54 protein-coding genes (2 of these 54 only partly in view) are annotated in these 55298 nt (G+C 71.6%); 42 read left to right on the forward strand and 12 right to left on the reverse strand.

The window, feature by feature from the left end; all coding sequences use genetic code 11:
- Positions 1-253: the end of an IclR family transcriptional regulator domain-containing protein gene (locus ACSBPG_RS03365; RefSeq protein ID WP_435535691.1), read on the forward strand. Its footprint begins 599 nt before the window's first position; 253 of the gene's 852 nt are visible here — the last part of the coding sequence; the start codon falls outside the window, past its left edge; its stop codon occupies positions 251-253.
- A gap of 29 nt (positions 254-282) precedes the next feature.
- Here ACSBPG_RS03365 and ACSBPG_RS03370 read toward each other — a convergent pair whose 3' ends face one another.
- Both ACSBPG_RS03370 and ACSBPG_RS03375 read right to left on the reverse strand, forming a co-directional pair.
- On the reverse strand, positions 283-453 hold the full coding sequence (locus ACSBPG_RS03370) for a hypothetical protein (RefSeq protein ID WP_435535692.1): 171 nt from the start codon (positions 451-453) through the stop codon (positions 283-285).
- A gap of 308 nt (positions 454-761) precedes the next feature.
- A complete protein-coding gene (locus ACSBPG_RS03375; protein WP_435535693.1) occupies positions 762-986 on the reverse strand; it encodes a hypothetical protein in 225 nt (74 codons plus the stop codon).
- A gap of 274 nt (positions 987-1260) precedes the next feature.
- Between ACSBPG_RS03375 and gcl the strand changes: the two genes are divergently transcribed.
- The 5 genes from gcl (at position 1261) to ACSBPG_RS03400 (ending at position 7377) form a co-directional block, all read left to right on the forward strand.
- A complete protein-coding gene (gcl, locus tag ACSBPG_RS03380; protein ID WP_435535694.1) occupies positions 1261-3030 on the forward strand; it encodes a glyoxylate carboligase in 1770 nt (589 codons plus the stop codon).
- Between the two features lie 143 nt (positions 3031-3173).
- Complete coding sequence (gene hyi, locus ACSBPG_RS03385; protein ID WP_435535695.1) at positions 3174-3968, forward strand: hydroxypyruvate isomerase; 795 nt, start codon at positions 3174-3176, stop codon at positions 3966-3968.
- Positions 3969-3996: 28 nt separating this feature from the next.
- Positions 3997-4899, forward strand: coding sequence for a 2-hydroxy-3-oxopropionate reductase (glxR, locus tag ACSBPG_RS03390; protein WP_435535696.1), 903 nt, complete (start codon positions 3997-3999; stop codon positions 4897-4899).
- A gap of 193 nt (positions 4900-5092) precedes the next feature.
- The gene (locus ACSBPG_RS03395; protein WP_435535697.1) at positions 5093-6361 is read left to right on the forward strand and encodes a glycerate kinase type-2 family protein; all 1269 of its coding nucleotides are present in this window, start codon (positions 5093-5095) and stop codon (positions 6359-6361) included.
- A 95-nt stretch (positions 6362-6456) separates the two neighbouring features.
- The gene (locus ACSBPG_RS03400) at positions 6457-7377 is read left to right on the forward strand and encodes a LysR family transcriptional regulator (protein WP_435535698.1); all 921 of its coding nucleotides are present in this window, start codon (positions 6457-6459) and stop codon (positions 7375-7377) included.
- A 19-nt stretch (positions 7378-7396) separates the two neighbouring features.
- Here the strand turns inward: ACSBPG_RS03400 and ACSBPG_RS03405 are convergent, their stop codons facing one another.
- The gene (locus tag ACSBPG_RS03405; RefSeq protein WP_435535699.1) at positions 7397-8389 is read right to left on the reverse strand and encodes an MBL fold metallo-hydrolase; all 993 of its coding nucleotides are present in this window, start codon (positions 8387-8389) and stop codon (positions 7397-7399) included.
- A 179-nt stretch (positions 8390-8568) separates the two neighbouring features.
- Here ACSBPG_RS03405 and ACSBPG_RS03410 point away from each other — a divergent pair, with 179 nt between their 5' ends.
- Complete coding sequence (locus tag ACSBPG_RS03410) at positions 8569-9288, forward strand: aspartate/glutamate racemase family protein (RefSeq protein ID WP_435535700.1); 720 nt, start codon at positions 8569-8571, stop codon at positions 9286-9288.
- A gap of 67 nt (positions 9289-9355) precedes the next feature.
- Here ACSBPG_RS03410 and ACSBPG_RS03415 read toward each other — a convergent pair whose 3' ends face one another.
- Complete coding sequence (locus tag ACSBPG_RS03415) at positions 9356-10264, reverse strand: LysR substrate-binding domain-containing protein (RefSeq protein ID WP_435535701.1); 909 nt, start codon at positions 10262-10264, stop codon at positions 9356-9358.
- A 110-nt stretch (positions 10265-10374) separates the two neighbouring features.
- Between ACSBPG_RS03415 and ACSBPG_RS03420 the strand changes: the two genes are divergently transcribed.
- The 4 genes from ACSBPG_RS03420 (at position 10375) to ACSBPG_RS03435 (ending at position 12941) form a co-directional block, all read left to right on the forward strand.
- Positions 10375-10521 (forward strand): hypothetical protein, encoded by a 147-nt coding sequence (locus ACSBPG_RS03420; RefSeq protein WP_435535702.1) that lies wholly within the window; start codon positions 10375-10377, stop codon positions 10519-10521.
- Between the two features lie 35 nt (positions 10522-10556).
- A complete protein-coding gene (locus tag ACSBPG_RS03425) occupies positions 10557-11231 on the forward strand; it encodes a peroxiredoxin-like family protein (protein WP_435535703.1) in 675 nt (224 codons plus the stop codon).
- A 52-nt stretch (positions 11232-11283) separates the two neighbouring features.
- On the forward strand, positions 11284-11997 hold the full coding sequence (locus tag ACSBPG_RS03430; RefSeq protein WP_435535704.1) for an SDR family oxidoreductase: 714 nt from the start codon (positions 11284-11286) through the stop codon (positions 11995-11997).
- A gap of 179 nt (positions 11998-12176) precedes the next feature.
- A complete protein-coding gene (locus tag ACSBPG_RS03435; RefSeq protein ID WP_435535705.1) occupies positions 12177-12941 on the forward strand; it encodes a DeoR family transcriptional regulator in 765 nt (254 codons plus the stop codon).
- A 3-nt stretch (positions 12942-12944) separates the two neighbouring features.
- Here the strand turns inward: ACSBPG_RS03435 and ACSBPG_RS03440 are convergent, their stop codons facing one another.
- A complete protein-coding gene (locus ACSBPG_RS03440; RefSeq protein WP_435535706.1) occupies positions 12945-15803 on the reverse strand; it encodes an EAL domain-containing protein in 2859 nt (952 codons plus the stop codon).
- The gene (locus ACSBPG_RS03445) at positions 15800-16792 is read right to left on the reverse strand and encodes a cytochrome-c peroxidase (RefSeq protein WP_435535707.1); all 993 of its coding nucleotides are present in this window, start codon (positions 16790-16792) and stop codon (positions 15800-15802) included. The genes ACSBPG_RS03440 and ACSBPG_RS03445 overlap by 4 nt, the downstream gene beginning before the upstream one ends.
- A gap of 240 nt (positions 16793-17032) precedes the next feature.
- On the opposite strand from ACSBPG_RS03445, the gene glpD reads away from it, so the two are divergent.
- The 8 genes from glpD to glpK all read left to right on the forward strand — a co-directional run bounded on the left by glpD (position 17033) and on the right by glpK (position 26393).
- Positions 17033-18616, forward strand: coding sequence for a glycerol-3-phosphate dehydrogenase (gene glpD, locus ACSBPG_RS03450; RefSeq protein ID WP_435535708.1), 1584 nt, complete (start codon positions 17033-17035; stop codon positions 18614-18616).
- Entirely contained in the window at positions 18613-19716 is a 1104-nt protein-coding gene (locus tag ACSBPG_RS03455) for an ABC transporter ATP-binding protein (protein WP_435535709.1), read from the forward strand. The genes glpD and ACSBPG_RS03455 overlap by 4 nt, the downstream gene beginning before the upstream one ends.
- 3 nt (positions 19717-19719) lie before the next feature.
- Positions 19720-20802, forward strand: coding sequence for an ABC transporter ATP-binding protein (locus ACSBPG_RS03460; protein ID WP_435535710.1), 1083 nt, complete (start codon positions 19720-19722; stop codon positions 20800-20802).
- 89 nt (positions 20803-20891) lie between these two features.
- Positions 20892-21767 (forward strand): carbohydrate ABC transporter permease, encoded by an 876-nt coding sequence (locus ACSBPG_RS03465; protein ID WP_435535711.1) that lies wholly within the window; start codon positions 20892-20894, stop codon positions 21765-21767.
- Positions 21764-22630, forward strand: a complete 867-nt coding sequence (locus tag ACSBPG_RS03470) for a carbohydrate ABC transporter permease (protein WP_435535712.1) — start codon at positions 21764-21766, stop codon at positions 22628-22630. Before ACSBPG_RS03465 ends, ACSBPG_RS03470 begins: the two co-directional genes overlap by 4 nt.
- Positions 22631-22643: 13 nt before the next feature.
- Positions 22644-22916, forward strand: coding sequence for a DUF2160 domain-containing protein (locus tag ACSBPG_RS03475; protein WP_435535713.1), 273 nt, complete (start codon positions 22644-22646; stop codon positions 22914-22916).
- Positions 22917-22983: 67 nt separating this feature from the next.
- Positions 22984-24753: an ABC transporter substrate-binding protein gene (locus tag ACSBPG_RS03480; RefSeq protein WP_435535714.1), complete on the forward strand. Its 1770-nt coding sequence runs from the start codon at positions 22984-22986 to the stop codon at positions 24751-24753.
- A 116-nt stretch (positions 24754-24869) separates the two neighbouring features.
- Positions 24870-26393, forward strand: coding sequence for a glycerol kinase GlpK (gene glpK, locus ACSBPG_RS03485; protein ID WP_435535715.1), 1524 nt, complete (start codon positions 24870-24872; stop codon positions 26391-26393).
- Here glpK and ACSBPG_RS03490 read toward each other — a convergent pair.
- A complete protein-coding gene (locus ACSBPG_RS03490) occupies positions 26375-26581 on the reverse strand; it encodes a hypothetical protein (RefSeq protein ID WP_435535716.1) in 207 nt (68 codons plus the stop codon). The two genes, glpK and ACSBPG_RS03490, sit on opposite strands and share 19 nt — an antisense overlap.
- Before the next feature lie 407 nt (positions 26582-26988).
- On the opposite strand from ACSBPG_RS03490, the gene ACSBPG_RS03495 reads away from it, so the two are divergent.
- The 11 genes from ACSBPG_RS03495 to ACSBPG_RS03545 all read left to right on the forward strand — a co-directional run bounded on the left by ACSBPG_RS03495 (position 26989) and on the right by ACSBPG_RS03545 (position 36583).
- The gene (locus ACSBPG_RS03495; protein WP_435535717.1) at positions 26989-27645 is read left to right on the forward strand and encodes a flagellar hook assembly protein FlgD; all 657 of its coding nucleotides are present in this window, start codon (positions 26989-26991) and stop codon (positions 27643-27645) included.
- A 27-nt stretch (positions 27646-27672) separates the two neighbouring features.
- Complete coding sequence (flgE, locus tag ACSBPG_RS03500; RefSeq protein ID WP_435535718.1) at positions 27673-28944, forward strand: flagellar hook protein FlgE; 1272 nt, start codon at positions 27673-27675, stop codon at positions 28942-28944.
- A gap of 10 nt (positions 28945-28954) precedes the next feature.
- Positions 28955-29209, forward strand: a complete 255-nt coding sequence (locus ACSBPG_RS03505) for a hypothetical protein (RefSeq protein ID WP_435535719.1) — start codon at positions 28955-28957, stop codon at positions 29207-29209.
- Between the two features lie 19 nt (positions 29210-29228).
- Positions 29229-29708: a hypothetical protein gene (locus tag ACSBPG_RS03510; protein ID WP_435535720.1), complete on the forward strand. Its 480-nt coding sequence runs from the start codon at positions 29229-29231 to the stop codon at positions 29706-29708.
- A gap of 27 nt (positions 29709-29735) precedes the next feature.
- A complete protein-coding gene (gene flgK, locus ACSBPG_RS03515) occupies positions 29736-31460 on the forward strand; it encodes a flagellar hook-associated protein FlgK (protein WP_435535721.1) in 1725 nt (574 codons plus the stop codon).
- 10 nt (positions 31461-31470) lie between these two features.
- A complete protein-coding gene (locus tag ACSBPG_RS03520; RefSeq protein WP_435535722.1) occupies positions 31471-32382 on the forward strand; it encodes a flagellin in 912 nt (303 codons plus the stop codon).
- Between the two features lie 144 nt (positions 32383-32526).
- Positions 32527-33351 (forward strand): flagellin, encoded by an 825-nt coding sequence (locus tag ACSBPG_RS03525; protein WP_435535723.1) that lies wholly within the window; start codon positions 32527-32529, stop codon positions 33349-33351.
- Positions 33352-33423: 72 nt separating this feature from the next.
- Positions 33424-35127, forward strand: coding sequence for a flagellar filament capping protein FliD (gene fliD, locus ACSBPG_RS03530; RefSeq protein ID WP_435535724.1), 1704 nt, complete (start codon positions 33424-33426; stop codon positions 35125-35127).
- Positions 35128-35171: 44 nt separating this feature from the next.
- A complete protein-coding gene (gene fliS, locus ACSBPG_RS03535) occupies positions 35172-35693 on the forward strand; it encodes a flagellar export chaperone FliS (protein WP_435535725.1) in 522 nt (173 codons plus the stop codon).
- Positions 35653-36303 carry a sigma-70 family RNA polymerase sigma factor gene (locus ACSBPG_RS03540; protein ID WP_435535726.1) on the forward strand — a complete coding sequence of 217 codons (651 nt, stop codon included), beginning with the start codon at positions 35653-35655 and terminating at the stop codon, positions 36301-36303. Before fliS ends, ACSBPG_RS03540 begins: the two co-directional genes overlap by 41 nt.
- Positions 36293-36583, forward strand: a complete 291-nt coding sequence (locus tag ACSBPG_RS03545) for a hypothetical protein (protein ID WP_435535727.1) — start codon at positions 36293-36295, stop codon at positions 36581-36583. The genes ACSBPG_RS03540 and ACSBPG_RS03545 overlap by 11 nt, the downstream gene beginning before the upstream one ends.
- A gap of 29 nt (positions 36584-36612) precedes the next feature.
- On the opposite strand, the gene ACSBPG_RS03550 is transcribed toward ACSBPG_RS03545, so the two are convergent.
- A complete protein-coding gene (locus tag ACSBPG_RS03550) occupies positions 36613-38490 on the reverse strand; it encodes a tetratricopeptide repeat protein (protein WP_435535728.1) in 1878 nt (625 codons plus the stop codon).
- A 129-nt stretch (positions 38491-38619) separates the two neighbouring features.
- On the opposite strand from ACSBPG_RS03550, the gene ACSBPG_RS03555 reads away from it, so the two are divergent.
- The 6 genes from ACSBPG_RS03555 to ACSBPG_RS03580 all read left to right on the forward strand — a co-directional run bounded on the left by ACSBPG_RS03555 (position 38620) and on the right by ACSBPG_RS03580 (position 43121).
- Positions 38620-39252: an RNA polymerase sigma factor gene (locus tag ACSBPG_RS03555; protein ID WP_435535729.1), complete on the forward strand. Its 633-nt coding sequence runs from the start codon at positions 38620-38622 to the stop codon at positions 39250-39252.
- A gap of 2 nt (positions 39253-39254) precedes the next feature.
- Complete coding sequence (locus tag ACSBPG_RS03560; RefSeq protein WP_435535730.1) at positions 39255-39695, forward strand: hypothetical protein; 441 nt, start codon at positions 39255-39257, stop codon at positions 39693-39695.
- The gene (locus ACSBPG_RS03565; protein ID WP_435535731.1) at positions 39692-40153 is read left to right on the forward strand and encodes a periplasmic heavy metal sensor; all 462 of its coding nucleotides are present in this window, start codon (positions 39692-39694) and stop codon (positions 40151-40153) included. The genes ACSBPG_RS03560 and ACSBPG_RS03565 overlap by 4 nt, the downstream gene beginning before the upstream one ends.
- A 748-nt stretch (positions 40154-40901) precedes the next feature.
- Positions 40902-41975, forward strand: a complete 1074-nt coding sequence (locus ACSBPG_RS03570) for a class 1 fructose-bisphosphatase (protein ID WP_435535732.1) — start codon at positions 40902-40904, stop codon at positions 41973-41975.
- A 14-nt stretch (positions 41976-41989) separates the two neighbouring features.
- A complete protein-coding gene (locus tag ACSBPG_RS03575; protein WP_435535733.1) occupies positions 41990-42865 on the forward strand; it encodes a phosphoribulokinase in 876 nt (291 codons plus the stop codon).
- A 79-nt stretch (positions 42866-42944) separates the two neighbouring features.
- Positions 42945-43121, forward strand: a complete 177-nt coding sequence (locus tag ACSBPG_RS03580) for a hypothetical protein (protein ID WP_435535734.1) — start codon at positions 42945-42947, stop codon at positions 43119-43121.
- A 3-nt stretch (positions 43122-43124) separates the two neighbouring features.
- Here ACSBPG_RS03580 and ACSBPG_RS03585 read toward each other — a convergent pair whose 3' ends face one another.
- Positions 43125-43775, reverse strand: coding sequence for a DsbA family oxidoreductase (locus ACSBPG_RS03585; RefSeq protein ID WP_435535735.1), 651 nt, complete (start codon positions 43773-43775; stop codon positions 43125-43127).
- 132 nt (positions 43776-43907) lie between these two features.
- Here ACSBPG_RS03585 and ACSBPG_RS03590 point away from each other — a divergent pair, with 132 nt between their 5' ends.
- The 6 genes from ACSBPG_RS03590 (at position 43908) to ACSBPG_RS03615 (ending at position 49298) form a co-directional block, all read left to right on the forward strand.
- Positions 43908-44363: a hypothetical protein gene (locus ACSBPG_RS03590; protein ID WP_435535736.1), complete on the forward strand. Its 456-nt coding sequence runs from the start codon at positions 43908-43910 to the stop codon at positions 44361-44363.
- A 77-nt stretch (positions 44364-44440) separates the two neighbouring features.
- On the forward strand, positions 44441-44788 hold the full coding sequence (locus ACSBPG_RS03595) for a RidA family protein (RefSeq protein ID WP_435535737.1): 348 nt from the start codon (positions 44441-44443) through the stop codon (positions 44786-44788).
- Positions 44789-44952: 164 nt separating this feature from the next.
- Positions 44953-46062 carry an ABC transporter ATP-binding protein gene (locus ACSBPG_RS03600; protein ID WP_435535738.1) on the forward strand — a complete coding sequence of 370 codons (1110 nt, stop codon included), beginning with the start codon at positions 44953-44955 and terminating at the stop codon, positions 46060-46062.
- 28 nt (positions 46063-46090) lie between these two features.
- Positions 46091-47137, forward strand: a complete 1047-nt coding sequence (locus ACSBPG_RS03605; RefSeq protein ID WP_435535739.1) for an ABC transporter substrate-binding protein — start codon at positions 46091-46093, stop codon at positions 47135-47137.
- Positions 47138-47247: 110 nt separating this feature from the next.
- Complete coding sequence (locus ACSBPG_RS03610) at positions 47248-48477, forward strand: ABC transporter permease (RefSeq protein WP_435535740.1); 1230 nt, start codon at positions 47248-47250, stop codon at positions 48475-48477.
- Positions 48474-49298, forward strand: a complete 825-nt coding sequence (locus ACSBPG_RS03615) for an ABC transporter permease (protein WP_435535741.1) — start codon at positions 48474-48476, stop codon at positions 49296-49298. The genes ACSBPG_RS03610 and ACSBPG_RS03615 overlap by 4 nt, the downstream gene beginning before the upstream one ends.
- 15 nt (positions 49299-49313) lie before the next feature.
- Here ACSBPG_RS03615 and ACSBPG_RS03620 read toward each other — a convergent pair whose 3' ends face one another.
- The 3 genes from ACSBPG_RS03620 to ACSBPG_RS03630 all read right to left on the reverse strand — a co-directional run.
- Positions 49314-51818, reverse strand: coding sequence for a PAS domain-containing hybrid sensor histidine kinase/response regulator (locus ACSBPG_RS03620; protein ID WP_435535742.1), 2505 nt, complete (start codon positions 51816-51818; stop codon positions 49314-49316).
- Positions 51815-54823: a chemotaxis protein CheB gene (locus tag ACSBPG_RS03625; protein ID WP_435535743.1), complete on the reverse strand. Its 3009-nt coding sequence runs from the start codon at positions 54821-54823 to the stop codon at positions 51815-51817. Before ACSBPG_RS03625 ends, ACSBPG_RS03620 begins: the two co-directional genes overlap by 4 nt.
- 334 nt (positions 54824-55157) lie before the next feature.
- A protein-coding gene (locus tag ACSBPG_RS03630) for a GNAT family N-acetyltransferase (protein ID WP_435535744.1) crosses the window boundary here: on the reverse strand, positions 55158-55298 show its 3' portion. Its footprint extends 375 nt past the window's final position; 141 of the gene's 516 nt are visible here — the last part of the coding sequence; its start codon lies off the right edge, out of view — the gene reads right to left on this strand; its stop codon occupies positions 55158-55160.

Consider the following 55298-nt stretch of genomic DNA (forward strand, 5'->3'; position numbering starts at 1 on the left):
GCGCGACGACCTCGCCCGCATCCGCGCCCGCGGCTACGCGGTCGACGACGAGGAGCACGCCGTCGGCATGCGCTGCGTCGCGGCACCCATCTTCGACGAGCACGGGCGCCCGGCGGCGGCGCTCTCCGTGTCCGGCCCGGCGGCGCGCATCGACGACGCGCGCCTCGCCGTCCTCGGCTCGCTGGTGGTCGCCGCGGCCGGCGCGGCGACCCGCGAGCTGGGCGGGCTGTCGGCGACGCGGGAGGCGTCCTGACGCGCTCCTCCCGCGGGTGCCGCCGGCCGTCAATTCACCGCGACGTTCCCCAGCGGGGTGAAGGTCGGCGGTTCGGTGGTGCCGGGCACGGAGAAGCTGGCTCCGCCGGTCACGGACTCCAGCGCCTCGTCGGAGAGGGGCTGGGGCGCGTCGGCCGGGTGGACGGTCTCCGAGAGGTCGGTCGGTGTCTTCGGGGTCATCGTGACGATCCTCCGTCGGAATGGTGGATGGCCGGCGTGAAGGGCGGTGCCGGCGGCTGGCCGGGTCGCCGCTGGTCCGGGTCCGGTCCGCCGCCGCGCCGGGCGGCAGGAGGCCGCGGACCGCCCTCGTCGAGAACGCGCGGACAACCGGCACCTGTCAAGCCGGCGGCGCCTGTCAAGCCGACAGCGAAACGACCGCCGGAGGATCGCCGTGGGAGTCCCGTTCCCCACCATCGGGGAGAGGGCTGACGGAATCGGGCGCGATGCCTCCGAGACGGCCGTGCCGCCGGCGGTGGCACGGCGCGGGCTCAGCCCGACGTGACGACCTTCCACGCGACGGCCAGGGGCGTACCGGGCGCGGTCACCGGCTTCTGAAAGACGGGGACCGGCGTTTCCTGACCGCCGTTCACGAACGTGATCGTGTACGTGGTGGCCCCGCCGGCGGCCGCGTCCAGCTCCTCTTCGCCGAGCGGCGTGGCCTGACCCTCGTCCGGAAGCGGGCTGGCGTCGTCCGGTGCGTTCGTCGTGCTCATGGATGCTCCTGTGGCTCGCGTCGATGGCCGCAGTGTAGCAGGTCGGGCCGTGGTGCACTTGGCCCACCGTCTCGATTTCTGTGCAGCGCGTCCCGCCCGCCGCCCCGCTCGCCGCTGCCTTGCTTCCGATTTGTGACGACTGGGCAACCCGTTGTCGTAGAACGGTAAAAAGGCCGATTTCCATATCCTGAAAAGCCTTCCACGACCCATTGCGCGACCCTCCCCGGCGGGCCTAGCGTGTCGTTCGGACATCGAACAAGGGGAGGGACCAGCGATGCCTAAGATGACCGCGATCGATGCGGCGGTTCACGTCCTGGAGAAGGAAGGCGTCTCGGTCTGCTTCGGCGTTCCCGGCGCGGCGATCAACCCGTTCTACGCCGCCCTTCAGCGCAACGGGCGGATCGGCCACGTGCTGGGCCGCCACGTCGAGGGCGCCTCGCACATGGCCGAGGGCTACACCCGCGCCAAGGCCGGCAACATCGGCGTGTGCGTCGGCACCTCCGGCCCGGCCGGCACCGACATGATCACCGGCCTCTATTCGGCCATCGCCGATTCCATCCCGATCCTGTGCATCACCGGCCAGGCGCCGCGCGCCCGCCTGCACAAGGAGGACTTCCAGGCCATCAACATCGCCGACATCGCCAAGCCGGTGACCAAGATGGCGGTGACGGTGCTGGAGCCGGCGCAGGTGCCCTACACCTTCCAGCAGGCCTTCCACCTCATGCGCTCGGGCCGGCCGGGGCCGGTGCTGATCGACCTGCCGCTCGACGTGCAGATGGCGGAGATCGAGTTCGATCCCGACACCTACGAGCCGCTGCCCGCCTACAAGCCGGCCGCCACCCGCGCCCAGGTGGAGAAGGCGCTGGCCATGCTGAACGAATCCGAGCGGCCGCTGATCGTCGCCGGCGGCGGCATCATCAACGCCGACGCCAGCGACCGCCTGGTGGCCTTCGCCGAGCTGGTCGGCGTGCCGGTGATCCCCACCCTGATGGGCTGGGGCGCCATCGCCGACGACCATCCGCTGATGGCCGGCATGGTCGGCCTGCAGACGGCGCACCGCTACGGCAACGCGACGATGCTGGAGGCCGACTTCGTGCTCGGCGTCGGCAACCGCTGGGCCAACCGCCACACCGGCTCGGTGCCGGTCTACACCAAGGGCCGCACGTTCGTGCATGTCGACATCGAGCCGACCCAGATCGGCCGGGTGTTCATGCCCGACTTCGGCATCGTCTCCGACGCCGGCGCGGCGCTCGACCTGTTCATCGCCGTGGCCGGGGAGTGGAAGGCGGCGGGCCGGCTCAAGGACCGCTCCGCCTGGGTGGCCGCCTGCCAGAAGCGCAAGCGGACCCTGCACCGCCGCACCGACTTCGACAACACGCCGATCAAGCCGCAGCGCGTCTACCAGGAGATGAACCGCGCCTTCGGCCGCGACACCCGCTACGTCTCGACCATCGGCCTGTCGCAGATCGCCGGCGCCCAGTTCCTCCACGTCTACCAGCCGCGGCACTGGATCAACTGCGGCCAGGCCGGCCCGCTGGGCTGGACCCTGCCGGCGGCGCTCGGCGTGCGGGTGGCCGATCCCGACTGCAACATCGTCGCCCTGTCCGGCGACTACGACTTCCAGTTCCTGATCGAGGAGCTGGCGGTGGGCGCCCAGCACAACCTGCCCTACGTGCACGTGCTGGTGAACAACTCCTACCTCGGCCTGATCCGGCAGGCGCAGCGCGCCTTCCAGATGGACTTCCAGGTGCAGCTCTCGTTCGAGAACATCAACGCCCCGGAGGTCAACGGCTATGGCGTCGACCACGTCAAGGTGGCCGAGGGGCTGGGCTGCAAGGCGATCCGCGTCACCGATCCCGACGACCTCGGCGCCGCCTTCGCCAAGGCCCAGGCCTGGACCAAGGAGTTCAAGGTGCCGGTGGTGGTGGAGGTGATCCTGGAGCGGGTGACCAACATCGCCATGGGCACGGAGATCGACAACATCACCGAGTTCGAGGAAACCCTCGACATCACCGATCCGCAGCCGGAGCCGGTGCTGGTCTAGAGCGGGATCACTCCAGGTGGAATCACCTGGAGTGTGAATCCCGCTCTAAAGTCAAATGTTTAGAGCAAGATTCACGCTTTTGGCCGGATCGGCCAAAAGCGATCTTGCTCTAAGCGCTCGGTCCTTTCAGGGAGAACGATTCGATGGTGAAGTTCGCAGCCAACCTGTCGATGCTCTACACCGACATCGACTTTCTCGACCGCTTCGACGCGGCGGCCAAGGACGGCTTCACGGGCGTGGAGTACCTGTTCCCCTACGCCTTCGCCAAGGACGCCCTGGTCGAGCGCCTGCAGCGCAACAAGCTGACCCAGGTGCTGCACAACCTGCCGGCCGGCGACTGGGACAAGGGCGAGCGCGGCATCGCCTGCCTGCCCGACCGCGTCGGCGAGTTCCAGGACGGCGTCGGCCGCGCCATCGAGTACGCCACGGCGCTGGGCTGCACGCAGGTGAACTGCCTCGCCGGCAAGACGCCGGAGGGGGCGGGCGACGCGGCGGCCCGGACCTTCGTCGACAACCTGACGTTCGCCGCGGCGAAGCTCAAGGAGGCCGGCATCCGGCTGCTGATGGAGCCGATCAACACCCGCGACATCCCGGGCTTCCACCTCACCACCACCGCCCAGGCGGAGCGGGTGCTGGAGGCGGTCGGCTCCGACAACCTCTTCATCCAGTACGACGTCTACCACATGCAGATCATGGAGGGCGATCTCATCCCCACCATGAAGCGCCTGCTGCCGAGGATCGCCCACATCCAGATCGCCGACAACCCCGGCCGCAACGAGCCGGGCACGGGCGAGATCAACTATCCCAACGTCTTCGCGGCGATCGACGCGATGGGCTACGAGGGCTGGATCGGCGCGGAGTACAAGCCCGCCGCCGGCACCTCCGCGGGGCTGGGCTGGTTCGCCCCCTACCGCGCCAAGAGCACCGTCGCCGCCTGACCAATCAAGACATGCGAGGAGAGACGCTATGAAGGTGGGTTTCATCGGGCTGGGCATCATGGGCCGCCCCATGGCCGTGCATCTCATCAACGCCGGCCACACCCTGTTCCTCTACGACATCGCCCCGGTCGCCAAGGAGCTGACCGACGCCGGCGGCACCGCCTGCGCCAGCGCCGCCGAGGCGGCGCGCCAGGCCGAGGTCGTCATCACCATGGTGCCCGACACGCCCCACGTCGAGGCGGCGCTGTTCGGCGAGAACGGCGTGGCGGCCGGCCTGTCGGCGGGCAAGATCGTCGTCGACATGTCCTCGATCTCGCCCATCGCCACCAAGGAGTTCGCCAGGAAGATCAACGATCTCGGCTGCGATTACCTGGACGCCCCGGTGTCGGGCGGCGAGGTCGGCGCCAAGGCGGCGTCGCTGACGATCATGGTCGGCGGGCCGGAATCGGCGTTCGCCACGGTGAAGCCGCTGTTCGAGCTGATGGGCAAGAACATCACCCTGGTCGGCGGCAACGGCGACGGCCAGACCACCAAGGTCGCCAACCAGATCATCGTCGCGCTGAACATCGAGGCGGTGGCCGAGGCGCTGCTGTTCGCCTCCAAGGCCGGCGCCGACCCGGCCAAGGTGCGCCAGGCGCTGATGGGCGGCTTCGCCAACTCGCGCGTGCTGGAGGTGCACGGCGAGCGCATGGTGAAGCGCACCTTCAACCCCGGCTTCCGCATCGAGCTGCACCAGAAGGACCTCAACCTGGCCCTGACCGGGGCGCGGGCGCTCGGCCTGAGCCTGCCCAACACGGCGACCGCGCAGGAGCTGTTCAACGCCTGCGTCGCCAACGGCGGCAGCGCCTGGGACCACTCCGCCATGGTGCGCGCCCTGGAGCTGATGGCCAACCACGAGGTCGCCCAGCCCGAGGCGGTGGCGGCGGAGTGAGGTGAGCGACGACCCCTCCCCCGGCACCGCCGGGGGAGGGTGGCGCCGAAGGCGCCGGGTGGGGGCAAGGTCTTTCGGGGATGTCGGTGCTGGCGCTGCGCTGGCTGGGGCATCGGCTCGCCCCGTGATACCGTGCCCCCACCCTGACCCTCCCCCGGCGGTGCCGGGGGAGGGAACGACTTAGGAGACACCCATGCAGGACCCTCGGCAGCTTCTTCGGGCGATGTTCACGGCGGCGGTGGAGGCCGCCCTGCCGGCGGTCTGCGTGCCGCCGCACCTGCCGAAGCCGCCGCGGGGCCGCACCGTCGTGGTCGGCGCCGGCAAGGCCGCGGCCTCCATGGCGAAGGCGGTGGAGGACCACTGGCCGGGCGAGCTGTCCGGGCTGGTGGTGACACGCTACGGCCACGCCGTGCCGACCGAACGGATCGCCGTCGTCGAGGCCTCCCACCCCGTGCCCGACGCCGCCGGCGAGGATGCCGCGCGCCGCATCCTCGACCTCGTGTCCGGTCTCGGCGCCGACGACCTGGTGCTGTGCCTGATCTCCGGCGGCGGCTCGGCGCTGCTGGCGGCGCCGGCGCCGGGGTTGACGGTGGCGGACAAGCAGGCGGTGGCCAAGGCGCTGCTGCGCTCGGGCGCCGACATCACCGAGATGAACTGCGTGCGCAAGCACCTGTCGGCCGTCAAGGGCGGCCGGCTCGCCATGGCGGCCCATCCGGCGCGGGTCGTCTCGCTGGTGATCTCCGACGTGCCGGGCGACGACCTCTCGGTGATCGCCTCGGGCCCGACGGTGGCCGATCCCACCAGCTTCGCCGACGCCCGCGCGGTGATCGCCAAGTACGGCATCGACCTGCCGCCCGCCGTGCGCGCCCATCTGGAGCGCGGCGAGGGCGAGACGCCGAAGCCCGGCGACCCGCGGCTGGCCGGGGTCGAGAACGTGCTGGTCGCCACCCCGCAGGCGTCGCTGGAGGCCGCCGCCGCCGTGGCGCGGGCGGCCGGCGTGGCGCCGCTCATCCTCGGCGATTCCCTCGAGGGCGAGGCCCGCGAGGTCGCCAAGGTGCACGCCGCCATCGCCCGCCACGCCGCCCGCACCGGCCAGCCGGCGCGGCCGCCCTGCGCCATCCTGTCCGGCGGCGAGACCACGGTGACGGTGCGCGGCACCGGCCGCGGCGGCCGCAACGTGGAGTTCCTGCTGGGCCTCGCCGTGGCGCTCGACGGGGCGCCCGGGATCTGGGCGCTGGCCGCCGACACCGACGGCATCGACGGCACCGAGGACAACGCCGGCGCGCTGCTCGCCCCCGACACCCTGGCCCGCGCCGCCGCCGCCGGCGTCATGGCCAAGGAGCGGCTGGCCGACAACGACGGCTACGGCTTCTTCGGCGCCCTCGACGATCTGCTGGTGAGTGGGCCGACCCTGACGAACGTCAACGATTTCCGGGCGATGCTGGTGATGCCGCCGGGCTGACGCAGGCCCGCGTTGCCGGGCGCCGCGGAGGCGGGTAGGGTCGCCGCCGGCCGCGCCGGTCGGCGGCCGGCCTGCCAGACCCGGAGAGCGAAGCCGTGCGGGAGCGTCTGTTCGACATCGACGGGGGCCTGCTGCTGACCCTCGACGCCCTGCTGAAGGACCGGAACGTCACCCACGCGGCGGCCCGCCTCGGCATCACCCAGCCGGCCCTGTCGGGGCGGCTGACCCGGCTGCGCCAGCTCTTCGAGGACCCGCTGTTCATTCCCGCCGCCTCCGGGCGCGGCGTGGTGCCGACGCCGCACGCCTGCGCCCTGCAGCCGGAGCTGGCCAAGCTGATCGAGCGCCTGCGGGAGTTCGCCCACCTCGCGCGGACCTTCGACCCGGCGGCGAGCGAGCGCGTGTTCCGCATCGCCGCGACCGACAACCCCGCGGCCATCCTGGCGCCGGACCTGGTGCCCGCGGTCCAGGCCGAGGCGCCCCACGTCCGCCTGGCGTTCGTCCTGCCCGCCGCGGGGCGGGTGGCGGAGCAGCTCGAGCAGGGCGACGCCGACCTCTTCGTCGGCGGGGCCGAGGACGCCGCCGGGGGGCTGGTCGGCCGCGTCCTGTTCGACGAGGAGTTCGTGACGGCGCAGCGCCGCGGCCACCCCCGGGGCACCGGCCCCTTCACCCTGGATGCGTTCTGCGCCATGGACCACCTGCTGGTGTCGACCGCCGGCGGCCGTTTCGCGGGCCAGGTCGACGAGGCCCTGGCCGCCCTGGGGCGCCGGCGCCGGGTGGCGGTGTCGATCCAGAGCTACGCCCTGGCGCCGCTGGTGCTCGCCAACAGCGAGTGCGTCTGCACCCTGCCGCGGCGCTTCCTGCAGCGCTTCACCGACGTGCTCGACCTCTTCGCCCCGCCCCTGCCGCTGCCGAGCGTCCAGTTGAGCGCCTTCTGGCACGAGCGGATGAGCGGCGACGCCGGCCACGCCTGGTTGCGCGAGCGGCTCCTCGCGGTGGTGCAGGCCCACGGCCGGTGAGCCCGGGCGGCGCCCCGGCCTACCGGCCGGCGCGGTTGCGGTATTCCAGCGGATGCCAGCGGTACGCGTCGCCGTCGCGGCCGATGTGGCCGACGCCGGGGAAGGGGAGGTGGGGGGCGGCGACGAGCTGGCGCCGGTCGGCGAAGGCGGCGAAGGCCGCCCGGCGCGCCGCCGCCGCTTCGGCCGGGTCGACGTCGTAGACGATGGTCGTCGCCGGGTCGGGGAACTGCACCGCGCCGACGTGGATGACGTCGCCGATGAAGACGATGGAGCGTCCGGCGCTGGTGACGGTGAAGAAGGCGCTGCCCGGCGTGTGGCCGGGGTGCAGCGTCGCCACGATCCCCGGCAGGACCGTGGCGCCGTCGCCGAAGGTCGCCACCTTGCCGGCCTTGGCGTAGACGCCGATGGTCGCCGCCGCCTCGTCGAAGTAACGGCGGTCGTAGCCGGCCTTTTCGGCGTTCGCCGCGTCGAGGAAGAAGGCGAGGTCCGGCGCCCCGACATGGACCGTCGCGTTGGGGAACGCCATCCGTCCGTCGACGACCAGGCCGCCGCTGTGGTCGGTGTGGACGTGGGTGATCAGGATGTCGGTGACGTCTTCCGGCGCCGTCCCGGCGGCGGCCAGGCTGTCCGGCAGCTTGCCGCCGTTGCCCGGGCCGAACAGCGCGCCCGCGCCGGTGTCGACGAGGATGCGCCGCTCGCCGTCCTCGATGAGGAAGGCGTTGATCGAGGCTTCGACCGGGTTGCTCAGGAACGACCGGTCGAGCAGCCGGTCGACCGCCGACGGGGTGGTGTCGAGCAGCAGCCGGTGCAGGTCCTGCGGCACCGTGCCGTCGGACAGCGCCGTGATCACCAGGTCGCCGAGGGGGAAACGGTAGATGTCGGCCGCCTGGGCGTAGGCGGCGGCCACCGCCGGCGGGCTGCCGGCCGCGGTCGGCGGGACGGTGCCCGGGCCGAATCCCAGGCCGATGCCGAGGCCCAGCAGGGCGCCGCGCAGGATGGTTCGACGGTTCATGACGGTTCGCTCTCCGTGCCGGATGGGTGTTGCCCCCCCGTGCTTACGGGGGATCGGCCGGCGGGTGAAATCCGAACGCTCGATGGCACCGATCGGCGGGGCTTATCGCTCCGGCGCCCGGCTGGTGCATAGTGGGGCGTCCGGTCCCCGGCGACCGTTCACTGCAGGAGAGCGCGACCGTGACGCAGAAGGTGATCGGCCTGATCGGCGGCATGAGCTGGGAAAGCTCGGCCGAATATTACCGGATCATCAACGAGCGGGTGCGCGACCGGCTCGGCGGCGTCCACTCCGCCCGCTGTCTGATGTGGTCGTTCGACTTCGCCGAGATCGAATCCCTGCAGCACGCCGGCCGGTGGGACGAGGCGACGGAGCGGGTGATCGACGCGGCGCGGCGCCTGGAGCGCGGCGGCGCCGATCTCGTGCTGATCTGCACCAACACCATGCACCGCATGGCCGAGGCCGTGGCGGCGGCGATCGCCGTGCCCCTGCTGCACATCGCCGATCCCACCGCCGCGCGCATCCGCGCCGCCGGCCTCCGCACGGTCGGCCTGCTCGGCACCGCCTTCACCATGGAGCAGGACTTCTACAAAGGCCGGCTGGCGGACCGCCACGGGCTGGAGGTGCTGGTGCCCGACGCCGCGGACCGCGCGCTCGTCCACCGCGTGATCTACGACGAGCTGGTGCAGGGCCGCGTCGAGCCGGCCTCCCGGCAGGCCTACCGCGCGGTGATCGGCCGGCTGGCGGAGCGCGGCGCCGAGGCCGTGATCCTCGGCTGCACCGAGATCATGCTGCTGGTCGGTCCGGCGGACAGCCCGGTCCCGCTCTACGACACCACCGCCATCCACGCCGAGGCGGCGGTCGATGCCGCGCTGGCCGGCGACGAGGGGCGCGGGCGTTGAAGGCGGGCCGGCCGACGCCAGGCCGGCGTGCGGAACCGTCGGCCGTCGTGCGGGGGACGGCCGGGCGTCAACACGGTCGGTCCGGGGGCGGCGCTTCCCCACCGTCCATGACGCCTTCGACGAAATCCGCAAAGGCCCGCGCCTTGGTGCTCGCCAGCCGGCCGGTGGGGAAAACCGCCCAGAGATCGATGGGCGGCAGCGTCCAGTCCTCCAGCACCCGCCGCACCGCACCGCTGGCCAGCTCCGGACCGAACATCCAGTCGGACGCGACCGCCAGACCCATGTCGGCCAGCACCGCCGCGCGAATTCCTTCCGCCGCGCTGACCCGCAGCCTGCCGCGCACCACGACCGACGCTTCGGTGGCACCCCGTCGAAAGGCCCAGCTGTTGCTGAGCTGGCTGTAGACCACGGCGTCGTGATCGGCAAGGTCGGCGGGCGTCTGCGGCACCCCCGCGCGGGCGAGATAGGCCGGCGTGGCCACCACGGACCGGCCTCCGCTGGCAACCCGCCGCGCGACCGCCGCCGAGTCCGCCAGCGTGCCCATGCGCAGCGCGACGTCGATCCCTTCGGCGACCAGATCGATCACCCGGTCGTCCAGGACCACGTCGATGTCCAGCGCGGGGTGGCGGGCCAGGAACGCGGGTAGGCGCGGCACGATCAGCAGCCGGGCGAAGGTGGTCGCGGCGCAGACGCGCAGCCGCCCCGACAGCCCGGCTCCCGCTCCCCGCGCCGCCAGCTCCGCCTCGTCCGCTTCCCGGATGGCGAGCCGTGCGCGCTCGTAGAAGCGCAGCCCCGCCTCGGTGGGGGTGAGCCCATGGGTCGAACGCAGCAGCAGCCGCACCTGCAACCGCTCCTCCAACTGCGCGATCGTCTTGGAGATCGCCGGCTGGCCCACCCCGAGTTGCCGGGCCGCGCCCGAGAAGGAACCGTTCTCCACCACCCGCACAAAGGCGGTCATCGCCTGCAACCGGTCCATCGCCATTCCATTTGGGAATTAACGTTATCGCTCCGGGCCATCTGCCCTACGCGGCCCGGAATGGAGAAGACTCTCCCATCGGCGGCGACGCCGGCAAGGGGAACCGGAAGATGATCGAAGAACACGCGTTCGCGGCATGGAAGCGCGACATCGACGGGCGTGCCACCGCCAGGACGGACCGCATGCTCGATCGGCTCGACGCACTGCCGGGCCGGCGCCGCTCCGACGTCGCCTGTTCCGCGGTCACGAACGGTTGACCCACCCCCCATCCCTCTCGACAAAGGACATGTCCATGTCGCTTCAGGACAAGCTCGACGCCTTCAAGGCCGATTTCGAAGCGGGCAAGCCGCCCTACAGCGTTCCCCGTTCGGTGATCGAGACGATGCGTCGCGCCACCGCCGAACTGGTCGCCTCGGGCGCCGCCGCCCGTGCGCTCAAGGCCGGAGACAAGGCTCCGGAATTCACGCTCAAGGACCCCGACGGCAACGCCGTGTCCTCCGCCGAGCTGTTGGCGAAGGGGCCGTTGGTGGTCAGCTTCTACCGCGGTGTCTGGTGCCCCTATTGCAACATGGAACTGCAGGCGTTGCAGGCGGCACTGCCCGCCTTCCAGACGTTCGGCGCCGGTCTGGTCGCCATTTCGCCCCAGACGGCCGCCAACAGCCGCAAGTCGGTGCGTCAGAACGCCCTGCAGTTTCCGATCCTGTCGGACCCGAACAACGACGTCGCCGCCGCCTTCGGCCTGCGCTTCGCGCTGCCCGACTATCTGGTCGCGCTCTACAAGGGGCTGAAGAACGATCTGGCTGCGTTCAACGGCGACCCGAGCTGGACCCTGCCCATGCCGGCGCGCTTCGTGATCGGGCAGGACGGGACGATCCTCTACGCCGAGGTCAACCCGGACTACACCCGCCGGCCCGATCCCGAGGACTTGCTCCCGGCGCTGCGCGGTGCCCGCGCCGCCGCCGTCTGACCCCGTTCGACAAGAGCCCCGCGCCATGCCGGAGCGGGGCCGGAGACCGATCATGCAGCGCAGTTTCCTGATCACCGGCGCGAGCAAGGGCATCGGCCTGGCGCTCGCGCACCGGCTGGCCGCGGGCGGCCACGCCGTCGTCGGCGTCGCGCGAAACGCCGCCGGACACTTCCCCGGAACCCTCTACGCACTCGACGTGGCGAGCGCGGCGGCGCCCGCCGCGCTCTCGGACATCGTCGCACGCCATGCCGTCGACGGCGTGGTCAACAACGTCGGACTCGTGCGGCCGCAACCGCTCGGCGCGGTCGAGCTGACGGCGCTGGAGGATGTGATGCGGGTCAATCTCCATCCCGCGCTGACGGCGGCGCAGGCGGCGTTGCCGGGGATGAAATCGCGCGGCTGGGGCCGGATCGTCAACGTGTCGAGCCTCACCGTGCTCGGTGCGGTCGAACGCACCGCCTATGCGGCCGCCAAGGCGGCGCTGGTCAGTTTCGCGCGCGGATGGGCGCTCGAGCTGGCGGGCGACGGCATCACCGTGAACGCCGTGTCGCCGGGCCCGACCGAAACCGAGCTGTTCCGTGCCAACAATCCGCCGGGCAGCGTCGGCGAGGCGCGTTACCTCGCGGGCGTGCCGATGCGCCGCTTCGCCAGGCCGGAGGACATCGCCGCGGCGATCGCCTTTCTGCTGTCCGACGAGGCGGGCTTCATCACCGGCCAGACGATCCACGTCGACGGCGGGGCTTCGATCGGACGAGTCGGGTTCTGAGGGTGGGCGTGGCGTGAACGCCAGTGCGCCGATCCGCGTTCCCGCGGACACGGCGCCCGGCGCCCGGCGCCGCAGCCGGGGCCGCGGCCGGCCGCGCCCGTGGCTGCGGGTTCGTTGTTGACCGTTGATGTTCGCAAAGGGCAGGGTCGTCGACGCTCACGCCTCGCCCGGACCCGCCCATGGACGCCACCTTCCGCCAGCAGCAGATCGTCTCCCTGGTGCGCGAGCGGCGCATCCTGCAGGTGCAATGGCTGGCCGACCATTTCGGGGTGACGCCGCAGACCATCCGCCGCGACATCGACGAGCTGTCGTCGCAGTCGCTGGTGCGGCGCTTCCGCGGCGGCGTCACCGTGCCGTCGAGCGTCGAGAACGTCGCCTACGCCACGCGGCAGATGCTGATGGCCGAGGAGAAGCGGCGCATCGCCGCCCTGGCGGCGGAGCACGTGCCGGACGACGCCTCGCTCTTCATCAACATCGGCACGACGACCGAGGCGGTGGCCCACGCCCTGCTCGACCACCGCGGGCTCCGGGTCATCACCAACAACCTCAACGTCGCCAACATCCTGCACACCAAGACGAGCTTCAGCGTCGACATCGCCGGCGGCCCGGTGCGCCAGCGCGACGGCGGCATCGTCGGCGAGGCGACGATCGCCTTCATCCGCCAGTTCAAGGTCGACATCGGCATCATCGGCATCAGCGGCATCGACGAGGAGGGCGACCTGCTCGACTACGACTACGACGAGGTGCGCGTCGCCCGCGCCATCATCGAGAACGCGCGCCGCGTCTTCCTGGTCACCGACCACACCAAGTTCGGCCGCAGCGCGATGATCCGTCTCGGCCACATCGGCGAGATCGACGATCTCTTCACCGACCGCCCGCCGCCCGCCGACATGGCCGAGGTGGTGGCGGCCAGCGGCTGCCGGGTGCACGTCGCCGCGGCGTGACGGTCACGCCGGCACGCGCTCGCCCCCGGTCCAGCAGGCATGGGGCCGCCAGGAGGGGAGCCAGCCGGGCAGGTCGTTGGCCGGCATCGGCCGGGAAATGCCGTAGCCCTGGGCCAGCTCGCAGCCGAGATCCAGCAGCCGCCGGCCGTGCTCGGCCGACTCCACGCCCTCGGCGAGCACCGTCCGGTTCAGCGCCTTGGCCAGCACGATGACGCTCTCGACGATGGCGAGGTCCTCGGGGTCGTGCGGCAGGTTGCGCACGAAGGACTGGTCGATCTTCAGCGTCTGCACCGGCAGATGGCGCAGGTAGGTGAGCGACGAGTAGCCGGTGCCGAAATCGTCCAGCGCCAGGGAGACGCCGAGTTCGCGGCAGGAGCGCAGGACGGCGCGGGCGCGGGCGATGTCCTCCAGCGCGGCCGTTTCCAGCACCTCCAGCTGCAGGCGGTCGGGCGGCAGGTCGGGGTGCGCCGCCAGCAGCGCGCCGAGCCGCTCGGCGAAGTCCTGGCACAGCAGGTGGCGGGCGGTGATGTTGACGCTGATGGGCAGGCCGATCCCCGCCCCCTGCCACGTCGTCATCTGGGCCAGCGCCGCGGCGACCACCCACTCGCCCATCGCCACCTCCAGCCCGCTCTCCTCGACCAGCGGCAGGAAGTCGCCGGGCAGCAGCAGGCCGCGCTCCGGGTGGTTCCAGCGGATCAGCGCCTCGGCGCCGATCACCTGGCCGAGCCGCATGTTGACCTTGGGCTGGTAGAACAGGGTGAACTGGCCGGCGTCGATGGCGTGGCGCAGTGCGGCCACCGTCTCGCGGTAGGCCTGCACCCGGTTGTCCCGGTCGGCGTCGTAGAACTGGTAGCGGTTGCGGCCGGCCTGCTTGGCCTGGACCATCGCCTGGTCGGCGTGGCGCAGCAGCGTGTCGGGGTCGCCCTCGTCGTCGGGGAACAGGCTGACGCCGATGCTCGCGGTGACCCGGACCTCGGCGTCCCGCCCCGGCAGGGGGGCCGGCTCGGCGACCGCCGCCAGGACGCGGGCCAGGGCGGCGCCGCACTCCTCGGCGCCGTCGCGGTCCGGGAGCAGGACGACGAACTCGTCGCCGCCGAGCCGCGCCAGGGTGTCGCCGCTGCGCAGGACGGCGGCGATGCGCCGGGCGACCTCGATCAGCAGGGCGTCGCCGGCGACGTGGCCGTGGCCGTCGTTGACCGGCTTGAAGCCGTCGAGATCGAGGTAGCACACCGCCACCGTCTTGCCGGCGCGCCGCGCCCGGGCGATGGCGAGGTCCATCCGGTCGGCCAGCAGGACGCGGTTGGGCAGCCCGGTCAGCGCGTCGTGGTGGGCGAGCCGGCGCAGCGCCTCCTCCTGGTGCTTGACGGTGGAGATGTCGGTGAAGACGGCGACGAAGCGGCCCACCGTGCCGGCGGCGTCGCGCACGGCCGAGATGCTGAGCCACTCCGGATAGACCTCGCCGTTCTTGCGGCGGTTCCACACCTCGCCGGTCCAGTGCCCCGCCGTGGTGATGGTGGTCCACAGGTCGCGGTAGAAGGTGCGGTCGTGGCGGCCCGAGTTGAGCAGGCGCGGGTTGGCGCCGACCACCTCCGCCGGGGCGTAGCCGGTGATGCGGCTGAACGCCGGGTTGACCCGCAGGATCGTCCCGTCGGCGTCGGTGATGATGATCCCCTCGTGCGCGCTTTCGAACACGCTGTCGGCCATGCGGGCGTTGCGCTCGGCGGCGATGCGGTCGGTGATGTCGCGGGCGACGACGATGCCGCAGGTCCGCCCGGCGATGCGGGCGAGGTCGACGGAGGCGAGCGCCGTGAAGTCCCCGCCGTCCTTGCGGAGGAACCGGGTCTCGCCGCCGGCGGGGAGGCCGGCGGTGGGCACGGCCTCGTCGCCGCCGCCACCGTCGCCGCCACCGTCACCGTCGGGGGCGACGGTGCGGAACGGCCGGCCGAGCACCTCGCCGCGGGAGAAGGCGGTGGCGCGCTCGAACGCGCCGTTGACGTCGACGATGGTGCCGTCCGCCCAGTCGACGATGGCGACCGGCTCCGGCGAGGCCTGGAAGATGGTGGAGAACCGCGCCTCGGATTCGCGCACCCGCGCGTGGGCGATGCCGAGGCGCAGGATCGACCAGCCGAGGCCGCCGAACAGCAGCAGCGTGAGGCCGCCGAGCACGGCCGTGATCGTCCGCGACCACCATTGCCGCTCGGCGTAGCCGGCGAGATAGCGGCCGCGCAGCCGCTCCAGCGCGGCGTGGGCGTCGATGGCGAAATAGGCGTCGATGGCCTGCGTCAGCGCCCGCCTCTGCTCGCGCAGGGCGCGCAGGTGCATGGTGACGTGGCCCAGGCCGTCGCCGTCGTCGATGGCGGCCGCGAGCGCGCCGCCGTCGTCGGGCGGTGCCCCCGCCAGCTCGCCGATCAGCGCCTGCTGCAGGCGCCGGGTGACGTCCGGCCGCCCGCGCTCGCCGTAGCGGGCGATCTGGAACGGCAGGTAGTTGACCTCGTTGCGCACGAAGGCCGCCGTCCCCTTGATGCGCTCGGCGGCGTCCAGCTTCGCCGCGACGCGCCGGCGGTAGGCTTCGGTCAGCTCCGGCGGGAAGTCGGCGGGGGCGGCGGCGAGGCGGTCGCCCAGCGTGTGGAGCGCGCCGGCGTGCTGCACCAGCGTGTCGTAGTGCGCCAGGATGCCGGCGACCACCTCCAGGAGATCGCGGTCGAGGCTGGTCTCGACGTGGCCGAGGCGGTCGAGGGTCGCCAGCGCCTCGGCGTGGCGGCGCGCGTCGGCGCCGCGGTCGGCCATGAAGACCAGCAGGCCGGCGGCCACCGTCATCGCCAGGGCGAACGCCAGGCCGGCCGAGAGCGAGAAGCGGTTCATGGCCCGTCCTCCGCCAAGGTGCCCGGCAGGGTGCCGAGGAACTGCACGATCAGCGCGACGTCCTCGTCGGGGATCTCGTGCCCGAGCTGGTAGCGTCCCATCAGGCGGACCGCCTCGGGCAGGGTGGCGACGCTGCCGTCGTGGAAATAGGGCGCGGTGTGAACCGCCAGCCGCAGGCTCGGCACCTTGAAGACGTGGCGGTCGTCGGCCCGGCCGGTCACCGCGTAGCGGCCGAGGTCGGCCGGCCGCTCGGCGCCGCGGTCGGCGAAGAGGTCGCCGAAGAAGCCGAACCGCTGGAACATGTTGCCGCCCACGGCGGCGCCCTGGTGGCAGGAGGCGCAGCCGTACGACTTGAACAGGGCGTACCCCGTGCGCTCGTCCGCCGTCAGGGCCCCGCCGTCGCCCGCGAGCCAGGCGTCGAAGCGCGAGCCGGTGGTGATCAGGGTGCGCTCGTACTCGGCCAGCGCCTCGCGCACCGCGGCCTCGCTCGGCTCGGTGCCGAAGGCGGCGCGGAACGCGTCGCGGTGGGGCGACGCCCGCAGCCGGTCCAGCACGTCCGGCCAGGTGCCGCCCATCTCCAGGGGGTTGGTGATGGGGCCGCCCGCCTGCTCCTCCAGCGTGCGGGCGCGGCCGTCCCAGAACTGGGCGAGGTTCAGCGCCGCGTTGTAGACGGTCGGGGTGTTGACGGCGCCGCGGGCGCCGCCGATGCCGACGGCCGTGGCTTCGGGATCGGCGCCGCCGCGCGCCAGGTCGTGGCAGGACCGGCAGCTCACCGTGCCGTCCGCCGACAGGATGGGATCGGCGAACAGCCGTCGTCCGAGCTCCGCCTTGGCCCGGTCGATGTCCGCCGGGGCCGGCAGCGGCAGGATCGGCTCGTGCGCCGGCCGGTCCGCCGCCGCGGCGGCCGGCGGCGGGGCCGCCAGCAGCGCCGCCGCCAGCAGCGCTGCGGCCCACGCGACGATGCCGGAGGCAGGGCAAGTCCGCTTCATGGGGCCCGTTCGCTTTCGTCGCGCCGCACAAATAACCATACAATTTAAGTTACTATAGCAGACCGCTTATGACCCCTGCAATTGCGGCGCGGGCACGGCAGGCATTCGGCGATGGCGCAAACGACGGCACAGGACCGCCGGGGTGGTTATGATTTTCGTTATAGCGTGGCAAAAACCGCTTTACGAACAATCAGGATCACCATAGCGTTCGAAAACGAAAGCAAACGCGTGTGAACGAAAATGACGGCGATCGCGGACACGGCCCCAACCGGCGCGCCCGGCCAGCAGCCCACCGACCTGCTCGTCATCGGCGGGGGCGTGAACGGAGCGGGCATCGCCCGCGACGCGGTCGGCCGCGGCTTCACGACGCTCCTGTGCGAGCAGAACGACCTGGGCAGCGCCACCTCGTCGGCCAGCACCAAGCTCATCCACGGGGGCTTGCGCTATCTCGAATATTACGAGTTCCGGCTGGTGCGCGAGGCGCTGGTGGAGCGCGAGGTGCTGCTGGCGCTGGCGCCGCACATCGTCTGGCCCATGCGCTTCGTGCTGCCCCACGACAGGTCGATGCGCCCGGCCTGGATGCTGCGTCTCGGCCTGTTCCTCTACGACCACCTCGGCGGGCGCAAGCGGCTGCCCGGCTGCAAGGGTCTCGACCTGCGCAGCCACCCCGCCGGCGCGCCGCTGGCCGAACGCTTCCGCACGGCCTTCGAATACTCCGACTGCTGGGTCGAGGACAGCCGGCTGGTCCTGCTGAACGCCATGGACGCCGGCGAGCGCGGCGCCACCGTGCTGACCCGCACCCGCTGCGTCGAGGCGCGGCGCGACGCCGGGCTGTGGCAGGCGGTGCTGGAGGACGGCGAGACCGGCGTGCGCCGCACGGTGCGGGCGCGCGCCCTGGTCAACGCCGCCGGGCCGTGGGTGGCGGAGGTGCTGAACACCCGGCTCGGCGCCCAGGCGCGGGCGACGGTGCGCCTGGTCAAGGGCAGCCACATCGTCGTGCCGCGGCTGTTCGAGGGCGACCACGCCTACATCTTCCAGAACGACGACCGCCGCATCGTCTTCGCCATTCCGTACGAGCGCGACTTCACCCTGATCGGCACCACCGACGTCGACTACCAGGGCGATCCCGGCGCGGTCGCCATCGACGACGGCGAGATCGCCTATCTCTGCCGCGTCGTCTCCCAGTATTTCCGGCAGTCGGTGACGCCGGACCGGGTGGTGTGGACCTATTCGGGCGTGCGCCCGCTCTACGACGACGCCAGCGGCAGCGCCTCGGCGGTGACGCGGGACTACGTGCTCGACCTCGACGCGGGCGAGGGCAGGGCGCCGCTCCTGTCGATCTTCGGCGGCAAGATCACCACCTACCGCCGCCTCGCCGAGGAGGCGGTGGAGATGCTGCAGAAGGCCATGGGCCGTTCGGCCCCGCGCTGGACCGCCGCGGCGCCCCTGCCCGGCGGCGACCTGCCCGACGCCGATTTCGACCGCTTCCTCGAGCGGCTGTGCGCGCGCTATCCCTGGTTGCCGGCGGGCATGGCGCGGCGTTGGGCGCGGGCCTACGGGACGCGCGTCGACCGGCTGCTCGACGGGGCGGCGTCCCTGGCCGACCTCGGCGTCCGCGTCGCCGGCGACGTGTACGAGGCGGAACTCAACTACGCCGTCGCGGCGGAGTTCGTGCGCGGCGGCGACGATTTCCTGTGGCGGCGCAGCAAGCTCGGCCTCCATCTCGACGCGGCGGGCCGGCAGGCGGTCGCCGCCTGGATCGACGGACACCGCCGGGCCGACGACGCCCCGCTGGTGCAGAGCTCCATGGGAGGGCGGCGATGACCCTCAGGCTGGACGGGATCACCAAGACGGTCGGCGGCGAGACGCACATCGACGGGATGTCGCTCGACCTCGAACCCGGCTCCTTCAACGTGCTGCTGGGCCGCACCCTGGCGGGGAAGACGACCCTGCTGCGCCTGATCGCCGGGCTGGACCGGCCGAGCGCCGGCCGCATCCTCGACGACGGGCGCGACGTCACCGGGCTGGGGGCGGGGCGGCGCGACGTCGCGATGGTCTACCAGCAGTTCATCAACTATCCCTCCTTCACGGTCTTCGAGAACATCGCCTCGCCGCTGCGCCGCCAGGGCCTGCCCCAGGACGAGATCTCCCGGCGGGTGCACCGCATGGCCGGGATGCTGCACATCGAGGGGCTGCTCGACCGCCTGCCGTCGCAGCTCTCCGGCGGCCAGCAGCAGCGCACCGCCATCGCCCGCGCGCTGGTCAAGGACGCCGGCCTGCTGCTGCTCGACGAGCCGCTGGTCAATCTGGACTACAAGCTGCGCGAGGAACTGCGCGAGGAGCTGCGCGAGCTGTTCGCCGAGCGCCGCACCATCGTCGTCTACGCCACCACCGAGCCGGCGGAGGCGCTGGTCCTCGGCGGCAACACGGCGGTGCTGCACGAGGGCCGGCTGCTCCAGTTCGGGCCGACGCTCCAGGTCTACAACCGGCCGGCCGACACGGCGGTGGGCGCCATCTTCAGCGACCCGCCCATGAACTTCGTCGACGGCATCCTGACGGGCGACGGGGTGGCGCTCAGCGACGGCACCCGGCTGCCGCTGGCCGCCCACGACCGCGGCCTGCCCAGCGGCCCCTGCCGGATCGGCGTGCGCGCCAACCACCTGTCGGTGGTCCGCCGCGCCGAGCACCTGGTGCCCATCGAGGCGCGGGTGGAGCTGGCGGAGATCAGCGGCTCGGAGACCTTCGTCCACGTCGTCCACAACGGCGTGCCGCTGGTGGCCCAGGAGGACGGGGTGCACGCCCACGCCATCGCCGACACCATCCCGGTCTACGTCGATCCCACCCGCGTCTTCGTCTTCGCGCCGGACGGCCGCCTGCTCGCCGCCCCGCGCAGCCTGCCCAGCCGCCTCAAGGGAGTGGCCTGAGCCATGGCGACCATCGACCTGCGCAACCTCGCCCATTCCTACCGGCCCGACCCCCGCGGCCCGCAGGACTACGCGCTGCGCCCCTTCTCCATGACCTGGGAGGACGGCGCCGCCTACGCCCTGCTGGGGCCGTCGGGCTGCGGCAAGACGACCCTGCTCAACATCATCTCCGGCCTGCTCACCCCCAGCGAGGGCCAGGTGCTGTTCGACGGCCGCGACGTCACCGATCTCTCGCCGGAGCGGCGCAACATCGCCCAGGTGTTCCAGTTCCCGGTGATCTACGACACCATGACGGTCTACGAGAACCTGGCCTTTCCGCTGCGCAACCGCGGCGTCGCCGGGGTGGACGTCGACCGCCGGGTGCGGCAGGTGGCCGAGCTGCTGGAGCTGACGCCGGACCTCGCCCGGCGCGCCCGCAAGCTGACGCCGGACGCCAAGCAGAAGATCTCGCTGGGGCGCGGCCTGGTGCGCTCCGACGTGGCGGCGATCCTGTTCGACGAGCCGCTCACCGTCATCGACCCGCACATGAAGTGGCGCCTGCGCCGCAAGCTGCGCGAGGTGCACCGGGAGTTCCGGCTGTCGCTCATCTACGTCACCCACGACCAGGTGGAGGCGCTGACCTTCGCCGACCGGGTGGCGGTGATGTACGAGGGGCAGGTGGTGCAGCTCGGCACGCCGCAGGAGCTGTTCGAGGCGCCGCAGCACACCTTCGTCGGCTACTTCATCGGCAGCCCGGGGATGAACCTGCTGCCCTGCGCCCTGGAGGGCGACCACGCCTGGGTCGACGGCGTCGCCATTCCGCTGCGCCCCGGCGCGACCGAGCGGGTGGCGCGCGGCGACGGCGCCTGGGAGCTGGGCATCCGGCCGGAGTTCCTGGAGCTGGCGGCGCCCGGCAAGCCCGGGTCGGTGCCGGTGTCGGTGGCCGGTGTGGAGCATCTGGGCACGCACAAGATCGTCACCGCGCGCCTCGGCACGCGCGCGGTCAAGGTGAAGGTCGGCGAGGAGCAGCCGGTGCCGACCGACGCGGCGCTGCGCTTCCCGCCGGACTGGACGCGGCTCTACCGCGACGGCCGCCTGGCGGCGTGAGCGAAGGTGGGGAGGGCGGGGGCGATCGCCCGCCCGACGTGAGGGAACGAGGGCTCGCGAAGGGCTCCGCCATTGGGGAGGGGAAGGGCATGGACAAGCCCTGGAACAACCGCGCCTGGTTCCTGGTGCTGCCGGTGTTCGCGCTGGTGGCCTTCAGCGCCGTCATCCCGCTGATGACGGTGGTCAACTACTCCGTCCAGGACATCTTCGGCCCCGGCCAGGCCTACTGGGTCGGCACGGAATGGTTCGAGAAGGTGCTGAACGACGAGCGCCTCCACGACGCGCTGCTGCGCCAGATCCTCTTCTCGCTGGCGGTTCTGGCGATCGAGATCCCGCTGGGCATCCTGGTCGCCCTGTCCATGCCGACGGGCAAGGGCTGGCGCACCTCGCTGGCGCTGGTGCTGCTGGCGCTGCCGCTGCTGATCCCGTGGAACGTCGTCGGCACGATCTGGCAGATCTTCGGGCGCGGCGACATCGGCCTCGGCGGTGCGGCGATCCAGGCGCTGGGCGTCGACTACAACTACACCGGCGACCCGCTGGACGCCTGGCTCACCGTGCTGGTGATGGACGTCTGGCACTGGACCTCGCTGGTGGCGCTGCTGTGCTACGCCGGGCTGCAGGCGATCCCGCCGGCCTTCTACCAGGCGGCGCGCATCGACGGCGCGTCGCGCTGGTCGGTGTTCCGCCACATCGAGCTGCCGAAGATGCGCGGCGTGCTGATCATCGCCGTGCTGCTGCGCTTCATGGACAGCTTCATGATCTACACCGAGCCGTTCGTCGTCACCGGCGGCGGCCCCGGCAACGCCACCACCTTCCTCAGCCAGTACCTGACGCGGATGGCGGTGGGGCAGTTCGACCTCGGCGTCGCGGCCGCCTTCTCGCTGGTCTATTTCCTGATCGTGCTGCTGTTCTCCTACGTCTTCTACACCGTCCTCACCACCGTCGGCACGGGGGACAAGCCATGACCGTCCAGTCCCACGCCGCGGCCGCCGTCGCCGCCCCCCGCCGCCCGGCGGCCGCCAAGGTCGGCGTGTCGCGCGGCACCCTGGTCCTCGTCGCCTACGTCGTCTTCCTGCTGCTGCCCATCTACTGGATGGTCAACATGTCGCTGAAGACCAACGAGGAGATCCTCTCCGGCCTGACCCTGTACCCGCGCGACCCGACCCTGCAGAACTACGTCACCATCTTCACCGACCCGAGCTGGTACTCCGGCTACATCAACTCGATCCAGTACGTGGTGCTGAACACGGTGATCTCGCTCACCGTGGCGCTGCCGGCGGCCTACGCCTTCTCGCGCTACCGTTTCCTCGGCGACAAGCACCTGTTCTTCTGGCTGCTGACCAACAAGATGGCGCCGCCGGCGGTGTTCCTGCTGCCGTTCTTCCAGCTCTACTCGACCATCGGCCTGTTCGACACGCCGGTCGCCGTCGCGCTCGCCCATTGCCTGTTCAACGTGCCGCTGGCGGTGTGGATCCTGGAGGGCTTCATGTCCGGCGTGCCGCGCGAGCTGGACGAGATGGCCTACATGGACGGCTACCGCTTCCCGCGCTTCTTCGCCACGATCTTCGTGCCGCAGATCCGCGCCGGCATCGGCGTCACCGCCTTCTTCTGCTTCATGTTCAGCTGGGTTGAGCTGCTGCTGGCGCGCACCCTGACGGCGGTGGAGGCCAAGCCGATCGCCGCCACCATGACCCGCACGGTGAGCGCCGCCGGCATGGACTGGGGCCTGCTGGCGGCGGCCGGCGTGCTGACCATCGTGCCGGGGGCGCTGGTGATCTGGTTCGTGCGCAACTACATCGCCAAGGGCTTCGCCCTCGGCCGCGTGTGAGGAGAGAGGCCCCATGGAATGGATGGCCTGGACCTGGCCGACCGCCGCCTTCTTCGCCACCATCGCGCTGATGCTGGCGGGCATGACCGTGTGGCAGGCGCTGTCGCCCTCGGTGGAACGCCGCGGCCTGCTGCCGATGCCGACGACGCGCGGCGACCGGCTGTTCATCGGCCTGCTCGGCAGCGCCTATCTGCACCTGGGCTGGCTGGTGCTGGCGGACGCCAGCCTGTGGTGGGCGCTCGCCCTGTCGCTCGTCTGGATGATCGCCGTGATGCGCTACGGGTGACCCCCGGGCGCTGGTCAACCAAAACAAGAAACCACACCCCATAACCCGTTCAAGGAGGAAACAGAAGATGACGGTTGTTCACGGGAGGAAGCTGCGGCGCACCCTCGCCGGCACGGTGCTGGCGGGCACGCTGGGCTTCGTGCTTCTGGCGTCCGGTCCGGTGTCGGCGCAGGACGTCGCACAGTTCCGCGCCGCCGCCCAGCGCTGGATCGACCAGGAGTTCCAGCCTTCGTCGCTCTCCAAGGAGGAGCAGATGAAGGAGATGGACTGGTTCATCAAGGCGGCCGAGCCGTTCCGCGGCATGGAGATCAACGTCGTCTCCGAGACCATCACCACCCACGAGTACGAGGCCAAGACGCTGGCCCGGGCCTTCAGCGAGATCACCGGCATCAAGCTGAAGCACGACCTGATCCAGGAAGGCGACGTCATCGAGAAGCTGCAGACGCAGATGCAGTCGGGCCGCAACGTCTATGACGCCTACGTCAACGACAGCGACCTGATCGGCACCCATTTCCGCTACGGCGCGGTGGTGCCGCTGTCCGACTTCATGGCCGGCGAGGGCAAGGAGGTCACCCTGCCGACCCTCGACGTCGACGACTTCATCGGCAAGAGCTTCACCACCGGCCCCGACGGCAAGCTCTACCAGCTGCCCGACCAGCAGTTCGCCAACCTCTACTGGTTCCGCGCCGACTGGTTCGCCCGCCCCGACCTGAAGGAGCGCTTCAAGGCCAAGTACGGCTACGATCTCGGCGTGCCGATGAACTGGTCGGCCTACGAGGACATCGCCGACTTCTTCACCAACGACGTGAAGGAGATCGACGGGGTGCGGGTCTACGGCCACATGGACTACGGCAAGAAGGACCCGTCGCTGGGCTGGCGCTTCACCGACGCCTGGCTGTCGATGGCCGGCGCCGGCGACAAGGGGCTGCCCAACGGCAAGCCGGTGGACGAGTGGGGCATCCGCGTCGAGGGCTGCAACCCCGCGGGCTCCTCGGTCAAGCGCGGCGGCGACACCAACGGGCCGGCGTCGGTCTACGCGCTCACCAAGTACATCGACTGGCTGAAGAAGTACGCCCCGCCCGAGGCCCAGGGCATGACCTTCTCGGAGGCCGGCCCGGTCCCCGCCCAGGGCAACGTCGCCCAGCAGATCTTCTGGTACACCGCCTTCACCGCCGACATGACCAAGCCGGGCCTGCCGGTGGTCAACGCCGACGGCACGCCGAAATGGCGGATGGCGCCGTCGCCGCACGGCGCCTACTGGGAGGAGGGCATGAAGCTCGGCTACCAGGACACCGGCTCCTGGACGCTCCTGAAGTCGACGCCGCTGGAGCGCCGCAAGGCGGCCTGGCTCTACGCCCAGTTCACCGTGGCCAAGTCGACCTCGCTGAAGAAGACCATGGTCGGCCTGACGCCGATCCGCGAGTCGGATCTGCAGACCCAGGCGATGACCGAGATGGCGCCGAAGCTCGGCGGGCTGGTCGAGTTCTACCGCAGCCCGGCGCGCGTCTCCTGGACCCCCACCGGCACCAACGTGCCCGACTATCCCAAGCTGGCGCAGCTGTGGTGGCAGAACGTCGCCGAGGCGGTGACCGGCGAGAAGACGCCGCAGCAGGCGATGGACAGCCTGGCCGAGGCCCAGGACGCCGTCATGGCCCGCCTGGAGCGCGCCGGCGTGCAGGGCGAGTGCGGGCCGAAGCTGAACAAGGAGCAGGACGCCAGCTTCTGGTTCGACCAGCCGGGCGCGCCCAAGCCGAAGCTGGAGAACGAGAAGCCCAAGGGCGAGACGATCGCCTACGACGCGCTGATCCAGGCGTGGAAGGAAGGCCGCGCCCGTTGACGCCGGCGCCTCTCCCCCCGATCCTCGGCTGACGACCTCGGGGTGGCCTCGGCCACCCCGCCTTTTTCGAGCCCCGGGGCGGCCGTGGCCACCCCGCCCTTGCCCAAAGGTGTTCCATGACCGGCCCGGCCCGCCATCTCCTGGCCATCGACCAGGGCACGACCTCGACCCGCGCCATCGTCTTCGCCGTCGACGGCACGGCCCGCGCCACGGCACGGCGCGAGTTCCCCCAGCACTACCCCGACGACGGCTGGGTGGAGCACGATGGCGAGGACATCTGGCGCGACACCGTCGCGGTGGTGCGCGAGGCGCTCGACCGCGCCGGGCTGGTCGCCGCCGACGTGGCGGCGCTGGGCATCACCAACCAGCGCGAGACCGTCGTCCTGTGGGACCGCGCGACCGGCGAGCCCGTGCACCGCGCCGTCGTCTGGCAGGACCGCCGCACCGCCGGGTTCTGCCGGGACCTGCTGCGCGACGGCGCCGAGCCGGAGATCCGTGCCCGCACCGGGCTGGTGGTCGACGCCTATTTCTCCGCCTCCAAGCTCGCCTGGCTGCTCGACCACGTGCCCGGCGCGCGGGCCCGGGCGGAGCGCGGCGAGCTGGCCTTCGGCACCATCGACAGCTTCCTGCTGTACCGCCTGACCGGCGGGCGGGTGCACGCCACCGACGCCACCAACGCCTCGCGCACCATGCTGTTCAACATCCACACGCAGGCGTGGGACGACGAGCTGCTGCGCCTCTTCGACGTGCCGCGCGCCGTCCTGCCGGAGGTCCGCGACAGCAGCGCCGACTACGGTGCCACCGACCCGGCGCTGTTCGGCGCGTCCATTCCGATCTGCGGGGTGGCCGGCGACCAGCAGGCCGCCATGGTGGGCCAGGCCTGCTTCACGCCCGGCATGGTCAAGTCGACCTACGGCACCGGCTGCTTCGCCCTGCTCAACACCGGCGGGCGGCCGGTGGATTCCGCCCACCGCATGATCACCACCGTCGCCTACCGCCTCGACGGCCGCCCCACCTACGCGCTCGAAGGGTCGATCTTCGTCGCCGGCGCGACGATCAAGTGGCTGCGCGACCGCCTGGGCGTCATCGACAGCGCCGCGCACACGGCGGAACTGGCGGTGACGGTGCCCGACAGCCACGGCGTCGTCCTGGTGCCGGCCTTCGTCGGCCTCGGCGCGCCCTACTGGGATCCCCACGCCCGCGCCTCGATCCAGGGCCTGACCCTGGACGCCGGGCCCGAGCACATCGCCCGCGCCGCCCTGGAGGCGGTCGCCTTCCAGACCCGCGACCTGCGCGACGCCATGGCCGCCGACAGCGAGGCCGCGCCGCAGACCCTGCGGGTGGACGGCGGCATGGTGGTGAACGACTGGCTGTGCCAGTTCCTCGCCGACATGCTGGACGCGCCCGTGGAGCGCCCGGCGGTCACCGAGACGACGTCGCTGGGGGCGGCCCTGCTGGCCGGCCTGCGCACCGGCCTCTACGACGGGCTGGAGGGGGCAGGCGGGCTGGCCGCCACCTGGACCTGCGAGCGCCGCTTCGAGCCGCGCCTCGACCCGGCCCGCCGCACCGCCCTCTACGACGGCTGGCGCCTGGCCGTGGAGCGGGTGCGCTGGCCGGGGGATCAGCGGCAGCGGTCGTAGAAGGCGGCGTAGCCGCCGATGGCGACCGCCAGCCCGATCAGCGTCTTCAGGCCGGCCAGCGCCGGCATGTAGAGCGACAGGAAGGCCGCGGCACCGCCCGCCAGGAAGGCCACCAGCGCCAGGGTGCCGCAGGTCATCTTCGGCCGGCGCGGTGGCGGGGAGCGGCGGAGGTGGTGGATCTGGGCCATGGCGGGCTCGGCAGCGGTGAGGTCCGGTCGGGCCACTATGCGCAGCCGCCGCCGCTCGGGCAAGAGAGGGATCGGGGCAGCGCCGATCCACGGGGACGACCGCTCCGGGCCGTACCGGACCCTCCGGGGTGGTCCGGCCCCCGCCAGCGTCCGTTCTTCTGCGCCGGAACGGCGCCCGCGCGGCATCCGCCGCTCCCCCCGAAGCGGCATCCGCCGCTCCCCCCGAAGCGGCATCCGCCGCCCCCCTGAAAAAAAGTGCGCCAGCTTTTCGCCGGCGCCGCGTGGATAGCTTCGGAACGGGACGGCACGGCGCTTCGCCGATGCCACCCGACAGCGAACAAACACCTCCTGTCGACGCGGAAGCCTCGGACTTCCGCGAACGGGATGCTGCACCCCGGAGACCGTCCATGCAGGTCGACACCACCAGCGCCTCGACGTACACGGCGTCCTCGACCAAGAGCTCGTCGGCATCCCTGGTCGAGAACTACGAGTCCTTCCTGACCCTGCTGCTCAAGCAGCTCGAGGTGCAGGACCCGACCGACCCGGTCGACGCCGCGGAATACACCAGCCAGCTGGTCCAGCTCGCCTCGCTCGAGCAGGAGGTGGCCAACGGCGACAAGCTCGACACCCTCAACAGCGCCGTCGCCCAGCTCGGCGCCGGCACCGCCGCCCTCGGCTACCTCGGCCGCTCGGTGGAGGCCGAGGGCGACACCACCGCGCTGCAGGACGGCGCCGCCACCTGGGCCTACGACCTCGACGGCACGGCGGACTCGGTGACGCTCACGGTCACCGACGAGGACGGGAACGTCGTCTACAGCGCCGAGGGCGAGACCGCCAAGGGCAGCCACTCCTTCACCTGGGACGGCACCGGCAGCGACGGCACCGCCTACACCTCGGGCAACTTCACCCTGTCGGTGAAGGCGCTCGACGACGGCGGGGAGGCCGTCGGCAGCGAGACCCGCATCAAGGGCAAGGTGACCTCGGTCGACACCTCCGACGGCACGACCACGCTCGGCATCGGCGGCGTCGACGTCGCCATCGACGACGTCGTCTCCCTCTCCTGATCCCCCTTGCCAGCGACAGGTGCGACCATGGGCATCTCCAGCGCGCTCTACACCGCCACCTCCGGCCTCAAGGCCCAGAGCAAAGCGCTCAGCTCGATCTCCAGCAACATCGCCAACTCCAGCACGGTCGGCTTCAAGAGCACGGGCACCACCTTCACCTCGTACCTCAACAAGACGACGACGGTGGACACCCAGACCGGCGGGGTGCTGGCCGGCAACTACCGCTCGATCAACCAGCAGGGTGACGTCCAGGCGAGCACCGTCACCTCCAACCTGGCGATCAACGGCGACGGCTTCTTCGTCGTGTCGGACGACACCGGGAACGGCGACGTGCTGTTCACCCGCAACGGCTCCTTCGAGCCCGACGCCGACGGCTACCTGTCGAACAGCGACGACGTCTATCTCTACGGCTGGGCGCTCGACGAGAACGGCGACATCATCGCCAAGAACACGTCGTCACTGGACAGCCTGGAGGCGATCAACGTCACCGACATCAAGGGCACGCCCAAGGCGACCACGGAAACGTCGATCGACGGCAACCTGCCGTCCGACGCCGCGGTCGGCGACACCTTCGCCTCCGACATCGAGGTGTTCGACTCCCTCGGCAACAGCCATTCCGTCACCTTGACGTGGGAGAAGACGGCCGACAACACCTGGGAGGTGAGCGCCGCCGACCCGACCCTGTCGTCGGACTCCAGCGCCACCTCGGGCACCATCGCCGGCTTCCCCGTCACCGTCTCGTTCAACACCGACGGCTCGCTGGCCTCCACCAACCCCAATCCGGCCAGCTTCTCCGTCACCGGCTGGAGCACGGGCGCCACCGACAGCGCGGTCGCGCTCGACCTCGGCACGGCCGGCGGCGCCGACGGGCTGACCCAGTACGCCTCGGGCGAGGACACGCCGTCGGTGGACCTGGAGAGCGACCAGGACGGTTACGAGCCGGGCACTCTGACCGGCACCGAGATCGACGAGAACGGCATCGTCCGCGCGGTGTTCGACAACGGCGAGACGCGGGCGATCTACCAGATCCCCATCGCCACCTTCGCCAACGCCAACGGCCTCGCCAGCGAGACCGGCAGCATCTTCAGCGCCACCGCGGCGGCCGGCGCCTACCAGCTGCGCACCGCCGGCGACGGCAAGGCGGGGACGATCACCGCCAGCGCGCTGGAAAGCTCCACCGTCGAGCTGACCGACGAGTTCAGCCGCATGATCGTCGCCCAGCAGGCCTACACCGCCGCCTCCAAGGTGGTGACGACGGCCCAGGACATGATCGACACCCTGCTGTCCAGCAAGCGGTGAGGAGGACGCCATGGCCACCGCCACCGACCTCGTCGCCGACGAGAAGCGCCTGATGGGCGACCTGCGGCGCCTGGGCGGGCTGGTCGCCCGCCACCGCGCCGGCGCGGACGACCCGGCCCTGCGGCTCGCCCTGATCGACGAGCTCCTCCAGCTGCGCCGCCGCCTGCGGACGGCCCGGGACGGCGTCGCCGTCCTGCTGCGCCGCACCGCGGCGGCGCGCACCGCGACCTCGGCCTACGGCCGGGTCGGCGCCCTGCGGCGCTGACGCCGGAGAGGGAACCGCCATGACGCCGACCCCGCGCACCCGCCCCGCCGACACCGTCCGCCTCGACCCGGTGGAGGTCGTGGAGCGGTTCGCCGCCGCCCTGAACGGCCACGCCGACCGCGCCGCGCGCGCCGTCGCCGAAGGCCGGGCGCGCGACGCCCTGCTGGCCGCCGGTGCCATGCAGATGCTGCTGAAGGCGCAGGCCGACATGCTGCGCGAGGCGCTGGGAGCGGCGCGCAGCAAGCGCGTGCCGCCCGCCGTCCGCGCCGCCGTCCGCGCCGCCGCCGACGGCGCCGCCGACGGCGCCCTGGCGCCGGCGCAGCGGGCGCTGGCCACCCTGCGGACCGGCGCCCGGGTGGCGCGGACGCGCCAGGCGGCGATCGGCGACGCGCTGCGGGCGACCGCGGCCGCCCGCGCAAGCCGGCCCGGCCCCGTCGGCTACAACGCCGCCGGCGGGCACGGCACGGCGCTGCGCCAGTCCGTGCGGATCACCGTCTGAAACCCGGTCGCCACTCGGAGACGTGCCATGTCCCTGCGCATCGCCGGCAGCATCGCCACCTCCGCCCTGCGGACGAACGAAGTCGGCCTGGCCGTCGCCTCGTCCAACGTCGCCAACGTGGACACCGAGGGCTACACCCGCAAGACGGCGACCGTCGCCGCGACCAACACCGGAACCGGGATCTCCGGCGTCGACGTCACCGCCATCGGCAGCACGGTCGACGCCTATCTGCTGAAGTCGCTGATGGCGGCGCAGTCCGACCTCGGCTACGCGCAGACGACGGCCGACTATCTCGGCCGCTACCAGGAGACCCTGGGCGGCACCGAGTCCGACACCACGCTGGCCGACGCCTTCGACGACCTGGCGGACTCGCTGGCGACGCTCGCCACCTCGCCGGAGAGCGAGAGCGCCAGCGCGGTGGCGGTGCAGGATCTCGAGGAACTGGCATCCGAACTGCGGTCCGCGTCGGCGACCGTGCAGGAGCTGCGCAACCAGGCGGACGACGAGATCGCCACCACGGTCGACCGCATCAACACGAACCTGGAGACGATCGACGACCTCAACGACCGGATCGTCAAGGCCAAGGCGCTGGGGCAGGACACCAGCGACCTGGAGGACCAGCGCACTCTGGCGTTGCAGTCGCTCTCCACCGACATCGGCATCAGCTACCAGACCGAGTCCAGCGGGCGCGTCCGGGTGTACACGTCCTCCGGCACCGCCCTGGTCGATTCCACGGTGCACGAGCTGGCCTACACCCCGGCCGCCACGGTCAGCGCCACCACCACCTTCTCCGCCATCACCATCGGCGGCAAGGACGCCGGCGGCGCCGTCTCCTCGGGCACGCTCGGCGCGCTGGTCACCCTGCGCGACGAGACCCTGCCGGCGCAGCAGGCGGCGCTCGACGAGCTGGCGACGACCCTGATGGACACCTTGAACGGCATCCACAACGCCGGCACCGCGGTGCCGGCGCCGCAGACCCTGACCGGGACGCGGACGGTGAGCGGCGGCGACGCCTTCAGCGCGACCGGCACGCTGCGCGTGGCGGTGACGAACGCCGACGGCGAGGCCGTCGAGGTGCTCGACCTCGACCTGTCGGGCTACGCCACCGTCCAGGAGGCGGTCGACGCCATCAACGGCATGGGGTCGCTGTCCGCCTCGATCTCGGCCGACGGCAAGCTGGTGCTGCAGGCCGACGATCCGGCCAACGGCGTGGCGCTGGTCGGCACCGACGACGCGGTGGGGGCGGACGGCGAGGGGTTCTCCGCCTATTTCGGCCTGAACGACCTGCTGACCGGCACCGGGGCCGCCGACCTCCGGGTCGCCGACGCCATCGCCGCCGACAGCGCGCGGTTGGCGACCGGCACCCTGTCCGCCGCGGCCGGGCTGGCGGCGGGCGACACCGCCGTGACCAGCGGCGACGCGACGACGGCGCAGGCGCTGAGCGCCGCCCTGTCGGCCTCGGTGGCGTTCGACGCCGCCGGCGGCTTGGCGGCGCGCACCGAGAGTTTCGCCTCCTACGCCGGCGACATCGTCCAGGCCGCGGCCACCGCGGCCAGCAAGGCCGACGCCGCCCTGGAGGACCAGGAGGCCTATGCCGGGGCGATCGCCTCCGACATCGCGTCGCAGAGCGGCGTCAATCTCAACGAGGAACTGGCGGCGATCGAGGCCCTGCAGACGGCCTACGACGCGGCCGCCGCCGTCATGAACGCGGTGCAGGAGATGTTCGACACCGCTTTGGACATGGTTGGATAGGGAAGCAGTCATGGAACGGATCGCCACCCACAACCACCAGAACCAGCTCGTCCAATACATGCTGAAGGCCGAGGCGCGCGTCGCCGAGGTGCAGGTCCAGGCGTCGACCGGACTGAAGTCCACGGACTTCAAGGGCGTCGCCGACGACAGCGGCCGCATCGTCGACCTGGAAAGCTACTACCGCCGGTCCGAGCGGTACGTCGACGAGGGCGAGGTGGTCAACGGGCGCATCGAGGCGATGCACGACGCGGTCGGCGGCATGATCGACCTGACGACGCAGCTGCGCAGCCTGGTCACCAGCCTGCAGGGGTCCGGCAGCGCCGCCGCCGAGAGCATCAAGACCGAGGCGCAGGGCCTGCTGGAGGAGTTCGCCGCCCTCCTCAACACCCAGCAGGAGGGGCGCTACCTGTTCGGCGGGTCGCGCACCGACCAGGCGCCGGTGAGCGTCGACGCCGCCGACTATCCCGCGGCGACCACGCCGTCCTCCGCCGACACCAGCTACTACAGCGGCGACGGCACGATCTCCTATTTCCAGGCCTCCGACGAGCTCATCGTCGAATACGGCGTCACCGCCGCCGACCCGGCGTTCGAGCAGGCGCTGCGCGCCCTCAACCTGATCGCCAACATGGACACGGACCCGGTCGATTCCGACCTGCTGGCCGAAGCCTACGACCTGTCCGACGAGGCGGCCGACGGGCTCACGGTGGTGCAGACCAAGCTGGGCGCCGCGTCGGAGACCCTGGAGCGCACCATCGACCGCCACGTCGAGGAGCAGCTGGTCCTGCAGACCCAGGTGGACGACCTGCGCAGCGTCGACCTCGCCGAGGCGACGGTGCGCCTGTCGCAGCTCCAGGCCTCGCTGGAGGCCACCATGAGCCTGATGAAGGTCCTCGAGGAGACGAATCTCAGCCAGTACCTGTGAGCGGCGCCCGGTCCGGCGATCCGCCGAAAATCCTGCGCCAGCTTTCGGCGCGTGGCGCGTGAGATCCAGAGAGGGCCGGGCGGACGGCCCGTCCACAGCCGCCGGGGGCATCCTTCCAGCCCCCGCAGATCCAGGAGGCCCATCATGCCTGTCATCTCCACCAACACGGCCGCCAACTCGGCGCTGCGCTACCTCAACATCAACTCCGAGAACCAGACCGCCTCGGTGTCGAAGATCGCCAGCGGCTCGCGCATCACCAAGGCGTCGGACGACGCCGCCGGTCTCGCCGTCGGCACCTCGCTGCTGTCGGACGTCACCGTGCTGAACCAGGCCGCTACCAACGCGGCCAACGGCTCGTCGATCCTCCAGGCCGCCGACGGCGGCATGGCGCGCATCTCCGACATCGTCCAGCGCATGCGCTCGCTGGCCACCCAGGCCCTGTCGGGCACCGTCACCGACACCGAGCGCGGCTATCTCGACGCCGAGTACCAGCAGCTCCTGGAGGAAATCGACGGCATCGCCTCGGGCACCCGCTTCAACGACGAATCCCTGCTGGACGGGACGACGAGCTGGACGAGCGGCATCGATTTCCGCGTCGGCACCAACAGCGCCGACACCATCAACGTCACCATCTCCGACGTCACCACCACCGGCCTCGGCATCAACGGCGGCGACATCGGCACGACCGCCACCGCGTCGGCCGCCCTCACCGCCCTCGACACCGCCGTCACCTCCCTGTCGACCGCCCGTGCCGACGTCGGTGCGCTGATCTCGCGCTTCGAGTTCCGCGGCGAGATGCTGGCCACCACCATCGAGAACACCGAGGCCGCACAGTCCGCCATCATGGACGTCGACGTCGCCGCCGAGCAGTCGAAGCTGGCCTCGACCAAGGTGCTGACCCAGGCGGCCATCGCCGTGCTGTCGCAGGCCAACGAGATGCCGCAGAACCTGCTGTCGCTGCTCCGCTAACGCGCTGCGCCGGCGGCGCTCCGCCGCCGCCGGCGCTGCCGCTTCTTCACGTCCGGCCGCGGGGCCCGTGCCATGACGACCATCACCAGCACCACGACGACGTCCGCCAGCTCGACCGGCAGCGCCGCGCTGACCGCCGCCGATTCCGGCACCGGGCTGGACTACGACGCGCTCATCGAAGCGGCGGTCGCCCAGCGGCTGGTGCCGGCCGACCGCATCGAGACGACGATCACCGAGAACGAGGCGAGGATCGCCGCCTACACCGAGCTGCAGACGCTGCTGCTGGCCGTCAACGATTCCCTCGACGGCCTGCGCAACCGCGGCGAGTCGACGGGAGCGGACGAGAATCTGTTCGACACCCGGACCGCCTACCTGTCGGGTGGCGGCTCGACCTCGGCCGACGACGTGCTGGCGGTGAGCGTCGAGGACGGCACGGAAACCGGCATCTACAGCGTCGAGGTGGTGCAGCTCGCCACCCGCCACAAGATCGGCGCGGCGACGACCTCGAGCCAGACCGCTGCCCTCGGCCTCAGCGGCACCCTTTCCGTCGGCGTCGCCGGCGGCACCGCGGTCGCCGTCGCCGTCGACGCCGACATGTCGCTGGCCGACCTGCGCGACGCCATCAACGACGAGAGCGACACCACCGGCGTCAAGGCGAGCATCGTCCAGGTGTCGGCGGGCGAGTACCAGCTCATCCTCACCGCCACCGACACCGGCCAGGAGATCGCCCTCGACGATTCCGGCAGCGGCCTGACGGCCGGCCTCGGCTTCACCGACGCCGACGGCGCCTTCGCCAACGAGCTGGTGGCGGTCCAGGACGCCATCATCAAGGTCGACGGCGTCACCATCACCCGCGACAGCAACACCATCGACGACGCCGTCGAGGGGATCAGCTTCGATCTCTACAGCGCCCTTCCCGGCGAGACCATCAACGTCGAGGTCTCGGCCGATCTCGCCGAGATCAAGACCGCCATCACCGACTTCGTCGACGCCTACAACGCCCTGCGCGCGTTCGTGCTGACCCAGCAGGCGACGAGTTCGGACGGCACGGCCGGCGCGGACGCGACCCTGTTCGCCGACAGCCTGCTGCGCCAGATCAACGCCGCCGTCTACGACGCCCTCAACACCAGCGTCACCACCGCGGACGGCGACGTGCTGTCGCTGGCGACGCTCGGCCTGTCGTTCGACAGCGACGACAACACGCTGGAGCTCGACGAGACCGCCCTCAACGAGGCGCTCACCGACAACCTGGAGGATGTTCGGCTCCTGCTCGGGCTGAACATGACGGCGTCTTCGAACGATTTGCAGCTGCTGCGCTACGACAGCGGCACCGTGCGCGACACGTCGTTCTCGCTGGACATCGCCGTCGACGACGACGGGAACCTGGTTTCGGCCTCCGTCGACGGCGACTCCTCGCTGTTCGAGATCAGCGACAGCCGCATCATCGGCGTCGAGGGCTCGGCCTACGAGGGGCTCGTCTTCGTCTACACCGGCAAGTCCGCCACCGTGGACGTGTCGTTCTCGAATGGCCTCGCCGAGCTGATGTACTCCGCCATCGACGGGGTGGCGAACGCGGACGACGGCTCCATCACGGAGATCGTCGAGCAGATCGAGGACAACAACGCCACCCTGGAGGCGCGGGTCGAGCGCATCCAGGAAAGCGCCGAGACCTACCGCAGCTATCTCACCGCCTACTACGCGCGTCTCGAAGCGGCGGCCGAGGAGGCGAAGATCCTCCTGGAGCAGCTTCAATACAGCGACGACGACGACGACTGACCGGGGCGTTCCCGCCCGAACGCCGGCCCTCGAGGACCAACGCCATGCCCAACCACACCCTGACCAAGGCGATGTCCGCCTATGCCGCCGCCAACAGCATGGTGCCGCCGCTCATCGCGGTGGCGCGGCTGTACGAGCGGGCGATGACCCACCTGCACATGGCGCGCGAAGCGGCCCGTGCCGGCTGGTTCGAGGATCACTTCCGCGGCGTCGAACGCGCCATCACCATCATGGCCGCGCTCGATTCCGTGCTCGACATGGAAAAAGGCGGCGAGGTCGCGCAGGTGTTGCGGCGCTTCTACCGTATACTCATGGTGCAGGCCGGGCTGGCCGCCGCCCGCAAGGACCCGGTGGCCGCGACCGACGCCGTCATCCGCCAGCTTGAGCCCATGGCGAAGGCTTGGCAATCCATCGCCGCGCAACGCGGCCCCCTCTCCACCGCCGCAGAACGCGGCGGGGTTTCCGACGCATCCGGGGCGCGGGCCAAAGGGTCCCACACCGCCGCGGTGGGGAGACCGAACGATCATGAGCACGGCGGTGCAACTCGAGCGGCGTGGCGAGTGTGAGGTGTCGGCGCCGCAGGTGGACGTGCGGGTCTGCGACGACCGGCCCGAGGACTCCGACGAAGCGCTGATGGCGCGCATCCGCGGCGGCGACCAGGACGCCTACCGCCGCCTGGTGCACCGCCACCTGAAGCGGACCTACGCGCTGGCCCGCCGCGTCAGCGGCAGCGACAGCGAGGCCGAGGACATCGTGCAGGACGTCTTCCTGCAGGTCTGGCAGCGGCGCGTCCAATGGTCCGACCAGGGCGCGCGCTTCACCACCTGGCTCTACCGGGTCGTCGTCAACCGCTGCATCGACCACAAGCGGCGGCCGGTGAACGAGGAGCTGGACGCCGTGGAGGAGCCGGCGGCCCAGGGCGCCGACGCCGTCCACACGATCCAGCGCCACCAGGTCGCCGCCCGCCTGCAGGACGCCCAGCGCAGGCTGCCGCCCCAGCAGCGGGTCGCGCTGACGCTGTTCTACTATGAGGGCCTCAGCAACGCCGACATCGCCTCGGCTATGCAGATCAGCGTGACTGCGGTAGAGTCGCTGCTCAAACGCGCGCGCCAGCAACTCCGGGTCCTGCTGCGCGCCAGCGCCCAGGCGGCCAGGGATGCCTTTGATGACGGATGACGAGTTCCGCGCGCTGCTCGACCGCCACGGCGCCGACCTGGGTGCGTGGCCGGCCGGGGCGGCGCGCGAGGCCCGGCGTCTCCTGGCCCGCTCGACCGACGCCCAGGCGATGCTGGACGAGATGGTCGGGATCGAGCTGGCCCTGTCGGCGCGCGAGCCCGGTCCCCCGGCCGATCTCGCCGAGCGGATCTTCGAAAAGGCGTTCGGACGCCCGTCGGCCGACGCCGGCCGCCCCGCCGGACCGCCGCCCGCCGGACCGCCGCCGCCACGCCGGAACTGACCGGCGACCAGCCCGTACCGGATCGCCCGTCACTGGGGGCGCCGCCGCCGGCCGGCCTCGTCCGGCCGTGTCGCGGCGTGCGCCGACGCGGCGACGCGGCGCACCGCCTCGGCGATCCGCCGCAAGGCGCCGGCGGCGCCGTCGTGGCCGGGCGGGAACACGCGCATGGTCGGATACCAGGGACGGACGACGGTGCCGAGATGGGTCCAGTCGCGATCGCTGAAGCGCCAGACCGGGACGCCCAGCGCCCCCGCCAGTTCGCCCACCGAATTGGCCGGGGCGATCACCAGGTCGAGGTTGGCGATGAGCGCCGCCGTGCTCTCGAAGTCGTTCTTCAGGTCGACCGGCTCCAGGCGGCCCTTGTGGGCGGCGACCATCTGGTGGATGCGCACGCCGAAGCGGTCCTCGGCCCGGGCGATCTCGGCGCGCGCGTCGTCGTACTGCAGGTTGATGAAGAGAATGCCCGGCACCGCGAACAGCGGCCCCCACCCGTCGAGCGGCAGGTACGCCCATTGCCGGTCCAGCGCCATGTTCTGGCTGCGCCAGCTGATGCCGACGCGCAGCGCCCCGCCCATCCGGTCGAGCCGCTCGCGCCAGTCGAGCGTGCGCATGTGGTCGGCGAACAGCCACGCCGCACGGGGCGGGAAGGACGCCAGGTCCGGGCGCAGCCGGCGGGGCAGGGAGCCGGCGGGGACGTGGACGTCGCAGTCCACCACCTCCACCACCGGCTGGCCGCGGGCCGGCTGCTCGGCGCGGACGGTGGCGTGCGGGAACGAACGCTGGAACAGGGAGACCAGCCGGTGATCGCATTCGATGACGGTGTGCTCCGCCGCGCGGATGGCGTCGGCATAGCAGGAGGCGAACAGGAACTCGTCGCCCACCCCCTGTTCGCGCCAGACGAACAGGCGCTTGCCGGCCAGCGGCTCGCCGGTCCATTCCGGGATGGCGAAGCGGCGCCGGCGGCCGGCCCGGCCGGCCTCGAACCGGCAGGCATAGCCGGCCCAGCCGGCCTGCGGCCGGCCCCGTTCCAAGTCCAGCAGGCCGCGGTTGAAACGGGCGAGCGGGTGGCCGGGGGATGCGGCGGCGGCGCGGTCCAGCCAGCGCTCCGGCCGCCGGCCGCCGCCCCACCATTCGGCCAGGCCGAGGGTGCACAGGGCGTCCGGCAGCGCCGGCGCCACCGCCAGCGCCAGGCGGCAGGCCCGGCGCGCCTCGTCGAACCGCCGCTGCCCGCACAGCACGTAGGCGCGGACGGCGTGCAGCGGAGCGTGCAGCGGCGCCAGCGCCAGGCCGCGCCGCAGCAGCGCGTTCGCCTCCGCCATGCGCTGGGCGTCGCGCCGCGCCGCACCCAGGTTGGCGAGCGCGTCCACCGAGGCGGGGTCCAGGGCCAGCGCCACCTCCCAGCAGCGCACCGCCGCCGCGGGCGTCCCCGCCGCCTTGAGGGCGTTGCCCAGAGCGTTCCACGCCGCGGCGATGCCGCCGTCGCAGGCGAGCGCCCGGCGGTACCAGCGGATCGCCCCGGCGGGGGAGCCGTGGCCCATCGCCATGAGGCCGAGGTTGACCAGCGCCGGCGCGTGGTCAGGCGCGGCGGCCAGGACGTTGGCGAAGCAGGCCGTGGCGGCTGCCGACCGGCCGGCGCCGCGCAGCAGGACGCCCAGCGTGTTGCGGGACTCCACGTCCCCGGGCCGCAGCTGCAGGGCGACGGCGAGGCTGGCCGCGGCTTCGCCGACCCGGCCGACGCGCTGGCACGCGTCGGCCAGCAGCACGCGCAGCTCCGGCACCCGCGGCTGCAGGGCCACGGCGCGGCGGTACGCGCCGACCGCGAGGTCGACCCGGCCGATGCCCTCCAGCGTCTGGCCGAGCTGCAACGTCGCCACCACGGGATCCGCGGCCGGAGCGCCTGCCGTCATGATGTGTCACCCTGGAGAAAGATCCTGTCCTGTCCGGTGGTACGGACGACCGGCTCCACCGCCTGCGGCCGGCGGCGAAAAAAACTCGGGCGGGACCGCAGGAGACGGTGGGGCGGCCCGTATCATGGGGTGACACGAAAGGATGGCGACGACGGGTATGCGCCGCGAACGACCAAGGATGCTCGGGTGAGGTCCTTCGACGATGCCGATGACGAGGAACTGATGGCCGCCGCGGCCGCCGGCGACCGGGCCGCCTTCGACGCCCTGTCGCGCCGGCACCTGCGGCGCAGCATCGCCCTGGCCTATCGTGTCGTGCGCAACGCCAACGACGCCGAGGAGGTGGTGCAGGACGCCTTCCTGCAGATCTGGACGCATGCCGACCGCTGGCGGGCCGACGGCACCCGCTTCTCGACCTGGCTGTACCGGATCGTCGTCAACCGCGCCATCGACTACCGCCGCCGCCGCACCTTCGCCCCCATCGAAACGGTGGGGGAGATGGAGGACCCCGACGGCGGCATCGAGGAGCGGCTCGCCGACCGCGAGGCCGGTGCGGTGGTCGCCGCCGCCATCGCCGAACTGCCGGAGCGCCAGCGGGCGGCGTTGAGCCTTTGCTATTATCAGGAGATGAGTTGTTCCGAAGCTTCGCAGGTCCTGCAGGTTTCGGTCTCGGCCATGGAAAGTCTGCTGGTCCGTGCCCGGCGAACGCTGCGTGCCCGGCTCGCCCCCTTGCTTCCCCCGACCCGTCAGAAGGACGGCCCTTAGCCATGACACTCAAAGAGTTCAAGCACTACACGGACCTCTACGGCGGCGATCTGCGCCGTTGGCCCGACAGCCGGGCGGCCGACGCCGCCACCCTTCTCGCCACCTCCGACGAGGCAGCGGCCATCCTGGCGGAGGCCGTGGCCCTGGACGGCCTGCTCGACACCGCCGCGCCGCGGGTGTCGGCCGCCGCGGTGAACCGCGTCGCCGCCGGCATCGCCGCCCGGATCGACGCCGCGCCGGCGCGCCGCACGCCTCCCTGGTTCATGGTCCCGCCACCGGTCCGCCTGTGGCCAGCCGCGGGGGTTCTCGCCGTGTCCGCCCTGGCGGGATTCCTCGTCGTGTCCCAGGCGGTCCTGCCGCTCGCCACGGCCACCATGGCCGGCCCGCAGGGCTTGTCGGACGTGCTGGTGGCCGGCGGCGGCTACTGGGGCACCATCCAATGAGCGTGACGACCGTGGGCCGCCGCTGGCCGTGGTACCTGCTGATCGCCTCGCTGGCCGCCAACATGCTGCTGATCGGCATTTTCGTCGGCCAGCTCATGCACTGGGGCCCGCCGCCGCCGCCGCCGCCCGGCCCCGAGCGTCGGCTGGCCCACTTCGTGGACCGGGTCGCCGAGGTGCTGTCGCCGGCCGACGCCAGTGTTCTGCGCGAGACCTTCGAGGCGAAGCGGTCGCTGCTCCGCCAGCAGGAGGACAACCGCGACGCCTTGCGCCGCGCCGTCGAGCGGGCGCTGAGCGGCGACACCTACGACGCGCAGGCGCTGGCCGACGCGTTCGCGCGGTTCCACGCGGCCGACGACGAGCTGAGCCGGCAGGTCGACGCCGCCGTGGTGGACGTGCTCGGCCGGCTCTCCGCCGAGGGGCGCCAGACGCTGGCGGACTTCCGTTTCCGCGGGCCCTGACCGGGCCCCCGCGGACGCGGCAAGGAAGCGCTTGGCGTACGGGCCGCGGTCGGATAAACTGTCCTCCATGACGAACGCGATCCGCCCCGCGGGGGTGTCCGCCGTTTCGGCGCGGGCATCCCGATATTTTGGCCGCTGGTTTCGACCGGCGGCATAGGATCGCGCACACTCGTCGCCGACCCCGAAGCCGCCCGATACTGCAGCGGCTTCCTTGCGCGACGCACCATCCTCGGCATCGACCATGCGGTTTCGGGCGGCCTCACAACCCAGAGAGGCCAGCCATGTTCGATTTCGATGTCGTCACCGGACCCACCCAGCCGCCCCGCCCGCCCAAGGATGCGCCCAAGGGGAGTTCCGCCGCGCCGCCGCGCGCCGAGGCTCCGCCGCCTCCGGCCCCCCGGAGCAACGGGCACTGATCCCGTGGACCGCCCGCGACAAGCCCTTCTCCCGCCGGGGGAAGGGCTTTTTTCACGGGCCGGAAAGGGGGTGCGACATTCTGCCGCACCTCTCCTGGCGTGCAGGGGAGCGCCCGTGCCACCCTGGCCCGGCACGCCCACCCGCGGCGGGCCTTCGCTCCGACGGCCCGCACCGTCGGGGCAGGCGGGATGCCGCACCAGCCTGCCCGATCGGGCAGGATGTTGGTTTGCGAAACCAATTGCCGGGGCGGCCGCTCCGTATTAGCCAGACCTCATGAGAAGACGCGCGCACGCCGCCAGTGTGCATCACGGAGCCGAGCCGGGAGGACGCCATGCCGATCACCGAGCATCCCACCATCGCCCAGTATCTCCTTCAGGAGAAGCGCACGCGCGGCACCTTCGGCACCGATCTGGTCCAGCTCCTCCTCGACGTCGCCCAGGCCTGCAAACGGATCTCGCGGACCGTCGCCGCCGGCGCGCTGCGCGAGGTGCTGGGCAAGCTCGACGCCGTCAACGTGCAGGGCGAGACCCAGCAGAAGCTCGACGTGCTGAGCGACCAGATCTTCCGCCAGCGCACCGAGTTCGGCGGCCACGTCGCCGCCGTCGCCTCGGAGGAGCAGGAGCAGCCGGTGCCGGTGCCCGAGCACTACCCGCGCGGCGACTTCCTGCTGCTCTACGACCCCTTGGACGGCTCCTCCAACATCGACGTCAACGTCTCGGTGGGCAGCATCTTCTCGGTGCTGCATGCGCCGCGCCCGGGCGAGCCGGTGGTGGCGGAGGATTTCCTGCAGCCCGGGGCGCGCCAGGTGGCGGCGGGCTACGCCATCTACGGGCCCTCGACCATGCTGGTGCTGAGCGTCGGTGCCGGCGTCCAGGGCTTCACGCTCGATCCCGTGATGGGCGACTTCGTGCTGACCCATCCCAACCTGACGATCCCGGCGGCGACCCGGGAGTTCGCCGTCAACGCCTCCAACAGCCGGTTCTGGGAGGCGCCGGTGAAGCGCTACGTCGAGGAGTGCATGGCCGGCGCCGAGGGGCCGCGCGGCAAGGACTTCAACATGCGCTGGATCGCCTCGCTGGTGGCGGAGGTGCACCGCATCCTGATGCGCGGCGGCGTCTTCCTCTATCCCCGCGACAGCCGGGCGGTGTCGCGCGACGGCCGCCTGCGCCTGATGTACGAGGGCAACCCCATGTCGCTGCTGGTGGAGCAGGCGGGCGGCCTGTCGACCACCGGCACGGAGCGGGTGCTCGACCTCGTTCCCACCGGCCTGCACCAGCGGGTGCCGCTGATCCTCGGGTCGGCCGAGGAGGTCGAGCGCATCCAGGCCTACCACCGCTTCGCCGCCGAGCCGGTGCTCGACACCCCGCTGTTCAACGCCCGCGGCCTGTTCCGCACGGCCCAATAAGAGGTGCGCATCCCATGTCCGAGAAGCATCCGATCATCGCCATCACCGGCTCGTCGGGAGCCGGCACCACGTCGGTGACCCGCACCTTCCAGGAGATCTTCCGGCGCGAATCCGTCGCCGCCGCCATCATCGAGGGCGACAGCTTCCACCGCTACGACCGCACCGAGATGAAGCAGGAGATGGCGCGGCGCCTCGGCGACGGCGATCCCACCTTCAGCCATTTCGGGCCCGACTCGAACCTGTTCGAGGAGCTCGAGCGCCTCTTCCACACCTACGCCGAGAGCGGCACCGGCCTGCGCCGCAAGTACCTGCACGACGAGGCGGAGGCCCGGCCCTACGGCCAGCCGCCCGGCACCTTCACCGACTGGGAGGAACTGCCGCCCAGCGACATGCTGTTCTACGAGGGGCTGCACGGCGCCGTCGCCACCGACGCGGTGGACGTCTCGCGCTACCCCGACCTGAAGATCGGCGTCGTGCCGGTGGTGAACCTGGAGTGGATCCAGAAGATCCACCGCGACAAGGCGACCCGCGGCTACTCGACCGAGGCGGTGACCGACACCATCCTGCGGCGCATGCACGACTACGTCCACTACATCTGCCCGCAGTTCACCCGCACCCACGTGAACTTCCAGCGCGTGCCGACGGTGGACACCTCCAACCCCTTCATCGCCCGCCACATCCCGACGGCGGACGAGAGCTTCGTGGTGATCCGCTTCGCCAACCCCAAGGGGATCGACTTCGCCTATCTGTTGAGCATGATGCACGACAGCTTCATGTCGCGCGCCAACACCATCGTCGTCCCCGGCGGCAAGATGGAGATGGCGATGCAGCTCATCTTCACCCCCTTCATCTGGCGGCTCATGGAGCGGCGCAAGCGGGCGCTGGGGTGATCGGGCGGCGCCGGCGCGGCAACCAAGCGGGATCTCGGCTGTTTCACCAGGACGGAACGCCACCGCCGAGGACGCCGCCATGCCGATCCTGCTGTTCGTCATCCTGGTCATCCTGATCGCCCAGTTCGGCTTCTGGGACACGCTGCAGGGCGTGTTCGGCGCCGTCGGCATGGTGATCCTGCTGGTCGCCCTGATCGCCGGCGCCGCCTGGGCGGCGCTGCGCCTCGCCTACCGCCGGGTGCGCGGCGGCCGGTGAGGGTCAGTCGGCGGCCGAGCTGACCACTGCCTCGTCGACCGCCAGGTCGAGCAGCGGCAGGAAGCTGGCCGGCTCCTGGGCGCCGGACAGCGCGAAGCGGCGGTTGAAGATGTAGCACGGCACCGCCTGCAGGCCGAGCTGGCGGGCCAGGGTGTCGGCGCTGCGCACCGCCGCCGTCTCCGCGTCGGTGGCCAGCATCGTCTTCACCTCGCGGACGTCGAAGCCGAGCCCGGCGGCGGTGGCGGCCAGGGTGTCGCGGTCGCCGATGTCGAGCCCCTGGGTGAAGTAGGCGGCGAACAGCGCGTCGGCCATGGCGTCGCCGCGGCCGTGGCGGGCGGCGAAGCGAACGGTGCGGTGGGCGTCGAAGGTGTTGGGGGTGCGGCGGATGCGCTCCAGCGCCAGGGCCAGCCCGTCCCGCTCGGCCGTCTCCTCGACCACGGCGTAGATCTGCCGCGCCCGCTCCGGCCCGCCGAACTTCGCCGCGAGGTAGGCGTCGCGGTCCATGCCGCCGCGCGGCATGTCGGGGTTGAGCTGGAACGGCTGCCAGCGCAGCTCCGGGCGCAGCCGCGGCCGGCTGTCCAGGGCGCGCCGCAGCCGGTGCTTGCCGATGTAGCACCAGGGGCAGATCAGGTCGGCGAAGGTCTCGATGAGCATGGCCGCCACTATCCCCCAACCGCGCCCCGCCGGCAACAACGCGGCGGTGGGAACCCTTTGTTAACCGTTCCGCCCGACAGTCGGAGACGGTGGGCCTCCGTGCGACGGGCCCCTTGTCGGAGGCCGGCGGCGATGAGCGAGTCCTACGTGGAAACCAAGGTGCGCGAGGCGCTGGTGGCGGCCCGCGGCAGCCACGCCGTCGCCCAGAAGATCCTGATCGCCTGGGCGGCGGAGGACCAGCGGCTTCTGCTCGGCATGGCGCAGCCCTTCATGAAGGCGATCGCCGGTGCCGCGGTGGAGCGGCTCGTGCGCCGCGCCGGCGCGGCGCCCGCGGCCCGGCCGCAGGGCCGTCCGGCGGCGACCGCCGGCCGCGCCACGGCGCCGCCGGCGCCGCTGTCGCGCGAGGCGCTGGAGCGGGTGCTCAGCCGGATGGGCGGCGGCGAGGCCGAGGACGCGCCGGCGGCGGCCGCCCGCCCCTCGGCGGCGGCCATCCTCGGCGGCCCGGCGGCGGGGCCGGGCGCCGGGGCCGGGCACGAGAAGTCGATGATGGCGATCGCCAAGGCCTTCGCCGCCAAGAAGATGGGGTGACCGGCACGGTTTCGGTGGAACGTCGCCCGGCGGCGCCCTAGAAAGGCGTCCCCGACGCCATTCCAGGGAGCAGCGCCATGTCCATCCAGCGTTTCCACCGCGGCCCGCGCATGAGCCAGATGGTCGTGCACAACGGCACGGTCTACCTCGCCGGCCAGGTCGCCGACGATCCCAGCGGCGACGTGACCGCGCAGACCGGCCGGATCCTGGCGCAGATCGACCGTCTGCTGGCCGAGGCCGGCACCGACAAGAGCCGCCTCCTCGCGGCGACCATCTATCTCACCGACATCGCCACCTTCGCCGAGATGAACGCGGCCTGGGAGGCCTGGGTCGATCCGGCCAACACCCCGGCCCGCGCCACCGTCGAGGCGCGTCTGGCCGCGCCGGAGTACCGCGTCGAGATCCAGGTGACCGCCGCGGTGTGAACGGACGGCGTCCGTGGCCGCGCCGGACCGGGTGCGGCCACGGGCGAACCCCGCCCGGCCGCAGCGCCGTTCTTGTCGAATTTCTTAAACACATGTACCGTCGAGCCGACGGTTAGCGGCCCGGGCGTTTCCCACGCGGCGGGCGGACGGCAGGAACGGAGCCTATGGACGGCGGCACGCCCGCGACAACGGATACGCTCGTGCGTTTCGCCGGCGTGCAGAAGACGTACGACGGCGAACATCTGGTGGTGCGGAATCTCGACCTCGACATCCGCCGGGGGGAGTTCCTGACCCTGCTCGGACCCTCCGGTTCGGGCAAGACGACGACGCTGATGATGCTGGCCGGCTTCGAGGTGCCGACCGAGGGCGAGATCGTCCTCGACGGCCGGCCGATCAAGAACGTGCCGCCGCACAAGCGCGACATCGGCATGGTCTTCCAGAACTACGCCCTCTTCCCGCACATGACGGTGGAGGAGAACCTCGCCTTCCCGCTGTCGGTGCGCCGGATGGCGAAGGCGGAGATCCGCCGGCGGGTCGCCCGTGCCCTGGCCATGGTCAAGCTGGAGGCGCTGGCGAGGCGGCGGCCCGGCCAGCTCTCGGGCGGCCAACAGCAGCGCGTGGCGCTGGCCCGCGCGCTCGTCTTCGAGCCGCAGCTCGTGCTGATGGACGAGCCGCTGGGGGCGCTGGACAAGCGGCTGCGCGAGCACATGCAGCTCGAGATCAAGCAGATCCACGAATCGACCGGCATCACCGTGGTCTACGTCACCCACGACCAGGGCGAGGCGCTGACCATGTCGGACCGCATCGCCGTCTTCAACGACGGCGTGATCCAGCAGATCGACCGGCCGGACGAGCTGTACGAGCGTCCCGTCAACAGCTTCGTCGCCAACTTCATCGGCGAGAACAACGTGCTGCCGGGAACCGTCGAGAGCGTCGACGGCGGTGGCTGCACCGTCCGCCTCGACGCCGGCGGCCGTGTCCGGGCGATGCCGGTGCGGGTCGACGGGCCGGGGGCGCGCACCGCCCTGTCGGTGCGCCCGGAACGGGTGCGCCTTCACCGCGACGGCGACGCCGTCACGGAACCCAACGTCCTGCCGGCGACCGTGCGCGACACCATCTATCTCGGCGACCACACGCTGGCCGTGCTGGAAGCCGCGGGAAATCCCGAGTTCATGGTCAAGCTGCCGCCCGGCGTCCGCTTCGAGGCGCGCCACGGCCAGCCGGTGACCGTCGCCTTCCTCCCCGAGGACTGCCGGGCGCTCGACCCGGTGTGACAACCAGAACCGACGAGGAACAGGGGCCATGTCGAAGAAGAGCTTGAGTGTGGGGATCGCCGCGGCGCTGACCGCGGGGCTGCTGGCCGGCGCGGCGCATGCCCGCGACCTGACCGTGGTGTCGTGGGGCGGCGCCTACCAGGACGCCCAGAAGAAGGTCTATTTCGAGCCCTTCCGCCAGGCCGCCGGCGTGGCCATGAACGACGAATCCTGGGACGGCGGCATCGGCGTGCTGCGCGCCAAGGTGCAGGGCGGCGCCTCCACCTGGGACGTCGTGCAGGTGGAGAGCGAGGAGCTGGCGCTCGGCTGCGAGGAAGGCCTGTTCGAGACCATCGCCTATTCGAAGATCGGCGGCGAGGGCCAGTACTACAAGGAGGCCGTCAATCCCTGCGGCGTCGGCGCCATCGTCTACGACTTCGTGCTCGGCTACGACAAGGACAAGCTGAAGGACGCGCCGGACGGCTGGAAGGACTTCTTCGACACCGCGAAGTACCCGGGCAAGCGGGCGCTGCGCCAGGGGCCGAAGACCACCCTGGAGATCGCCCTGATCGGCGACGGCGTGGCGCCGAAGGACGTCTACGCCGTGCTGGCGACCGACGAGGGCGTCGAGCGCGCCTTCCGCAAGCTCGACACCATCAAGAACGATCTCGTCTGGTGGAAGGCCGGCGCCCAGCCGCCGCAGCTCCTGGCCTCGGGCGAGGTGGCGATGACCTCGGTCTACAACGGCCGCATCGACGCCGCCAACAAGGGCGAGGGCAAGAACTTCGGCATGGTCTGGGACGGCGCCCTCTACACCCTGGACAGCTGGGTGATCCTCAAGGACAGCCCCAACGTCGACGCCGCCTACAAGTTCCTCGACTTCGTCGGCAAGGCCGAGAACCAGGCCAAGCTGTCGCAGAACATCGCCTACGGCACGTCGAACAAGAAGGCCGCCGACCTGGTGCCGCCGGCGGTGCTGGCCGACCTGCCGACGGCGCCGGCCAACATGGCGAACTCCATCGAGATCTCCACCACCTTCTGGCTGGAGAACATCGACCGGCTGACCGAGCGCTTCAACAAGTGGGCGGCGAAGTAGGCCGCGATCGACACGGTCGTGGCGGCCCCCCACCCGAACCCTCTCCCCGCGCAGTGGCGGGAGGTCGGGCGGGGGGCCGGCGCGGCTCTTCGCCCGAGGATCGTCTCTCCATGCCCGACATCCCGCTGAAGGTCCGGCTCCGGCGGGCGGAGCGGATGCGCCGGACGAAGGCGCTGGCCCTCGTGGTGCCGCTCCTCCTGTTCCTGCTCTTCACCTTCCTGGTGCCGATCGCCGGCATGCTGTGGCGCAGCGTCGACGACTGGGAGGTCGCCGAGGTGCTGCCGCGCACGGCGGTGGCGCTGGCCGCCTGGGACGGGCGCGGCCTGCCGGAGGAGGAGGCGTACGCGGCGCTCGCCGCCGACCTCAAGGAGGCGTACGAGGCGCGTACGGTGGCCGTCGCCGCGAAGCGGCTGAACTACGCCCAGCCGGGCTTCCGCACCCTGCTGATGGGCACGGCGCGGCGCATCAAGACCTTGCCGGAGCCGGGGCAGGCGAAGGCGGCGCTGCTCGACGCCGACCCGGCCTGGGGCGAGCGCGGGACCTGGGCGGCGATCCGCGGAGCGCGCGGGCCGCTGACCGACTTCTACCTGCTGGCGGCGCTCGACCTGCGGCGCGACGCCGACGGCGCCGTCGTCGCCGCGCCGGCGGAGCAGTCCATCTACCGCGACGTGTTCGCGCGCACCTTCGGCATCGGGCTGGGGGTGACCGCGCTGTGCCTGCTGCTCGGCTTTCCCGTCGCCTACCTGCTGGCGACCTTGCCGGCGCGCACCTCGAACCTGCTGATGATCTTCGTGCTGCTGCCGTTCTGGACGTCGCTGCTGGTGCGCACCTGCGCCTGGATCGTGCTGCTGCAGGGCCAGGGCGTGGTCAACGACGCCCTGCGCTGGGCCGGCCTGATCGACGAGCCGCTGCGCCTCATCTACAACCGCACCGGCGTCCTCATCGCCATGACCCACGTGCTGCTGCCGTTCATGATCCTGCCGCTCTACAGCGTCATGAAGGCGATCCCGCCGGCCTACCTGCGCGCCGCCGCCTCGCTGGGGGCGCCGCCGGCGGTGGCGTTCGTCCGGGTCTACCTGCCGCAGACGGTGCCCGGCATCGGCGCCGGCTGCCTGCTCGTCTTCATCCTCGCCATCGGCTACTACATCACGCCGGCGCTGGTGGGCGGGGCGGGGGACCAGATGATCAGCTACTTCATCGCCTTCTACACCACCGACACGGTCAACTGGGGCCTCGCCTCGGCGCTCGGCGCCGTGCTGCTGCTGGCGACCCTGCTGCTGGCGGTGGTCTACGGCCGGCTGGTGCACGGGCCCGCCGCGACCGGAGGCCTCAAGACATGAGCGGCCACGCCCCCCGCACCGCCGGCCAGCGCATGGCATGGGCGACCACCGTGGTGGTGGCGTCCCTGGTGCTGGTGTTCCTGATGGCGCCGATCCTGGCGATCATGCCGCTCTCCGTCAGTTCGGGCAGCTATCTCACCTACCCGCTGCCCGGCCTGTCGCTGCGCTGGTACGCCGACTTCGTGACGTCGGAGCGCTGGACGGGGGCGCTGAAGAACAGCCTGATCATCGGCGTGTCGGCGACCGTCCTGTCGATGATCCTCGGCACCCTGGCGGCGCTCGGGCTGGCGCAGTGGAAGAGCCGGCTCAAGCCGCTGGTGCTGGCGGTGGTGCTGTCGCCCATGGTGGTGCCGCTGGTCATCACCGCGGTCGGCGTCTACTTCTTCTTCGCGCCGCTCGGGCTGACGGGCAGCTATCTCGGCCTGATCCTTGCCCACACCGCGCTGGCGACGCCGTTCGTGGTGATCACCGTCAGCGCCACCCTGCAGGGCTTCGACACCAACCTGACGCGCGCCGCGGCGTCGCTCGGCGCGCCGCCGCTGCAGGCCTTCCGGCGCGTCACCCTGCCGCTGATCCTGCCCGGCGTCGCGTCGGGCGCGCTCTTCGCCTTCGCCACCTCCTTCGACGAGGTGGTGGTGGTCCTGTTCATGGCGGGACCGGAACAGCGCACCCTGCCGCGCGAGATGTTCAGCGGCATCCGCGAGAACATCAGCCCGACCATCACCGCCGTCGCCGTCGTGCTGACGGTGATCTCGGTCCTGCTGCTGGCCTGCATGGAGTGGTTGCGCCGGCGCGCCGAGCGCCTGCGCGGGACGGTGTAGGACAAGCGCCGGGGGTCAGGCGCCGTCGCGCCGGGCCAGGCTGGCGCGCACCGTCGCTTCCAGCGCCCCCGGCTGGATCGGCTTGTGCAGCAGCGCGCACTGCGCCGCCGACGCCTCGCGCAGGCGGTCGGACGAGGTGTCGCCGGTGAGCAGGATGCCCGGCGTGTCGCCGCCCAGGCGGCGGCGCACCGTGTCCATCAGCATCAGCCCGGTCTCGCCGTCGGGCAGGCGGTAGTCGGCCAGCAGCAGGTCGGGCTTCAGCCCGTGGTCGTTGAGGTGTCCCAGCGCCTCGCGCACCGAGCCGGCCTCGACCACCCGGTACCCCCAGCCCTCCAGCATCATGGCGAGCGCCATGCGGATGACGGCGTCGTCCTCCACCAGCAGCACCAGCGCGTCCTCCCCGCCCTCGGCCCGGCCGTCGCCGTCCGCCGGTCGGGCGGCGGGCGGGGTCGCGGGGGCGGCGGCGAGGGGCAGACTGACGGCGAAGCACGATCCCTTGCCCAGGGTGGAGCGGACGTCCATGGTGCCGCCCAGCATGGCGATCAGCCGCTTGGCGATGGACAGGCCCATGCCCAGCCCTTCCCGGCGGTCGCGGGCCAGGTTGCCGACCTGGTAGAAGTCCTGGAAGATCCGGTCGATCTGGTTCTCGGCGATGCCGATTCCGGTGTCCCACACCTCCAGGCGCAGCCGGCCGCGGTGGCGGCGGGTGCCGAACAGAACCCGCCCGGACCGCGTGTAGCGCAGGGCGTTGGACAGCAGGTTGCGCAGCACCCGCTCGAGGAGCGCACCGTCGCTGTCGAGCGCGGCGCGCGTCGGCACGCAGCGCAAGCGCAGGCCCGACGACGCGGCCAGGGGTTCGAACTCGGCCTGCAGGCGGCTCATCAGGCCGTGCAGGTCGACGCGCGCGATCACCGGCGTGACCAGCCCCGCCTCCAGGCGCGAGATGTCGAGCAGGCAGTCGAGCATGGAGCCGAGCGCCCCCACCGAATCGCGCAGCTGCTCGGCGAAGCGGCGCGCCTTCGCGGGCAGCCGCTCCTTGAGCAGGAGGTCGGAGAACAGGGTGAGCGCCTGCACCGGCTGGCGCAGGTCGTGGCTGGCCGACGCCATGAAGCGCTCCTTGGCGTCGAGGGCCACGTTGAGGTCGCGCTCCATCGCCTTGATGGCGGTGATGTCGCTGACGCTGGTGACCACCGCCTCGAAGCGGCCGCCGTTGCCGTCGACGGGATGGCTGCTGATGCGCAGCCAGGTGGCGCCGTCGCCGGCCGCCGCGCCGACGCCGTCGCCGGTGGCGATGCCGACGACCTGCTCGATCACCGGCCGGCCTTCCCGCAGCGCCCGGGCGGCCGGCGGCAGCCCCTGCAGGCGCGAGCCGTCGGTGTCGATGAACCGGCGTCCGCTCCCCTTCTCCTCGTCCAGCGTCTCGGCCCGCGGGTCGAGCAGGGCGGCGGCCGGCCCGGCGAGCAGCCGCTCCGCCATGGCGTTGGTGACGAGCCGGCGGCCGGTCGCGTCGTGCAGCACGACGCCCTCGTGCAGCGACTGCACCAGCGTGCGGTGGCGCTCCTCGCTGACGCGCAGGGCCTCCTCCGCGGCCAGGCGGGCGGTGACGTCGCGGAACGACAGCACCGCGCCGGTGAGGCGCGTGTGCTCGACCAGCGGCGACACCGACACCTCGGCCGCGAAGGTGGAGCCGTCGTGCCGGCGCATGGTCTGCTGCGCCACCGTGCGCGCCGTCCCGTCCCGCAGCGACGCCGCCAGCGCGGCGGCGGCTCCGTTCCGGCCGGCGAAGAGGGCGCCGGCCGGACCGCCCACCAGGTCGGCGGTGGTGAAGCCGGTGATGGACAGCGCCGCGGCGTTGGCGAAGGTGACCGTCCCCTCCTCGTCGACGCCGCACAGGCCTTCCGACACCGACTGCAGGATGTGGTGGTAGGCGGCGCGGTTGCGGTCGGCCTCGTCGCGGGCGGCCTGCAGCTCGCGCACCCAGACGTTGCGTTCGGTGACGTCGGTGATGGTCAGCAGCACGTCGCCCTTGTCGCCGTCCTCCAGCGCCACGCGGTGGCCGCTGGTGAGGCCGTCGATGGGACCGTCGGCGCCGACGAAGACGTACTCCTGGGCCGTCCAGGTGCCGCTCTCGCGCAGGCGCGACAGGGCGGCGAACAGCCGCCCGTGGTCGTAGGAGGCCACCAGCAGGGTCAGCGGCCGGCCCTTGAGCTGGCGGTGGGGCAGCCGGAACTGCCGCTCCGCCGCCGGATTGGCCTCGCCGACGATGCCGGCGGCGTTGACGGTGAAGCAGGCGAGCGGCAGCGCCTGGAAGAGCTGGACGTACTCGCGCCGCGACACCTCCAGCGTCTGCTGGGCGTTGCGCAGCTCCTCGTTCTGGATCTCCAGCTCGGCCTGGTGCACGTACAGCTCGTGCACGATCTCCTTGAAGGTCCCGGCCGCCAGGCTGGACGAGTCGAAACCGCCCTCGGTGATGACCGCCTCGGCGCGCCGTCGCAGCCCTTCGAGCCGCTCGTCGCTCACGTGGCCCTCTCCACCGGTTCCGCCGTCGTCTCGTCCGTGACCTTCAGCCCGAGCAGCTTGCGGCTGGTCACCTCGATGTGGCTGACGACGGCGCCCCCGCCGCCGTCGCCGGCCCCGTCGGGCAGGCTGACGGCCGACAGCAGGAACCAGCGCGGGCCCTTGGCGGTCGGGCAGGCATACTCCATGGCGAAGCGGTCGGCGTTGCCCGCCAGCACCTCCTGGACGCCCTGGCGCACGGCGTCGGGCAAGGCCGACCCGGCCAGACCGCCGGGCCCGTCGGCGACCGGCGGCCGCATCGCCTGGCCGTCGTCCGCCGCTTGGCGCCAGGAGGCGTTGGCCATGACCACCGTGCCGCCGCGGTCGAGCACGGCGATGTGTTCGGGCAGGCTGTCGATGATGGTCTGCAGGCGCTCCTCCGCCTGTTTGGTGGCGGAGACGTCGACGAAGGTGACGACCGCTCCGGCGACGGCGTTCTTGTCGCTGACGTAAGGGAGTATCCGCGTCAGGATCCAGCGGCCGTCGCGCACGCGGACGTGCCGTTCCACCGGTCCGTGGCTGCTGAAGACCGTCCGGATGTCGGAGAGGAAGTCGGAATACTCGATGTTGGTGGAGAGGTGCGTGATCGAGCGGCCGACGTCGCGGGCGATGATGTTGATGAACGTCGTCGCCGCCGGCGTGAAGCGGCGGATGATCATGTCGCCGTCGAGGAACACCACGCCGATCTCGGTGGACCGCAGCAGGTTGTCGAGGTCGGTGGTGATCTCCGTCAGCTCCTCCACCTTCGCCTGGTACTCGGCGTTGACGGAGTACAGCTCCTCATTGACCGACTGCAGCTCCTCGTTGGTGCTCTGCAGTTCCTCGTTGGAGGCCAGCAACTCTTCGTTGGTCGCCTGCAGCTCCTCGTTGGCGGTTTCCAGCTCCTCGATGGTCGCCTGCAGGTTCTCGCCGCGCGACAGCAGCTCCTGCTCCAGGCCGCGGATGCGCTCGGCGGCGTCGGCGTTGAGGTCGAACTCGGTGTCGGTCATGCCGACCGACCGGGCCGCCGGCTCCAGCAGCACCAGGGCGTAGCGCCGGCCGGTCTTGCGCGAGACGAACGGCTTGACCCGCAGCCCGACGGCGCTCAGCCCCTCGCGGTCCTTGACCGGGATGTTGGCCAGGGCGAACTCCTCCGACGACCGGAAGGCGCGGTTGAGCGCCGTGCCCGCCACCATGGCGACCGACGAGGGCAGGAGCTTCAGCACGCTCAGGGTCGCCTCGCCGGGCGGCACCCGCAGGATCGGCCCGGCGTCGCCGAACACGTGCAGGATGTTCATCTGCTCGTTGATCAGCAGGCAGGGCGGGGCGTAGGCCTTCAGCAGCAGCCCGATCGACTCGTCGATGGCGGCCGCTTCCTCGGTGGCCGGGCTCATGGACGACTCGTCGCCGCTGCGGTGCGGCGCCGTGCTCTGCGGCACCAGCAGGCGCGACAGCCGGTAGGAGCCGGCGCGCAGGGACTGGAACAGCTTGTTGCGGCTGTCGACGGTGTGGAACTCTGGCGCGAGGTCGCCCAGCGACTCGCTGGTGCCGAGGAACAGGAAGCCGCCCTGGCGCAGGGCGTACTGGAACAGGCTCAGCACCTTGCGCTGCAGCGGGCTGTCCATGTAGATCAGCAGGTTGCGGCAGCTGATCAGGTCGATCTTGGTGAAGGGCGGATCGCGCATGATGTTGTGCGCGGCGAACACCACCATGCGCCGCAGCTCCCGCGCCACCACGTACTTGTCGCCGCGCAGCTGGAAGAAGCGGTGCAGGCGCTCCTGCGAGACGTCCTCGGCGATCGAACGGGGATACTCGCCGATGCTGGCGAACTCGATGGAATCGTGGTCGATGTCGGTGGCGAAGATCTTGACGTCGGCGTTCCGGCCGAGGCGCTCCATGGCCTCGGTGAAGAGGATGGCCAGGGAATAGGCCTCCTCGCCGGTGGCGCAGCCGCAGACCCAGACGCGGATCGTCTCGGGCGGCCCCAGCTTGCGCACCAGCGCCGTCACCGCCTTCTCCGCCAGCGTCTCGAAGGCGCTCTCGTCGCGGAAGAAGCGGGTGACGCCGATCAGCATCTCCTTGTAGAGGGTGACCGTCTCTGCGTTGTTGCCCCGCAGCATGGCGGCGTAATCGTCGAGCGATTCCAGGCCGACGGCGTGCATGCGCCGCTCGATCCGCCGCATCAGCGTGGCGAGCTTGTAGAGCGAGAAATCGACGCCGGTCACGGTGCGGATCGCCGCCACGATCTGCGCCAGCGGGTCGCCGGCGGCCTCGCGCCGGCGTGCTCCCGGCAGCGGCCGGGCGCGGGCCAGCGCCCGACCGGCGTGCTCGACGATGCAGCGCGGCAGCTGGTCGGGCGGCAGGACGGCGTCCATCCGGCCCGCCGCCATGGCGCTGCGCGGCATGCCGTCGAACTGCGCGGTCTCCGGCTCCTGGACGGCGGCGAAACCGCCCGCCGACTTGATCGCCAGCAGGCCGCGGGTGCCGTCCGACCCGGTTCCCGAGAGGATCACGCCGATCGCCAGCGGCCCCTCGTCGCGGGCCAGCGCCGAGAAGAAGATGTCGATCGGCAGGCTGATGCCGGTGGCGGCATCCTTGGCGGTGAGGCGCAGGCTGCGCCCCTCGATGGTCATGTGCTTGCCCGGCGGCAGCAGATAGACGGTGTTGCGCTCCACCATCATGCCGTCGACGGCCTGCAGCACCTCCATCCTCGTGTGCTTGGCCAGCAGGTCGCCCATCAGGCTCTTGTGCACCGGCGACAGGTGCTGGACGACGACGTAGGCGAGATCGCTGTCTTCGGGCACATGGTCGAAGAAGCGCTGCAGCGCCTCAAGCCCGCCCGCCGAGGCGCCGATGCCGACGATGCAGCACGGGCGCCCCTCCAGGGGAGCGGCGTCGTCCGCCCCCGGCTCCGCATCCACCGGCACCGGCAGGCCGGCTGGCTCCAGGGGCACGGGAAGGGAGGTCGGGTCGGGGATGTCGGACTGCACGGTGCCTGATCTGCTGTGGCAACTGGTTACCAGTCGAAACTGTATGCATTTCCCGGCCGCGGTGGAAGCGCTTTCTCCGCCGTCCGGAAAACAGTCGTGCCGGCGCATGGCCTCCGATCAAAAGAGAACCGCGCGCATCGGCCAGCAAAATATGGGGGCGGCGACAATATGGTCAATGTCGTGCTAAATGCAGTGTCGGCGTTTGTCGGAGAGTGTCTATGAGCGGATCTGCCGACCGGGGGGTGAGCGGTAAGGACTGGCCGAGGGTGCTATCCCATTCGGCAGGATACTTTTAGCTCGCTATCTTTTACGACCTTCGCGGAGTCCTTTGACATCACGGTGCCAGACCCGCGGTCCGTTCGAACCGGAGGCAGGGTTCGTCGCCGTAACGCCCGTGGCCGACGAACCGGAAGCCCAGTCGCTCGGCGACGCGGACCGACGCGGCGTTCTCCGGGTGGGTGGTGGCGACGAGGCG

Origin of the sequence: Azospirillum sp. ST 5-10 (assembly GCF_051225715.1) — a bacterium.
Classification (GTDB): Bacteria; Pseudomonadota; Alphaproteobacteria; order Azospirillales; family Azospirillaceae; genus Azospirillum.

What these genes read in the sequence shown, in the direction of transcription:
- ACSBPG_RS03370 (WP_435535692.1), bottom strand. Translation starts at nt 453, where the DNA reads ATGACCCCGAAGACACCGACCGACCTCTCGGAGACCGTCCACCCGGCC.
- ACSBPG_RS03375 (WP_435535693.1), bottom strand. Translation starts at nt 986, where the DNA reads ATGAGCACGACGAACGCACCGGACGACGCCAGCCCGCTTCCGGACGAG.
- gcl (WP_435535694.1), top strand. Translation starts at nt 1,261, where the DNA reads ATGCCTAAGATGACCGCGATCGATGCGGCGGTTCACGTCCTGGAGAAG.
- hyi (WP_435535695.1), top strand. Translation starts at nt 3,174, where the DNA reads ATGGTGAAGTTCGCAGCCAACCTGTCGATGCTCTACACCGACATCGAC.
- glxR (WP_435535696.1), top strand. Translation starts at nt 3,997, where the DNA reads ATGAAGGTGGGTTTCATCGGGCTGGGCATCATGGGCCGCCCCATGGCC.
- ACSBPG_RS03395 (WP_435535697.1), top strand. Translation starts at nt 5,093, where the DNA reads ATGCAGGACCCTCGGCAGCTTCTTCGGGCGATGTTCACGGCGGCGGTG.
- ACSBPG_RS03405 (WP_435535699.1), bottom strand. Translation starts at nt 8,389, where the DNA reads ATGAACCGTCGAACCATCCTGCGCGGCGCCCTGCTGGGCCTCGGCATC.
- ACSBPG_RS03415 (WP_435535701.1), bottom strand. Translation starts at nt 10,264, where the DNA reads ATGGACCGGTTGCAGGCGATGACCGCCTTTGTGCGGGTGGTGGAGAAC.
- ACSBPG_RS03420 (WP_435535702.1), top strand. Translation starts at nt 10,375, where the DNA reads ATGATCGAAGAACACGCGTTCGCGGCATGGAAGCGCGACATCGACGGG.
- ACSBPG_RS03425 (WP_435535703.1), top strand. Translation starts at nt 10,557, where the DNA reads ATGTCGCTTCAGGACAAGCTCGACGCCTTCAAGGCCGATTTCGAAGCG.
- ACSBPG_RS03430 (WP_435535704.1), top strand. Translation starts at nt 11,284, where the DNA reads ATGCAGCGCAGTTTCCTGATCACCGGCGCGAGCAAGGGCATCGGCCTG.
- ACSBPG_RS03435 (WP_435535705.1), top strand. Translation starts at nt 12,177, where the DNA reads ATGGACGCCACCTTCCGCCAGCAGCAGATCGTCTCCCTGGTGCGCGAG.
- ACSBPG_RS03440 (WP_435535706.1), bottom strand. Translation starts at nt 15,803, where the DNA reads ATGAACCGCTTCTCGCTCTCGGCCGGCCTGGCGTTCGCCCTGGCGATG.
- ACSBPG_RS03445 (WP_435535707.1), bottom strand. Translation starts at nt 16,792, where the DNA reads ATGAAGCGGACTTGCCCTGCCTCCGGCATCGTCGCGTGGGCCGCAGCG.
- glpD (WP_435535708.1), top strand. Translation starts at nt 17,033, where the DNA reads ATGACGGCGATCGCGGACACGGCCCCAACCGGCGCGCCCGGCCAGCAG.
- ACSBPG_RS03455 (WP_435535709.1), top strand. Translation starts at nt 18,613, where the DNA reads ATGACCCTCAGGCTGGACGGGATCACCAAGACGGTCGGCGGCGAGACG.
- ACSBPG_RS03460 (WP_435535710.1), top strand. Translation starts at nt 19,720, where the DNA reads ATGGCGACCATCGACCTGCGCAACCTCGCCCATTCCTACCGGCCCGAC.
- ACSBPG_RS03465 (WP_435535711.1), top strand. Translation starts at nt 20,892, where the DNA reads ATGGACAAGCCCTGGAACAACCGCGCCTGGTTCCTGGTGCTGCCGGTG.
- ACSBPG_RS03470 (WP_435535712.1), top strand. Translation starts at nt 21,764, where the DNA reads ATGACCGTCCAGTCCCACGCCGCGGCCGCCGTCGCCGCCCCCCGCCGC.
- ACSBPG_RS03475 (WP_435535713.1), top strand. Translation starts at nt 22,644, where the DNA reads ATGGAATGGATGGCCTGGACCTGGCCGACCGCCGCCTTCTTCGCCACC.
- ACSBPG_RS03480 (WP_435535714.1), top strand. Translation starts at nt 22,984, where the DNA reads ATGACGGTTGTTCACGGGAGGAAGCTGCGGCGCACCCTCGCCGGCACG.
- glpK (WP_435535715.1), top strand. Translation starts at nt 24,870, where the DNA reads ATGACCGGCCCGGCCCGCCATCTCCTGGCCATCGACCAGGGCACGACC.
- ACSBPG_RS03490 (WP_435535716.1), bottom strand. Translation starts at nt 26,581, where the DNA reads ATGGCCCAGATCCACCACCTCCGCCGCTCCCCGCCACCGCGCCGGCCG.
- ACSBPG_RS03495 (WP_435535717.1), top strand. Translation starts at nt 26,989, where the DNA reads ATGCAGGTCGACACCACCAGCGCCTCGACGTACACGGCGTCCTCGACC.
- flgE (WP_435535718.1), top strand. Translation starts at nt 27,673, where the DNA reads ATGGGCATCTCCAGCGCGCTCTACACCGCCACCTCCGGCCTCAAGGCC.
- ACSBPG_RS03505 (WP_435535719.1), top strand. Translation starts at nt 28,955, where the DNA reads ATGGCCACCGCCACCGACCTCGTCGCCGACGAGAAGCGCCTGATGGGC.
- ACSBPG_RS03510 (WP_435535720.1), top strand. Translation starts at nt 29,229, where the DNA reads ATGACGCCGACCCCGCGCACCCGCCCCGCCGACACCGTCCGCCTCGAC.
- flgK (WP_435535721.1), top strand. Translation starts at nt 29,736, where the DNA reads ATGTCCCTGCGCATCGCCGGCAGCATCGCCACCTCCGCCCTGCGGACG.
- ACSBPG_RS03520 (WP_435535722.1), top strand. Translation starts at nt 31,471, where the DNA reads ATGGAACGGATCGCCACCCACAACCACCAGAACCAGCTCGTCCAATAC.
- ACSBPG_RS03525 (WP_435535723.1), top strand. Translation starts at nt 32,527, where the DNA reads ATGCCTGTCATCTCCACCAACACGGCCGCCAACTCGGCGCTGCGCTAC.
- fliD (WP_435535724.1), top strand. Translation starts at nt 33,424, where the DNA reads ATGACGACCATCACCAGCACCACGACGACGTCCGCCAGCTCGACCGGC.
- fliS (WP_435535725.1), top strand. Translation starts at nt 35,172, where the DNA reads ATGCCCAACCACACCCTGACCAAGGCGATGTCCGCCTATGCCGCCGCC.
- ACSBPG_RS03540 (WP_435535726.1), top strand. Translation starts at nt 35,653, where the DNA reads ATGAGCACGGCGGTGCAACTCGAGCGGCGTGGCGAGTGTGAGGTGTCG.
- ACSBPG_RS03545 (WP_435535727.1), top strand. Translation starts at nt 36,293, where the DNA reads ATGACGGATGACGAGTTCCGCGCGCTGCTCGACCGCCACGGCGCCGAC.
- ACSBPG_RS03550 (WP_435535728.1), bottom strand. Translation starts at nt 38,490, where the DNA reads ATGACGGCAGGCGCTCCGGCCGCGGATCCCGTGGTGGCGACGTTGCAG.
- ACSBPG_RS03560 (WP_435535730.1), top strand. Translation starts at nt 39,255, where the DNA reads ATGACACTCAAAGAGTTCAAGCACTACACGGACCTCTACGGCGGCGAT.
- ACSBPG_RS03565 (WP_435535731.1), top strand. Translation starts at nt 39,692, where the DNA reads ATGAGCGTGACGACCGTGGGCCGCCGCTGGCCGTGGTACCTGCTGATC.
- ACSBPG_RS03570 (WP_435535732.1), top strand. Translation starts at nt 40,902, where the DNA reads ATGCCGATCACCGAGCATCCCACCATCGCCCAGTATCTCCTTCAGGAG.
- ACSBPG_RS03575 (WP_435535733.1), top strand. Translation starts at nt 41,990, where the DNA reads ATGTCCGAGAAGCATCCGATCATCGCCATCACCGGCTCGTCGGGAGCC.
- ACSBPG_RS03580 (WP_435535734.1), top strand. Translation starts at nt 42,945, where the DNA reads ATGCCGATCCTGCTGTTCGTCATCCTGGTCATCCTGATCGCCCAGTTC.
- ACSBPG_RS03585 (WP_435535735.1), bottom strand. Translation starts at nt 43,775, where the DNA reads ATGCTCATCGAGACCTTCGCCGACCTGATCTGCCCCTGGTGCTACATC.
- ACSBPG_RS03590 (WP_435535736.1), top strand. Translation starts at nt 43,908, where the DNA reads ATGAGCGAGTCCTACGTGGAAACCAAGGTGCGCGAGGCGCTGGTGGCG.
- ACSBPG_RS03595 (WP_435535737.1), top strand. Translation starts at nt 44,441, where the DNA reads ATGTCCATCCAGCGTTTCCACCGCGGCCCGCGCATGAGCCAGATGGTC.
- ACSBPG_RS03600 (WP_435535738.1), top strand. Translation starts at nt 44,953, where the DNA reads ATGGACGGCGGCACGCCCGCGACAACGGATACGCTCGTGCGTTTCGCC.
- ACSBPG_RS03605 (WP_435535739.1), top strand. Translation starts at nt 46,091, where the DNA reads ATGTCGAAGAAGAGCTTGAGTGTGGGGATCGCCGCGGCGCTGACCGCG.
- ACSBPG_RS03610 (WP_435535740.1), top strand. Translation starts at nt 47,248, where the DNA reads ATGCCCGACATCCCGCTGAAGGTCCGGCTCCGGCGGGCGGAGCGGATG.
- ACSBPG_RS03615 (WP_435535741.1), top strand. Translation starts at nt 48,474, where the DNA reads ATGAGCGGCCACGCCCCCCGCACCGCCGGCCAGCGCATGGCATGGGCG.